Source organism: Micromonospora sp. H61 (assembly GCF_018070325.1).
GTDB lineage: Bacteria > Actinomycetota > Actinomycetes > Mycobacteriales > Micromonosporaceae > Micromonospora > Micromonospora salmantinae.
On record NZ_JAGPXY010000046.1, the window covers coordinates 1 to 49739 of the forward strand.

Here is a 49739-nt window from a genome sequence, read left to right on the forward strand (position 1 = left end):
GGGTTCGGGTGGGTCGGGGGCGTTGGCGGGGTGGGGTGGGGTGGGGTGGGTTGTTGACTTGGGTATTCGCTGGGTGAATAGTGGGCGGGGTGTCCACGCCGCATGTTCTGCTCGGGTTGCTCGCTGGGGGCAGCCGGCACGGATATGAGCTGAAGCGTGCGCACGACGAGCGGCTGCCGCGTGCTCGGCCACTGGCCTTCGGGCAGGTCTACGCCACTCTCGGCCGCCTCGAACGCGACGGGCTGGTGGCTGCCGCCGGCCAGGACCGGGCGGGCGGGCCGGATCGCACCGCGTACGCGCTGACCGACCAGGGGCGGAACACGCTGGACCAATGGCTGTCCACTGTGGAAGCACCCATGCCGTACGTGGCCAGCACGCTCTTCACCAAAGTCGTGGTGGCACTCCTGGTCGCCGATGTCGATCGGGCCCGGTCGTACCTGATCGCCCAGCGGGCCGCGCACACCGCACGGCTGCGGGAGCTGACTACGGTCAAGGCCGATCCGGCCGCCACCCTCAGCGACGTGGTCGCTGCCGATTTCGCGATCGCCCACCTCGACGCGGATCTGCGGTGGCTGCACGCCACCCTGGGCCGGGTCGCCGACTGGCACCGGGAGGTGCATCCGTGACGCAACTCCAGGCTCGCGGCGTGGTTCGGGCGTACGGCCCGACGCCCGCGCTGCGCGGCGTGACGCTCGACGTGGCCGAGGGCGAGATCGTCGCCGTCACCGGGCCGAGTGGCTGCGGCAAGTCGACCCTGCTGCACTGCCTGGCCGGGATCCTCCGGCCGGACGTCGGCGAGGTCACCTGGCGTGGGCACCGCATCGACACCTGGTCGGAGGCGGCCCGGTCCCGACTGCGGCGCACGGAGTTCGGGGTGCTGTTCCAGTTCGGTCAGCTGGTGGCCGAGTTGACCGCCGCCGAGAACGTCGCCCTGCCCCTGCTCCTCGCCGGCACGGGGCGGCGAGAGGCACGGACGGCGGCGCTCACCTGGCTGGAACGGTTCGGGGTGGCCGAGGTGGCCGACGTTCGGCCGGGTGAGATGTCCGGGGGTCAGCAGCAGCGCTGCGCCACGGCGCGGGCGCTGGTGACCGAGCCTCGGGTGCTCTTCGCCGACGAGCCGACCGGCGCACTGGACACGCTCACCGGCGAGCAGGTCCTCACCCAGCTGGTCCGGCTCGCCCGCGAGCAGCGCACCGTCGTCGTGCTTGTCACCCACGAGCCGCGGATCGCCGCGTACGCGGATCGGGAGATCGTGCTGCGTGACGGCTTGGTGGACCACACCGGCCTGGGGCTCGACGTGCCGCTGACCGGCGGCGCCCGGTGAGACCGGCGACGCTGCTCCGCCTCGCGCTCGCCGGCACCCGTACCGACACCGCCCGGGTGGTGCTCACCGCGCTCAGCGCCCTGCTGGCGACACTGGCCGGGCTCGCGGCGTTCACCGTGTTGGCCATCCCGACCCCCGCGGCGACGGACGAGAACCAGGACAGGTGGTCGGAGCAGTATCACAACGCTCTGCTGGTGGAGCCCGGGTTGCGCGGCGGAACGGCGTTCGCGCTGCTGATGCTGATGATCCCGGTGCTGGCGCTGGCCGGTCAGTGCGCCCGGCTCGGCGCGCCGGCACGGGACCGCCGGTTGGCGGCGCTCCGGTTGGCCGGCGCAACTCCCGGGCAGGTCACCCGGCTGGTGGTGCTGGAGACCGGCGTGGCCGCTCTGCTCGGCACGCTCGTCGGGCTGGGTGTCTATCTGGTCGGCCGCGATCTGCTGCACCGCCCGGACGCGCACGGTCAACTGGCCCTGCCCACCGACGTGCTGCCGTCGACCGGCGCGTTGGCCGGCTTGGTGCTCGGTCTGCCGGTCGTGGCGGCGCTGGCCACCGCCCTGATGGTGCGAACGGTCACCACCAGCCCGCTCGGGGTGAGCCGCAAGGCGGCTCGCGAGCGTGGTCCGGGTCCGTGGGCGGGGCTCCTGATCGGGTTCGGCGTCGCCTCGTTCGCGGTGATCCGCCCGGTGGTCCACCGGTTCGCCGACGACGCCGAGTTGATGGCCTGGCTGGTGCCGGTGTTGTTCGCGGTGGGCGCGCTCGCGGCGATGATCGGGGTGGTGATCGGCACCGGCTGGCTGTCGTACCACTGCGGGCGGTTGTTGCGTCGGCACGCCCGAGGTCCGGCTGCCCTCCTCGCGGCGGGCCGTCTGATGGCCGACCCGTGGGCGGGTAGCCGCACGTTCGCGGCGCTGCTCGCCGCCCTGATCTTCGGCGGGGGCGCGGCCGCCCAGCGGGCCTACTTCGGGACCAAGGACCAGCTTGAGCGGGAGCAGAGCCGGTTCGCCGGGTTGGATGGCGGCACCAACCCGTTCTATCTGTCCACTATGGATTACGTCGATGGCGCGATCGCCGTGGCCATCCTGATCGCGACGGGCGGGCTTGTCGTCGCGCTGGTCGAGGGGATCGTCGCTCGCCGACGTGCCTACGCGGCGTTGGTCGCCACCGGGGTGCCCCGCGCCACGCTGAGCCGTTCGGTGGCCTGGCAGGCGCTGGCCCCGGCCGTGCCGGCGATCCTGCTCGCGCTCACTGTCGGCACGCTGCTCGGCCGTGGGCTCGTCGGGGAGGTCTCGACGGGCGTCTCGTCGACGGAGATCTGCGAGGCCACGGCGGCGCTCTGTGACGACCCGGCCACCCGCGAGCAGTACACCCGGATCGTGTACGCCCCCACGATCGAGCGAGCCGTTCCCGTACCCCTGGAGCACCTGGCGTGGCTCGGCGCCGGCGCGTTGGCAGCGGTGCTGGTGACGATCGGTGTCGGCCTGCTCTTCCTGCGCGCCAGCACCGCCCTGGACGAGTTGCGCACGACCTGAGTCGATGTAACGCCGCTGGTGGCGGCGCCGCTGTGTGCAACGGAGACCCGGCCCATCGGGTCTCCGACGCCGGTTGCCGGCGTGGTGACGGTGGGAGTTCGCAGATGCACAGTCAACCGGGCTCTGTCCCGCCGGTGTTCGTCGACGGCACCGGGCGTCGCCGCCGGCTGACAGTCATCGCGGGCACAGCGATGGGCCTTGGCCTGCTCACCAGTCTCGTCCTGATCGCCGCGGGGCTCTTCCTGGACACTTCGGTGCCACTGCCCGGCTGGTCGGAGGACTCCCGGGGGACGCGCCCGGTGGAGGCCGGCGTGGACGGGGTCAACCCGCCTCGGTTGGCCAAGTCGCCGTCGCCGGCGGGCCGTACGTCAGCGCCGCTGCCGCGCGCCACCCCGACCAGCGACCGATCCCCGACCACGGCCGGTACGACCGCCACGGCCACCGGCACGCCATCCGCCACCGACCAACCGGGCCGTGGCGACGAGCACCGCAAGACCGCCAAGCCGAGCAGGTCGCCCGGTAAGCCGCAGTGACGATGGCGAGACACGTGGCCCGGCGAGACCCTCGGGCGCACTGGCTGCTGCTCCTGCTCGGGCTGCTCCTGCTGCTCGCGGCGCTCACCGTCAACGGCCTACTGAGCGGTCTCGCGGGCGGCTCGGGAAACGCCACCGCACAGCCCGCGCCGGACGTGCCGGCCGCCGTCGGCTCGGGTGGCCCGGTGCTACGGCTGGACCGTGCCGAACCGGTCAGTCGGGCGTTGCCGGACCACACCATCGCGCTGACCTTCGACGACGGGCCGGACCCGCGCTGGACGCCGCAGGTCCTCGACGTGCTGCGTCGGCACGGCGCCCACGCCACCTTCTTCGTGGTGGGCGCCCGGGTCAACGAGCACCCCGAACTGGTCCGGAGGATCCTTGCCGAGGGGCACGAGATCGGGTCGCACACGTTCACCCACGCCGACCTCGCCGAGGTGCCGCCGTGGCGGCGTGACCTCGAACTGTCGCTGACCCGCAAGGCGGTCGCGTCGGCCACCGGCCGGGAAGTGACCCTGCTCCGGCCGCCGTTCTCCTCGGTGCCGACGGCGCTGACCGGGTCCGAGTACGCCGCGTTGCGCGCCGCCGCCACTGCCGGGCACGTCGCGGTGCTCACCGACCTGGACACCAAGGACTGGCAGCGCCCCGGCACCGACCAGATCGTGCGCGCCGCCACTCCGAAGCGGGGACAGGGAGCGGTGGTGCTGATGCACGACGGCGGCGGTGACCGGGCGCAGACCCTCGCCGCGCTGGACCGCCTGCTGCCTGCGCTGGGCGATCAGGGCTACCGGTTCACCACCGTCTCCGCCGGCATCGACGCCTCACCGTCGATGGTTCCGGCGGGCACTGGTAGCCGGCTGAGCGGCACCGGACTGCGCTGGACCCAGACCGGTGCCCGCTGGTCCGCCGAGGTGATGAACTTCCTGCTCGCCACCGCACTCGTGCTCGGGGTGGCGCGTCTGGCCGTGCAGGTGCTCTGCGCCCAGCGGCACGTGCGCCGGGTCCGCCGGCCCCGCCGGGACCGTCCCGAGGTGCGGGTACCGGTGTCGGTGATCGTGCCCGCTTACAACGAGGCGGCGAACATCGCCGCCACGGTCCGGTCCCTGCTGGCCAGCGCGTACCCGGCGTTGGAGGTGATCGTGGTGGACGACGGGTCGGACGACGGCACTGCCGACATTGTCGAGCGGATGCGACTGCGCGGGGTGCGCGTGATCCGGCAGGCCAACGCCGGCAAGCCAGCGGCGCTGAACACGGGCATCCGGGCGGCGCGGGCGAACCTGCTGGTCCTGGTCGACGGCGACACCGTCTTCCAGCCGGACACCGTGCATCGCCTGGTGCAGGGCTTCGCCGACCCGTCGGTGGGCGCGATCAGCGGCAACACCAAGGTCGCCAACCGGCGTCGCCTGCTCGGTCGGTGGCAGCACCTGGAGTACGTGATCGGCTTCAACCTCGACCGACGGATGTACGACGTGCTGGAGTGCATGCCGACCATCCCCGGCGCGATCGGCGCGTTCCGCCGCGAGGTGCTGCTGCGGGTGGGAGGGGTGCCGTCGGACACGCTGGCCGAGGACACGGACCTCACCATGAAGGTGCTCCGGGCCGGCTGGCGGGTCGTCTACGAGGAGTCGGCCATCGCCTGGACCGAAGCCCCGTCGTCGTTGCGCCAGCTCTGGCGGCAGCGCTACCGCTGGTGCTACGGCACCATGCAGGCGATGTGGAAGCACCGGCACGCGCTGCGCGAGTCGGGTGCCGGAGGCAAACTGGGCCGACGCGGCCTGCCGTACCTCACGGTGTTCCAGATCGTGTTGCCGCTCACCGCGCCGGCGGTCGACGTGTTCGCCGTGTACGGCCTGCTCTTCCTGCCCTGGTCGACCCTCGCCCTGGCCTGGGCGGGCCTGCTGCTGCTCCAAGCGGCCACCGCCGCGTACGCGCTGCGACTGGACCGGGAGCGGTACGGCCCACTGTGGGCGCTGCCGTTCCAGCAACTGGTCTACCGGCAGCTCATGTATCTGGTGGTGGTGCAGTCGGTGGTCACCGCGTTGATCGGCAACCGGCTGCGCTGGCAGCGGATGGTGCGGACCGGCGAGGCGGCGGCGTTGGTCGGGGCCGGCCGCGGCTGACGCCACCTCGATGCGGCGTCAGCCGTCGGCCGGTCAGGTCGGGGTGTGGAAGAGGCCGGCCGACCAGGAGATCAACAGGCCGACGGCGGCGGAGCAGCAGCAGACGAGCAGAGCGGCGGCGACCACTGCGAGGATCATCCGGGCGGACGCCCGTCGGGGCGTCGGCCCCGGCTCGGTCCCGTCGGTCATCGTCGCCGCCGCCCGTCGTCAGGCCCGGCCGATGCGGTTTAGGATCCAGGCGTTGATGAACGCCTCCTCGCGCCAGGAGTCGTAGCGACCGCTCGGGCCGCCGTGCCCGGCACCCATCTCGGTTTTCAGCAGGTAGTCGCCGCTCGGGGCGACCGCCCGCAGCCGGGCGATCCACTTCGCCGGCTCCGAGTAGAGCACCCGGGTGTCGTTGAGGCTGGTCACCGCCAGGATCGCGGGATAGTCGACGGCGGCCACGTTCTCGTACGGCGTGTAGGACTTCATGTACGCGTACACCTCGGGGTCCTCGAGGGGGTTGCCCCACTCCTCCCACTCGGTGACGGTCAGCGGCAGCGACGGGTCGAGGATCGACGTGAGCGCGTCCACGAACGGCACCTGCGCCACGATCCCGGTGAACGCGTCCGGCGCGAGGTTGGCCACCGCGCCCATCAGCAGGCCACCGGCCGAGGCGCCCCGGGCGACCAGCCGGTCGCTGGCCGTCCAGCCGGCCTTGACGAGGTGCCGGGCGCACGCCACGAAGTCGGTGAAGGTGTTCTTCTTGGCCAGCAGCTTGCCCTGGTCGTACCACCGTCGGCCCAGCTCACCGCCGCCCCGGATGTGCGCCACGGCGAACACCACGCCCCGGTCCAACAGGGACAGCCGGGCCACCGAGAACCACGGGTCCATGCTGGCCTCGTACGAGCCGTAGCCGTACAGCTCGCAGGGGGCCGAGCCGTCCCGGGGGGTGCCGACGCGGCAGACCAGTGAGATCGGCACCCGGGTGCCGTCGTCGGCGAGCGCCCAGTCCCGGTGCTGCTCGTACTCGGCCGGGTCGTACGGTCGCCCGTCCGGCCCGGGCAGCACCGGCTTCTGCTTGAGCAGCACCATCTGCCGGGTGACCAGGTCGTAGTCGTACACCGAGTCGGGGGTGATCAGCGAGGAGTAGCGCAGCCGGACCTGGCCGGTGCGGTACTCCGGGTTGGCGTCCAACCCGACGCTGTAGAGCGGCTCGGGGAAGTCGATGTCGTACCCGTCGTCACTGCCCACCGGCAGCACCCGCAGCCCGGTGAGCCCGTCGGTGCGCAGCGACACCACCAGGTGGTTGGCGAAGGCGTCGACGGCCTCCAGCCGGGTGCCGGGGGTGTGCTCGATCAGCGGCACCCAGTCGCCCGGTACGTCCGCCGAGGTGAACGCCAGCGCGAAGTCCTCCGCGCCGTCGTTGTGCAGGATCAGGAAACGGTGGCCGTGGTGCTCCACGGTGTATTCGACGCCCTGTCGGCGGGGGGCGATCACGGCCGGTGCGCCGGTCGGGTTGCCGGCGGGAATCACCAGCACCTCGCTGGTCACCTTGCTGTGTACGTCGATGAGGATGAACCTCTCCGACCGGGTCAGCTCCACCCCCACCCAGAACCGCTCGTCGTCCTCCTGGTGGACCACCACGTCGTCGGCGGCGGCGGAGCCGACGGTGTGTCGCCAGACGCGGTTCGGCCGCCAGGCGTCGTCCACCGTCACGTAGAACAGCACCGAGGCGTCGGCCGACCAGGCGGTGCCGTAGAACGTGTCCGGCACCTCGTCCGGCAGCAGCTCGCCGGTGGTCAGGTCCTTCACCCGCAGGGTGAAGCGCTCGTCACCGGAGAAGTCGGTGGAGTAGGCCAGCCAGCGACCGTCCGGGCTGACGTCGAACGCGCCGAGCGAGAGGAAGTCGTGCCCCTCGGCCAGCAGGTTGCCGTCGAGCAGCACCTCCTCGCCGTCGAGCGGGGCGCCGTCCGCGCTGACCGGCGGGTCGGTCTCACCGTCGCGGACCGCCCGGCGGCACTGCACCCCGTACTGCTGTCCCTCGACCGTCCGGGTGTAGTACCAGTGCCCGCCCTTGCGGGTCGGCACGGACAGGTCGGTTTCCTGGGTGCGTCGGCGAGTCTCCTCGAACAGCTCGGCGCGCAGGTCGGCCAGGTGTGCCGTACGCGCGTCGGTGTACTCGTTCTCGGCGGTCAGGTAGGCGATCGTCTCCGGGTCGTCCTTGGCGGCGAGCCAGGCGTACTCGTCGACGACTGTGTCGCCGTGGTGGGTGCGCTCGCTGGGCACCCGCTTCGCCGCGGGCGGGGCAGTCTCGGTGGTCACGGCGGCCACGTTACCGGCCGGCAGCGGCAGCGCGCCGGACCAGCGGCATCCCGATACTCGCCACCACGGCATTCGAACACATGTACGATGGCCGGCATGGCGGCAGCAGCGAGTTCCCTCGGCCGGTCCGGAGCCCTCGAGATCACCCGGCGGTTGGCGGCGATCTGCGGTCCACCGTTCTCCCGGCTGGCCGGGCCGGCCGACGAGGTGGCGGGGCGACCGGCGCGCTGGGTGGCCGTCCCGGGCGGCCCGCACGCCGCCGCCGAGGTGCTGAGGCTGGCCGCCGTGCACGATCTGGCGGTGGTGCCCCGAGGTGCGGGCACGAAGATCGACTGGGGGGCCGCCCCCGTTCAGGTCGACATCCTGCTCGACACCGGCCGGCTGGCCGGCATCGGTCACGAGCCGGTCGACTCGCTGGTGACCGACGTCGGGGCCGGCACTCCACTGCGGGCGGTGCAGGCCACCCTGGAGCGCACCGGGCAGCGGCTCGCGATGGACGCCCCCTCACCCGGCGCGACAGTGGGCGGTGTGCTCGCCGCCGGCGAGACCGGCCCGCTGCGCCACCGCCACGGCAGCCCCTGCGACCAACTGCTCGGTGTGCGCTACCTTGCCGCCGACGGCGAGTTGATCAGCGTCGGCGGTGGCGCGCCCGGGCTCGACCTGGCCCGCCTGCTCTGCGGCTCCCAGGGCGCGCTCGGCGTGCTGGTGTCGGCGAGCCTGCGGGTGCAGCCGGTGCCGGCGAGCCGGCTCTGGGTGTCCCGCCCGGTGTGGACGCCGCTGGAGGTGCACGACCTGGTCCGGACGATCCTCGCCGCGCGGCTGGAGCCGTCGGCCATCGAGCTGGACCTGCCCGGAAGCACCCCCCGCCCACGTACGCCCTACCCGCCAGGTCACCCGGCGGCCACCGCCCGCGAGCGTCATCCGTCCATGTCCGGTCGGGCCGGCGCCCCGTCCCGGGCCGGCAGCCTGGTGGTGCTGCTGGAAGGCGGCCCCGCCGACGTCACCGAACGTGCCGAGCGGCTCGTCGGCCTGCTGCACGGGGAAGCGACGATCGCCCACTCCGCGCCGACGTGGTGGCGCCGCTACCCGTTCGCGCCCGGCGACACGGCGCTGCGCCTGGAAGTGCCCATCGGCGACCTGCACGCCGCCGTCTACGCGCTACGCGACGCGGCCGGAGCGCCGGTGCCGGTGCGCGGCTCCGCCGGGCTGGGCGTGGTGCACGCGGCACTGCCCGGGGCGCTGGCAGCCGACCGGGTGGCGTCCATCCTGGCCGCCGTCCGAGGGGTGCTGTTGGCCCGTCAGGGCCGCTGTGTGGTGGTGTCCGCTCCGGCGGCGGTCCGCCAGGCGGTCGACCTCTGGGGCGAGTTGGCCGGCCTGGCCCAGTTGCGGGCCGCGAAGCGGCACCTGGATCCGGAGCACCGACTCGCGCCCGGGCGGCTCCCCGGCGGCCTGTGAGGCTGAGCCGCCGGCCGGTGCGGCGCGCCCGGGTGAGCCGGTCGGCCGGTGCGGCCCGGCCGAGGTCAGTCCATCCACCACCGGTGCATGTCCAGCAGCGGCGGGGTGAGACGGGCCATCAGCACCAGCAGGCTGCCGACCCCGCCGGCCAGCAGCAGTGACCGGGTTGCCCGGGGCAGGGCCTCGCGCTCCCGGGCGACCACCACCCCCGCGACGATCGCCAACGGCAGCCCGAGCACCGCACCCGTCAGGTAGAGCACCGCCACCACTGGGTGGAGCACACCGAAGAAGGCCACGTCCTTCGGGTCGTACGCGCCGGTCAGCATCTCGGCCGGGCCGACGTCGGCGCTCGTCATCCGACCGATGTAGAGCAGCAGCACGGTGAGGAACCCGCCGATGGTCGCGAACTGCGCGAGGATCAGGGCCCGGACCGCCGGCCGGGAGTACGACGTGACCTGCGCGACGCTCGTCATGGCCGTCAATCTACCGAGCGGACCCGAGACCAGGGGCCTGTGCGGCGGTCAGGTCGCGTCGTTGCGGAGCACCAGGATGGCGATGTCGTCCCGGGGCGGCTCGACCGAGAAGTTGATCGCCGCGGCCCGCAGCCGGGCGGCCACCACGTCGGCCGAATATCCGGCCAGGGGCGCTGCCGCGTCCCGCAGTCGGTCGGTGCCGAACAACTCCCGGCCGCGCCGCCGCTCGGTGACGCCATCGGTGTAGAAGATCAGCGAATCGCCCGGTCCGAGCGTGATCTCCGCCGTCGGCGAGGTGATCGTGTCGAGCAGGCCGAGCGCGGTGCCGCCGGTGCCGACGAACCCGGCGCCGCCCGCCGCGGCCAGCAACACCGGCCGGTCGTGCCCGGCGAGGTGCAGCGAGACGTCCAACTGGTCACCCTCGCCCGGCCCGACCGCTGCCAGCGCCAGCGTGCAGTAGCGACCGCCACCGCGCTCGACAAGTGTCTCGTTGAGCCGTGCCAGGGCCTCCGGTAACGGTTTTCCGTCGCCGACCAGCACCCGGATCACGTCCCGGACCAGCCCGGTCACCGCGGCGGCCTGGACACCCTTGCCCGAGACGTCACCGATCACCACCAGCCAGCGCCCGTCGGGCAGCGGCACCACGTCGTAGAAGTCGCCGCCCACCTCGGCGTCGTCGCCGGTCGGCACGTACTCGGCGGCGAAACCGATCCCGTCCACCAGTGGCAGCACCGGCGGCAGCAGAGACTGCTGGAGCGTCTGCGCCACCCGACGGCGCTCGGCGTGGATCCGGGCGTTCTCGATGGCCAGCGCGGCCCGCCGGGCCACGTCCTCCAACACGGCCACCTCGTCCGGGTCGTGCCGGTGCCGCTGGTGCCGCCCCACCGCCAGGGTCCCGAGCCGCTGCCCGCGGGCGATCAGCGGGACGGCGAAACCCTCCATCGGCCCGCCCAGGGGGATCTGCGCCGCGCTGCGGGACGCCTCGCGGAGGCGGGCCTGGATCGAGTCCGGCCCGGTCTCCGCCAGCACCTTGTGCAACTGCGGAAGCATCGACTCGTCGGCGTGGCTGGCCGCCGCCAGCCGGAGCCGACCCCACTCGTCGGCGGTGTGCACCGCGCACCACTGGCCGAGTCGCGGCACCACCAACTGCGGCACCAGCGCCATGGTCAGGTCGACGTCGAGCGACTGGGCCAGCAGTTCGCTCGCCTCGGCCAGGAACGTCAGCCACACCTGCCGGCGGACGTCGGCCCGGCGCAGCCGGTCGTTCTCCAGGTGCAGCGACAGCCGCTCGGCGGTGAGCACCGCCAACGGTTGGGCGTACGCCGACGGCGCGGCGTCCAACTCCAACTCCCCGGCGTACGGGCGGTGCACTGTCAGTGGCACCCGGAGCAGCTCGCTGCCGGGGCGGGACGGCCGACCGAAGCGGGCCAGCACCTGACGGCCCTGCCCGTCGCCCCGGTCCAGGCGGATCGTGCCGCCGGCTGCCCCCACCATCTCGGCGACCCGGCTGAGCAGGCTGGTGGCGAAATCGGGCAACGGATCGTCCCCGTGCAGGTCGGGGGCGGTCTGCATGAGTTCGCTCATCGCGCTGGCGCTCGGCGCGGACCCGTCGGTGCTGGTCCGAGGGCCGGCGTTGGCCGGTGTCGATTCGCCGATGGTGCCCGAGGCGGGCGGGTCGGCGCCGGGGCGGTCCAGCCGGAACCAGACGCCCTTGCCGGTGGGCAGGTACGTGGTGCCCCAGCGGCTGGCGAAGTGGTCGACCAGCAGCAGGCCCCGGCCCCGCACGGAGACCTCGTTGATCTCGGTGGAGTCGTTGCGGTCGCCGACGGTCAGCTCGTCGCCGGAACCGGGGGCGAAGTCGGAGACGGTGACGGTCAGCCCGATATCGTCCGCGACGACCTCGATGTCCAGTTCGGTACGGGCGTGCTCGACGGCGTTGGTGGTCAGCTCGGTGGTGAGCAGCAGCGCCTCGTTGGCCAGCTCGTCCAGGTGTGACTCGGTCAACACCGAGCGGACCACGGCGCGGGCGGCGGCCGGGGTACGGCGGTCGGCGGGCAGCCGCACACGCCGGACGGCCCCGTCCCGGGCCCCGGCCGTCGCGGGCCCCGCCTCGGCTGACACCCCCGTATCCTCCACCGTCCCCCTGCCGGGTGCCAAGCCGATCACCGATCGTGGGCTGTCGCGTCGGTCAGCGGCACCGGCGGCAGGGAGCGGGTTGACGTGTCGAAACGACCGGTCCGGGAGCCGGGCGAGGTTTGCGGCGCGCCGTGCCGGCTCGACGCCGATCGGGCGGGTCGACGGGGCGATCGATGCCACCTGGCGGGTCGCGCACCCTGGCATCACGGCGCGCGCGGGCACAATATGGGGTGCCGGTGTGTCCGCACGGACCGGCGCCCCCCGAGTTGAGCGAGGAATGATGACCACGTCGAAGCAGTCGGTGGCGGATCCGTCCGCGCCCGACCACGAGGCGCTCCTCGGTGAGTTGGCCGAGGCACTGCGACGGATCGGGCGCGGCGACCTGAAGGTCCGGCTTCCCCGCCGGGCCGGCGCGGCCGGTGAGGTGGCGGACGCCTTCAACGAGGTGGTCTCGCTCCAGGAGCGGCAGTACCTGGACCTGCGGCGGATCAGCCGGATCGTCGGTCGCGACGGCCGGCTCACCGAGCGGCTCGACGACGAAGGGCTGGACGGCTCCTGGGCGGAGGGGCAGCGGGCGATCAACTCGCTGATCGACGACCTGGGTCGACCGACCACCGAGATCGCCCGGGTGATCGTGGCGGTCGCCGACGGTGACCTGTCCCAGCACATGGCGTTGGAGATCGACGGTCGGCCGCTGCGCGGTGAGTACCTGCGCATCGGGCGCACCGTGAACACGATGGTGGACCAGCTGTCGTCGTTCTCCAACGAGGTGACCCGGGTGGCCCGTGAGGTGGGCACCGAGGGCAAGTTGGGAGGCCAGGCCGACGTGCGGGGCGTCGCCGGCACCTGGAAGGACCTCACCGACTCGGTGAACACCATGGCGTCGAACCTGACCGGCCAGGTGCGGTCGATCTCGCAGGTGGCGACGGCGGTGGCAAAGGGCGACCTGTCGCAGAAGATCACGGTCGGCGCGCGTGGTGAGGTGGCCGAGCTGGCCGCCACGATGAACTACCTCACCGACACGCTGCGGCTCTTCGCCGAGCAGGTGACCCGGGTGGCCCGCGAGGTGGGCACCGAGGGCAAGTTGGGCGGCCAGGCCGAGGTGCCGAACGTGGCGGGCACCTGGAAGGACCTGACCGACAGCGTCAACTCGATGGCGTCGAACCTGACCGCCCAGGTCCGCAACATCGCGCAGGTCTCCACGGCGGTGGCGCGCGGCGACCTGTCGCAGAAGATCACGGTGGCGGCGCAGGGCGAGATCCTGGAGCTGAAGGACACCGTCAACACGATGGTGGACCAGTTGTCGTCGTTCGCCGACGAGGTGACCCGGGTCGCGCGTGAGGTGGGCATCGAGGGCAAGCTGGGCGGTCAGGCCCAGGTGCGCGGCGTCTCCGGCACCTGGCGGGACCTCACCGAGAACGTCAACCAGTTGGCCGGCAACCTGACCAGCCAGGTCCGCAACATCTCCCAGGTCTCCACCGCCGTGGCGAAGGGTGACCTGTCGCAGAAGATCACTGTGGACGCCCAGGGCGAGATCCTGGAGCTGAAGAACACAGTCAACACGATGGTGGACCAGTTGTCGTCGTTCGCCGACGAGGTGACCCGGGTGGCCCGTGAGGTGGGCACCGAGGGCAACCTGGGCGGCCAGGCGCAGGTGAAGGGTGTCTCCGGCACCTGGCGGGACCTGACCGACAACGTGAACTCGATGGCGTCGAACCTGACCAGCCAGGTCCGCAACATCGCCTCGGTGACCACTGCGGTGGCGAAGGGTGACCTGTCGCAGAAGATCACCGTGGACGCCCAGGGCGAGATCCTGGAGCTGAAGTCGACAGTCAACACGATGGTGGACCAGTTGTCGTCGTTCGCCGACGAGGTGACCCGGGTGGCCCGCGAGGTCGGTATCGAGGGCAAGCTCGGTGGCCAGGCGCAGGTGAAGGGCGTCTCCGGCACCTGGCGCGACCTCACCGAGAACGTCAACCAGCTCGCCTCGACGCTGACCACGCAGTTGCGGGCCATCGCCCAGGTGTCCACCTCGGTGACCCGGGGCGACCTCACCCAGCGGATCGCGGTCAAGGCGCAGGGCGAGGTCGCCGAGCTGAAGGACAACATCAACCAGATGATCGTCACCCTCCGGGAGACGACAAAGAAGAACGCCGAGCAGGGCTGGCTGGACTCCAACCTCGCCCGGATCGGCGGCCTGTTGCAGGGCCAGCGCGACCTCGGTGAGGTCTGCCGCATGATCATGACGGAGGTGACTCCGCTGGTCGACGCCCAGCTCGGCGCCTTCTTCCTGGCCGACGACACCGACGGCAGCATGCGGCTGCGGCTGACCTCCTCGTACGGGTACGTGGCACGGGGGCACGACGTCACCTTCGGGCCGGGTGAGGGGCTGGTCGGGCAGACAGCGCTCTCCCGTCGCACGATCCGGGTCAGCGCCTCCCCGAACAGCCGGCTCACCCTGCGCTCCGGCCTGGCCGAGACACCCCCGTCCGACCTGGTGGTGCTCCCCGTCCTGTTCGAGGGCGAGCTGCTCGGGGTGATCGAGTTCGCCAGCGTGTCGGCCTTCTCCGAGCTGCACCTGTCGTTCCTGGAGCGGCTGGTGCTCACCATCGGCATCGCTGTCAACACCATCCAGGCCAACCGGCGTACGGAGGAGCTGCTGGCCCAGTCGCAGCGGCTGGCGCACGAGATGCAGGAGCAGTCGGCGGAGTTGCAGCGCACCAACGCCGAGCTGGAGGAGAAGGCCACTCTGCTGTCCGAGCAGAAGGGCAACATCGAGACGAAGAACCGGGAGATCGAGCTGGCGCGGCTGGGCCTGGAGGAGAAGGCGCAGCAGCTGACCCGGGCGTCGGCGTACAAGTCGGAGTTCCTGGCCAACATGAGCCACGAGCTGCGGACCCCGTTGAACTCGCTGTTGCTGCTGGCCCGTCTGCTGGCCGAGAACTCGGAGCAGAACCTCAGCCCGAAGCAGATCGAGTTCGCCCGGACCATCCACGGGTCCGGCTCCGACCTGCTGCGACTGATCGACGACATCCTCGACCTGTCCAAGATCGAGGCGGGCCGGATGGACGTCGAGCCGACCGAGATCCGCTTCACCGAGCTGCGCGGCTACGTCGAGCAGGCGTTCGCGCCGCAGGCCGAGGAGAAGAACCTGGACTTCCAGGTACGGGTGAGCAAGGATCTGCCGCCGGCGTTGGTGACCGACGCGCAGCGGTTGCAGCAGATCCTGCGCAACCTGCTGTCCAACGCTGTGAAGTTCACCGACAACGGTGCCGTGACGCTGCGGATCGCCCCGGCCGCGGAGAACGCGGTCTTCGACGTGCCGGCGCTGACGAACGCCCAGCAGGTGATCGCGTTCACCGTGATCGACACCGGGATCGGCATCTCCGACGACAAGCTGTCGATCATCTTCGAGGCGTTCCAGCAGGCCGACGGCACTACCAGTCGCCGGTACGGCGGCACCGGCCTGGGCCTGTCGATCAGCCGCGATCTGGCCCGACTGATCGGCGGCACCATCACCGTGTCGTCCGCGCCGGGTCAGGGCTCGACCTTCACCCTGTTCGTGCCGCAGGTGCTGGCCCCGGACGCGGTGGTAGCGCCGCAGATGCCGTCGCCGCAGCGCGCCGGCCTGCCGTCGTCGCTGCTGATGCCACCGCTGGAACTGCTGCCGGAACGGCCGGAGGCGCCGGCCACCCGTCAACTGGACGGCGCCACGGTGCTGATCGTGGACGACGACGTCCGTAACGTCTTCGCCTTGACCAGCGCGTTGGAGCTGCACGGGATGACCGTGCTGTACTCGGACAACGGGGCGGACGGTGTCCGTCTGCTGGCCGAGCATCCGGAGGTGGACATCGTGCTGATGGACGCCATGATGCCCGACCAGGACGGTTACGAGACCACCCGCCAGATTCGCCGCAACCACCGGTTCGCCGACCTTCCGGTGGTCTTCCTGACCGCGAAGGCGATGCCGGGTGACCGTGAGTCGGCGCTCGCTGCCGGGGGCAGCGACTACATCACCAAGCCGGTGGACCTGGACGACCTGATCGAACTGATGTCGTCCTGGATCAACGGCAGCCGGACCGAGGAGACTTCGTGACCCAGATGGCCAAAGCGCTGCTCGTGGACGACCGGCGGCAGAACCTGACGGCCCTGGAGGCGATCCTTCAGGGCCTGCCGGTCCAGTCCGTGGCGGTGGAGAGCGGCGAGGCGGCGCTCAAGCAGCTGCTGGTGGACGACTTCGCGGTGATCCTGTTGGATGCGCAGATGCCGGACATGGACGGCTTCGAGACGGCGAGCCACATCAAGCGCCGCGAGCGGACCCGGCACGTGCCGATCATCTTCCTCACCGCCGCCGACCGGGACGCCCAGCTCGCCCTTCGGGGCTACCAGGTGGGCGCTGTGGACTACCTCACCAAGCCGTTCGACCCGTGGGTGCTCCGGGCCAAGGTGTCGGTCTTCGTCGAGCTGTGGGTGAAGACCCGGCAACTCGCCACCCAGTCGGATCTGGTCCGGGAGCGCGACACGCAGTGGCGGCGGCTCACCGACGCTGTCGACGAGGCGACCGCGCAGCTCCGCTCGGACGACCCGGAGGTCCGTGACCGGGCGGTACGGCTGCTCGAACAGGCCCGTTGGGGCAACACCGCCTGACGCGGTGGGGCGGCTCAGCCGGTGGGCTGGTCGTTGCGGATCATCAGGGCGCTGCGCAGGCCGGTGATGTCCAGCACGCGGATCAGGAAGTCGCCAACGTGCGTCAGCATCAGCAGGCTCTGCGCGTGGCTGGCCTTGCGGCTGAGCACGACCAGGGTGCCCAGGCCCTGCGAGTCGCAGAAGGTGACGCCGCCGAGGTCGAGCACGATCTTCGGCGGCGGGTCGGCCAGCACCTCGTTGACGACGGTGGAGAGCTGGGCCGCCGTGAGCATGTCGATCTCACCGGCCAGGCGCAAGACTGCTTCGTCGCCCGTCCGGTGTAGCGTGATGGACAGTTCGGCACGATCCACCCGGTCAGCCTAGCGCGATCCGATCGACCTGGCCTGTCGAGGCCGCGAGCCGTCGCCGTCCAGGCCACGAGGCCCCCCGGGTCGGCGCTGCTGACCGGCGCGGGTCACAGGTGAGCCGGGTAACCCCACCACGGGGTGGCTGCTGGTTGACCGTCCGGCGCTGTCACAATGGCGGCATCGTGACCGACATCTTTCCCGCCGGGTCCGGCCGCTACCCAGCCGACGCGCCGGCCTCCGAGGCCCTGTTCGACCGCGCCCGCGCCATTGTGCCGGGCGGGGTGAACTCTCCTGTGCGCGCCTTCCAGGCGGTCGGCGGCACCCCGCGTTTCATGGTCCGTGGTGAGGGCCCGTGGCTGTACGACGCCGACGGTCGCCGCTACGTCGACCTGGTCTGCTCCTGGGGTCCGCTGATCCTCGGGCACGCCCACCCGGAGGTGGTGGAGGCCGTCCAGGCCGCTGCCGCCTTGGGCACCAGCTTCGGCACGCCCACGCCCGGTGAGGTGGAGTTGGCAGCCGAGATCGTCGCCCGGACCCCGGTCGAGCAGGTCCGCCTGGTCAACTCCGGCACCGAGGCGACCATGTCGGCGATCCGGCTGGCCCGCGGCTTCACCGGCCGCTCGAAGATCGTCAAGTTCGCCGGTTGCTACCACGGCCACGTCGACGCGCTGCTCGCCGCCGCCGGCTCCGGCGTGGCCACCCTGGGCCTGCCCGACTCGCCCGGCGTGACCGGCGCGGCGGCCAGCGAGACGATAGTTCTTCCGTACAACGACATCCGGGCCGTCGAGGAGGCGTTCGCCGCCGAGGGCCCGCACATCGCCGCGGTGATCACCGAGGCCGCCGCCGGCAACATGGGCGTGGTGGCCCCCCGCGACGGCTTCAACCAGCAGCTCGCCCGGATCGCGCACGCACACGGCGCCCTGCTCGTGGTGGACGAGGTGATGACCGGGTTCCGGGTCTCCCGCGCCGGGTGGCACGGCCTCGACGCCTCCGACGCCGACCTGTGGACGTACGGCAAGGTCATGGGTGGTGGCCTGCCCGCCGCGGCGTTCGGCGGGCGCGCGGACATCATGGCGCGGCTCGCGCCGGCCGGCCCGGTCTACCAGGCCGGCACCCTCTCCGGTAACCCGCTCGCCTGCGCCGCCGGCCTGGCGACCCTGCGGCTCGCCGACGACGCGCTGTACCAGCGCCTCGACGAGACGGCCGCCGTCGTGGGCAAGTTGGCGTCCGACGCGTTGGCCGCCGCCGGGGTCCCGCACCGACTGTCGTACGCGGGCAGCATGTTCTCGGTCTTCTTCACCGACGCCGACGTGGTCGACTACGACAGCGCGCGCACCCAGCAGGTGCCGGCGTTCAAGGCGTTCTTCCACGCGATGCTCGCCGCCGGCGTCTACCTGCCGCCGAGCGCGTTCGAGTCGTGGTTCGTGTCGGCGGCGCTCGACGACGCCGCTCTGGAACACATCGCCGACGCGCTGCCGACGGCGGCGAACGCGGCGGCAGCGGCCGGTCACGGGGGGTAGAAGACCTTGAGCAAGACGGTGGTCCACGTGCTTCGGCACGGCGAGGTGTACAACCCCGACCAGATCCTCTACGGCCGGCTGCCCGGTTTCCGCCTCTCCGAGCTGGGCGTGCAGATGGCCAAGGCCGCCGCGCAGGGCCTGGCCGAGCGGGAGATCGTGCACGTGGTGGCCAGTCCGCTGGAGCGCGCCCAGCAGACCGCCGAGCCGATCGCCGCCCAGTTCGGGCTGCCGGTCGGGGTGGACGAGCGGCTGATCGAGAGCGCCAACTGGTTCGAGGGCAAGAAGGTCTCCCCGGGTGACGGGTCGTTCCGCGACCCGCGCAACTGGTGGGTGCTGCGCGACCCGGTGACCCCCTCCTGGGGTGAGGCGTACCGGGTGATCGCCGAGCGGATGTTCGCCGCCGTGCACGCCGCCCGGGTCGCCGCCGAGGGACGCGAGGCGGTGCTGGTGTCGCACCAGCTCCCGATCTGGACGTTGCGCCGTTACGTCGAGCGCAAGCGGCTCTGGCACGACCCGCGCAAGCGGCAGTGCGGGCTGGCGAGCCTCACCTCGTTCCACTTCGACGGCGCGAAGGTGGCGGGCATCGGCTACAGCGAGCCGGCCGCGCACCTGATCGCTCTCTCCGCGACCGCCCGGACGGCCAAGGGGGCCTGATGAACGCCCGGAGGTGGACCGCCGGTCTGCTCGCCACCGTCGCCGCGGTGGCGCTGGTCGGCTGCACGTCGTCGAAGGCGCAGGAGAAGACCTGCACGACCACCACCGACGGGATCTTCGAGTGCGCGCCGGACCAGCGCTCCGCACCCCCGAAGGTCGCCGGTGAGCTGCTGCTCGGCGGCAGCTACGACGTCAGCGAGGCGCGCGGTCAGGTCGTGGTGGTCAACTTCTGGGGTTCCTGGTGCGCGCCGTGCCGCGCCGAGGCGGACGACCTGGAAGCCGTCTACCAGGCCACCAAGGGTTCCGGGGTGACCTTCCTCGGCATCAACGTCCAGGATTCGCGGGACAAGGCCAAGGCGTTCGAGAAGGGCCGGGTCACCTATCCGAGCCTGTTCGACCCGGCCAGCAAGACGGCACTTTCGCTGGACATCCCGCCGAACAGCGTGCCGGCGACGGTGGTGCTCGACCGGGACGGCCGGATCGCGGCGGTGATCCGGGCCGCCGTCAAGCAGGAGGGCCTGCAACCGATCGTCGAACGGATCGCCGCCGAGAAGTCGGCGTCGAACTGATGGGTGAGACCTTCGAGCAACTGGCCCTCAGCGGGCCGCTGCTGCTCGCCATCGGCGCGGCGGCGCTCGCCGGCCTGGTCAGCTTCCTCTCCCCGTGCGTGCTTCCGCTCGTCCCCGGCTACCTGTCGTACGTGACCGGTCTGGCCGGCGCCGACCTGGAGGGCCGGCGGCCGGAGGCCGATCCCGCGCCCGCCGGCGGGGGTGTCGCGGTCAAGGAGCGGGTCGCGCGAGCCGGCGCGGTCAAGGGCCGGGTGCTCGCCGGGACGCTGCTCTTCATCGGCGGCTTCACAGTCGTCTTCGTGGCCACCGCGATCCTCTTCGCCAGCATCGGCCGGGTGTTCTTCGACTACGAGCGCGAGTTGCAGGTCGGCGTCGGCGTGCTGATCATCGTGGCGGGGTTGAGCTACCTCGGGATGATCCCGGCCCTGCAACGGGAGTTCCGGATCTCCCGGTTGCCGTCGGCCGGGCTGCTCGGCGCACCGGTCTTCGGGGCGGTCTTCGCGCTCAGTTGGGTGCCCTGCACCGGCCCCACCCTCGGCGCGGTGATGGGCATGGCCACCGCCAGCGGCCAGAGCGACCGAGCCGTGGTGCTCGCCGTGGCGTACTGCCTCGGGTTGGGGATACCGTTCATCGTCTTCGGGCTGGGCTTCGAACGCCTGCTCGGGGTCTTTCGCGCCGTCCGGCGCAACAGCCGCTGGGTCACCCGGGTCGGCGGCGCCCTGCTCATCCTGATCGGTCTGGCCCTGGTCACCGGCGGATGGCAGAGCTTCGTGATCTGGCTGCAGACCACCGTCGGGGTGGGCGAGGTGAGCATCTGATGACGGTCGTCGACGACCGACCGGAGACCGCGGCGCCCGCGCCACGTCGCCGACCGAACCGGCTGCTGGCCCTGCTGCGCAACTCGTGGCGGCAGCTCACCAGCATGCGTACGGCGCTGATCCTGCTCTTCCTGCTCGCGATCGCCGCCATTCCCGGCTCGGTGCTGCCGCAGCGCGGGATCAGCCCGGAGAAGGTCAACGAGTACTTCGTCGACCACCCGGACTGGGCCCCCCGACTGGACCGGATCGGCGCGTTCGAGGTCTTCGGGTCGGTCTGGTTCTCCGCGATCTACCTGCTGCTGTTCACCTCCCTGATCGGCTGCATCACGCCCCGGCTGCGCGACCACATCCGCACGCTGCGGTCCCGTCCGCCGGGCGCGCCGAAGCGGATGGCCCGGCTGCCGCAGCACACAGTGCTGCCAGCTCCGCCCGGTGGGGCGGCGGCGATCGCCGAGGCGCTGCGCAAGCGCCGCTGGCGCGTCGAGGTGCGCGGCGACGAGGTCTCCGCCGAGAAGGGCTACCTCAAGGAGACCGGCAACCTGCTTTTCCACACCTCGCTGATCGCGGTGCTGATCGGGGTGGCGCTCGGCTCCTGGTACGGCTGGAGCGGCAACCGGCTGCTGGTGGCCGGCGCGGACAACGCGTTCTGCAACACCCGCCAGCAGTACGCCGAGGCGAAGCTCGGCCCCCAGGTGGACAGCGCCGACCTGCCCGGCTTCTGCCTGCGGCTGGACGACTTCGAGGCCCGGTTCCTGGCGTCCGGCCAGCCGGAGTTCTTCAATGCCACTGTCACCGTCGACGGTCCGGACGAGCCGACCCGCAGGGCCGACTTCTCGGTGAACTCGCCGCTGCGCCTGAACGACGCGAGCGTCTACCTGCTCGGCCACGGGTACGCCCCGGTGATCCGCTACACCGACCGGTTCGGCAACAGCCAGATCAGCGACGAGCCGTTCCTGACCACCGGCGACATGGGCCTGACCAGCGAAGGGCTGGCGGCCTTCCCGGACGCGAACGTCGACCCGGCGACCGGCCAGCGCGCACCGGATCTGCAGATGGCGTTCACCGGCATCTACCTGCCCACCGCGCCCGAGCAGGCGCCGTTCGTCCGCTCGCAGTACCCGACCGAGCGCAACCCGGCGCTGAACCTGGTCGCCTACCGGGGCAACCTCGGCCTGGACGCCGGCATCCCCGGCTCGGTCTACCAACTCGACCAGCGGCAGGTGCGGGCCGGCAAGGTCAAGGAGGTCGGCACCAAACTGCTCCGCAAGGGCGAGACCTGGAAGCTGGACGACGGCACGACAGTCGAGTTTCTGGGCACCGAGCGGTACGTCACCCTCTCCATCCGGCACGATCCCGGCTCGACGATGCTGCTGTTCAGCTGCGGCGTCCTGCTGGTCGGGCTGATGGGTTCGCTGTTCGGGAAGCGCCGTCGGGTGTTCTTCCGGGTGGTGCCGGCCGACCCCGGGGAAGGATCTCCGACGAGCGGTAGTAGCTTGATGGAGGTCGGTGGGTTGCCGCGTACCGACTATCCAGGGTTCGCCGACGAGTTCACCCAGCTGGTCGCCGCCGTCAGCGGTGCGGAACGGGCTGGTGCTGGCGCTGACTCCGCTGACCGGGCCGGCGTGCGAGAAGGAGCCGAGTGATGTCCGCACTCTCCGACAATCTGGTGACGTTCGCGATCCTGGCGTACCTGGTCGCGATGATCGGCCACGCCGTCGAGTACGCGCTGGGCAACGTGCGTACCCGGGTCGCCACGGCGGCTCCGGTGCGCGAGTTGGTCGGTGCCGGCGGCGGCGGTGTCGTCTCGAAGTCGCCCGCGCCGGTCCCCTCGTCACCCACTGCCGACCGCTCCGCCGGGCGGGCTCGGCTCGCGGGCCTGATCGGGGTGGGCGCCACAGCGGTCGCCGCCGCGCTGCACCTGGCGGCGCTGGTGACCCGTGGGCTCGCGGCGGACCGGATGCCCTGGGGCAACATGTACGAGTTCGTGCTCACCGTGACGTTCATCGGGGTGGCCGCCTGGTTGGTGGTGCTCTGGAAGCGACAGTCGCTGCGCAAGCTCGGGCTCTTCCTCACCCTGGTGATGGTGTTGCTGGTCGCCACCGCCGAGTTGGTGCTGTACGTGCCGATCGTGCCGCTGGTCCCGGCGCTGAACTCGTACTGGTTCATCATCCACGTCTCGACGATCGTCTTCGCGTCCGGCATCTTCCTGCTCGGCGTGGTGCCGGCGGTCGGTTTCCTGATGCGCAACGGGTACGAGCAGGGCAAGCGGAGCTTCCCGTACACCCTGGCCAGGCGGATGCCCGGCGCGGCCGGGCTGGAGCGGCTGACCTTCGCGCTGCACGCCTTCGCGTTCCCGATCTTCACCTTCGCGGTGATCGCCGGTGCCATCTGGGCCGAGGCGGCCTGGGGTCGGCCGTGGGGCTGGGACCCGAAGGAGACCTGGGCGTTCATCTCCTGGGTGGTGTACGCCGGCTACCTGCACGCGCGCGCGACGCCGAGCGTGAAGCGCAACGTGGCCACCTGGATCGCGGTGCTCGGCTTCCTCACCATGCTGATGAACCTGTTCGGCGTGAACATCTTCTTCACCGGCCTGCACTCGTACGGCGGGCTGGACTGACCTGTTCGATGACGCGCGGGCCGGCCACGGAATCGTCCGCGACCGGCCGGCAGCCGACGATCAGCCGCCGAACCAGCCGGGCACGTCGAGTCGGAACCAGTTGGCCGAGGCCATCGTGCCGAGGTCGTCTTCCATCGCGGTGACCCGTTCCGGGCCGAGCGTCTCGGCCCACTGTGCACGCAGCCGGTCGAAGATCTCGGCCGAGCGGCGTAGCCCGTCGGCACCGCGCGGTGTCACCCGCACCAACCGGCGTCGGGCGTCGGAGGGGTCGTCGACCCGCTCCAGGTAGCCGACGGCCACCAACCGGTCGACGGTCTTGCCGGCGGCCTGCTTGGAGATGCCCAGCCGCTGGCCCAGCTCGGTGGCGGTGGTGCCGTCCGCGCCGACGGCCTGGAGCACGAACCCGTGCAGCGGTCGTAGCTCCGGATGCCCCTTTCGGGCCAGCTCGGCGTGCAGGTCGTCGATCAGCGTCCGGAAGCCGGCCAGCAGCAGCAGCGGCAGCGCGAAGCCGGGACGCGCGGGATCAGCGGTTGCCATGTTCGACAACCACGTTTACTATTTCGTCAACCACGTTGACTATCGTAACGTCCGCCGAACCAGGATCAGGAAAGCAGGTCACCATGTCCGTCTTCACCGCCCACACCGCTGAGACCGCACCCACCGCCGCCCGTCGGTCCATCGAGGGAGTACGCGGCAGGTTCGGCTGGCTGCCCACCCCGGTGGCGCTGATGGCCGACTCGCCGCAGTTGCTCACCGGCTTCCTCACCGCCAGCACGGGCTTCGAGCAGACCGACCTCGCCCCGCTGGACCGGGAGGTGGTCATCCTGACGGTCTCCACGAGTCACGAATGCCATTTCTGCGTCGCCCTGCACACCGGCAAGCTCACCGGACTCGGCGCGACCCCCGAGTTGATCACCGCGCTGCGTGCCGGCTCGGTGCTGCCCGACCCGCGCCTGGAGGCGCTGCGCCGATTCACGCTGGCCGTGCTCGACCACCGGGGCGCGGTGCCCGACGACGAGATGGACGACTTCCTGGCCGCCGGCTACCAGCCCCGGCACGCGCTGGACGTGGTCCTCGGCGTCGGCGCGTACACCATGTCCACCTTCGCCAACCGGCTCACCCGGGCACCGCTCGACCCGCCACTGGCCGCCCACGCCTGGACGCCCGCCGCCTGACCGAAGACGCTGGCGGGCCGCGGTTCAGGCCGCCTGAAGGAAGTCGCGCAGCAGGGCGAGCATCTCGTCCGGGCGCTCCTCGTACAGCCAGTGCCCGCAGTCCTCGATCACCTCGCCGCGGACCGCGTCGGCGTACCGGCGGGCCTGCTCGGCGACCTGCCCGCCGAGGCTGGCCGCCGCCCCGACGGCCAGCACCGGCATGGTCAGCTTCGTGCCCCGGTACGCCGCGTTGTCGGCGATGTCCTGCTCGAACGCCCGGAAGTAGGCGAAGCTGGCCCGCAGGTGCGCCGGGTCGCGCAGGTGGCTGGCGAACTCCTCGATGTCGGGCGCGGCGATGCTGCCCTTGCGCACCATCAGCGCGTCGGTGAACTTGTCCACCCAGAGCGACTCCCGCCCGTCGACCAACGCCTCCGGAAGCCCGTTGCCGAGGGAGAAGTAGCCGAAGTTCCACACCCCGGGCCCGGCCGAGGTGAGCGCGGGGAACGTGTAGATGCTCTCGTCGGGGATCGGCGCCTCGCTGAGCACCAGCCGAGTCACCCGCTGCGGATGTGCGGCGGCGTACGCGTACGCCACCATGGTCCCCAGGTCGTGCCCGACCAGCCGAAGGTCGCCGGCCAGGCCGAGCTGGTCGAGCAGTCCGTGCAGGTCGGCGGCGACAGTCTTCTTGTCGTACCCGCCGTCCGGGGCGTCGCTGCCCCCGAAGCCGCGCAGGTCGGGCGCGACCACGTCGAAGGAGCGCCCCAACTCGGGCAGCAGGTGCCGCCACATGTACCAACACTGCGGGTACCCGTGCAGCAGCACCAGTGGCGGGCCGGCGCCGCCACGGACGTAGTTCATGGTGATCTGGCCGACCCGAGCCCGTTGCTCGGTGAACCCCGCCGGAACCCGTTCCCCGCCCATCGCCGCCCCCGTCCGCCGCCCCGCCCCGCTGCCGCCTGCCCGGCTACCCGCTCAAGCGCCCGCCATGCCCCGAGGCGCTGACGGCGGGTGATCGCGAGCGTCACAGCACCCGGCTTGGGTCGTGCGGGAGCCGGTGGGAGACTGGGCGGCATGGCGGCTCGTGGCTTCCCGTACACCGATCTCAAGGACTTCATCGCGGCGCTGGAGCGCGCGGGGGAGTTACGCCGGATCGACGTCCCGGTCGATCCGACCCTGGAGATCAGCGAGGTGGTCACCCGCACGGTGCGGGCCGGCGGCCCGGCGCTGCTCTTCGAGCGTCCGACCCGGGGCGAGATGCCGGTGGCGATCAACCTGTTCGGCACCGAGAAGCGGATGGCGATGGCCCTCGGCGTCGACTCGCTGGACGAGGTCGGTGCCCGGATCGGCGCGATGATCAAGCCGGAGCTGCCGGTCGGCTGGTCGGGCATCCGGGAGGGCCTCGGCAAGGTCATGCAGCTCAAGTCGGTGCCGCCGCGCAAGGTGAAGACCGCTCCCTGCCAGGAGGTCGTCTACCGGGGTGAGGACGTCGACCTCAACCGGCTGCCGGGGTTGCAGGTCTGGCCCGACGACGGCGGGATCTTCCACAACTACGGGCTGACCCACACCAAGCACCCGGAGACCGGCAAGCGCAACCTCGGCCTGTACCGACTCCAGCAGCACGGCCGCAACACCCTGGGCATGCACTGGCAGATCCACAAGGACTCGACGGCGCACCACGCGGTCGCCGAGCGGCTCGGGCAGCGCCTGCCGGTCGCGATCGCGATCGGCTGCGACCCGGTCGTCTCGTACGCGGCCAGCGCGCCGCTGCCCAGTGACATCGACGAGTACCTGTTCGCCGGGTTCCTGCGCGGCGAGCGGGTGGAGATGGTCGACTGCCTCACCGTGCCGTTGCAGGTGCCGGCGCACGCGCAGATCGTGCTGGAGGGCTACCTGGAGCCGGGTGAGCGGCTGCCCGAGGGGCCGTTCGGCGACCACACCGGCTTCTACACGCCGGTCGAGCCGTTCCCCGTGCTGCACATCGAGGCGATGACCATGCAGCGCAAGCCGGTCTACCACTCGATCGTCACCTCGAAGCCGCCGCAGGAGGACCACGGCCTCGGCAAGGCCACCGAGCGGATCTTCCAGCCGCTGCTCAAGCTGATGATCCCGGACATCGTCGACTACGACCTGCCGGCCGCCGGCGTCTTCCACAACTGCGCGATCGTCTCGATCCGCAAGCGCTACCCGAAGCACGCGCAGAAGGTGATGAACGCGATCTGGGGCGCGCACCTGATGTCGCTGACCAAGCTGATCGTGATCGTCGACGAGGACTGCGACGTGCACGACTACAACGAGGTCGCCTTCCGGGCCTTCGGCAACGTCGACTACGCCCGCGACCTGCTGCTCACCCAGGGTCCGGTGGACCACCTCGACCACTCGTCGTACCAGCAGTTCTGGGGCGGTAAGGCCGGCGTCGACGCGACCCGCAAGCTGCCCACCGAGGGCTACACCCGCGGTTGGCCGGAGGAAATGAGCATGAGCCCGGAAGTCACGGCCCTGGTCGACAAGCGGTGGAAGGAGTACGGAATCTGATGGCCGTCATCGACGCACCGACGGCGAGGCCGGGCCGGACCAGGTCCTTCCTGAAGCTCGTCGCCGTCGAGCACTCCGTCTTCGCGCTGCCGTTCGCGTTCCTCTCCGCGCTGGCCGCGATGCAGGGTGCCGGCGGGCGGGTACGGTGGCTCGACCTGCTGCTGATCACCGTGGCGATGGTCGGGGCGCGGACGTTCGCGATGGCCGCCAACCGGATCCTCGACCGCAAGATCGACGCGCGGAATCCGCGTACCGCCGGTCGGGAACTGGTCACCGGAGCGGTGAGCGTGCGGACGGCCTGGACCGGCGCGGCCGTCGCACTTGTGGTCTTCCTCGTCGCCGCCGCCCTGCTCAACCCGCTCTGCCTGGTGCTCGCGCCGCTCGCCGTGGTGCCGCTGGTCGTCTACCCCTACGCCAAGCGGTTCACCAACTGGCCGCACGCCATCCTCGGCATCGCCCAGGCGGTCGGCCCGGTCGGCGCCTGGCTGGCGGTCACCGGCACCCTGGACGGCTCCGGGCCGGCCTGGCTGCTCGGCGCGGCAGTGGGGCTGTGGATCGGCGGCTTCGACCTGATCTACGCCTGCCAGGACTCCGAGGTCGACCGGGAGATCGGCGTGCACAGCGTGCCCGCCCGGTACGGTCGGCGCTTCGCGCTGCACGCCTCCTCTGTCGCGCACGTGGTGACCTTCGCCCTGTTCGTCTGGTTCGGTGCGCTGATCGGTCTCGGCTGGCTCTGGTGGATCGGGCTGGCGCTGACCGCTGTGGCGTTCGCCTACCAGCACCTGGTGGTCACCCCGACCGACCTCAGCAAGGTCAACCGGGCGTTCTTCACCGCCAACGGGTTCGTCGGCATCGCGCTGTTCCTCTTCGCCCTGCTCGACCTGGTGGTCCGGCTCGGCCTACGGCTCTGAGGGCGGGTGGTCCGGCTCGGCCTACGGCCCTGGGGCCGGCGGGCTGGTGCTGACCGGGTAGCGGGCGCTCTCGAAGGTCCAGTCGATGGTCCCGCGCACGGCGTTCGCGATCCCGTCGAGATGGTCGGCGACCGCCTCGTCCAAGGCTGGGCCGAACGACGGCACCGCGGCTCGCAACGCGACGAAGCGCCGCATCGCCTCCCGCCAGTGCTCGGCAGCCCGTTCGGCCGCCTCCGTCTCCGGCACGCCCAGTTCGGCCCCGATGGCGAGGACCAGGTTGTGCCCGCCGGCGGTCACCCGGTCGCGTTCCAGCGAGGCCAGGTCGTTGTACCAGGAGAGCAGGTCGTTGCCGGTGCGGGCGATCTGACGCACCAGCGGGTGGTGGTAGACCGGGTCGGGCAGTGGCCGGCCGCTGACGAACTCCACGAGCGGGTACGACACCTCCGCCGCCGAGGTCGACCGACGTAGCTCGACGTACTCGGCCACGCTCGGACGGCGGCCGGCCTCCTTGGTGACGGCCTCCTGCCAGGTGCCGTCGAGGTGTCGGGCCACCGCGTCGGCGAAACGCTGCCGCCACCGCGCCGGCATCCGGCGGCGCGGCTCCCGCCAGGCCAGCACCAGCAGTCGCCGCAGCGGGCCGGTCAGCCCGGCCTGCCGCAGTCGGGTGCCGTCGTGCAGCAGCGCCAGGGTGCCGTTGCGCAGCGCCCGGATCTGCTCCGGCGTCAACCGACTTGGCCCGTCGCAGGCGTCGTCGACCAGGAAGAACCAGGTGAACAGCGCGGCCAGCACCCGCAGGTCGGCCTCGGTCGCCGCCGGGTAGAGCCGCGCGGCGTACCTGGCGAAGGCGCCCCGGGACAGCCGGCGCAGCGCGGCATCGTCCAGTGGAAGGCCAAGCTCGGGCAGCAGACCGAGCAGCCAGTCCTGCACACGATCGGTGTGTGGTGGTGGAAGCCGGGGCGGAATCGGACATTCGGCACGCAGCGCCCGGAGGATCTCGCCGGTCGTCACCGATGCCTCCTCTTCGAGATGGTTCCGGTGCGAATCGCCAGCGGCAGCATGTCAGGTCGATGGGATGCGCAGGTACCCCGTCCGACATGTCGGACCAGACCCACCCCGGGGGTGCCCACCAGCGGACCAGCCGGACCAGGCAGGCTGGGGGCATGCGGATACCATGGGTGGTCGGGGTCTCCGGTGCCTCCGGCACGCCGTACGCGGCGGCCGTCATCGGCGGGCTGCTCGACGCGGGCGAGCCGGTGGACCTGATCGTGTCCCGGGCGGCACGACTCACAGTGCTCGACGAGACCGGCCGACCCTTCCGTGACGGGCACTGGGCCGAGGACCTCGCCGCCTGGCTGGATCGGGACCTGACCACGGCGGATGTGCGGCACTGGCCGGCCGGCGACCTGGCCGCCGGGCCGAGCAGCGGCTCCTACCGGGTACGCGGGATGGCGGTGGTCCCGGCCAGCACGGCCGCCTGCGCGGGCATCGCGATCGGGCTCTCCAAGGACCTGTTGCAGCGCGCCGCAGAGGTCAACCTCAAGGAACGCCGTCCCGTGGTGCTGGTCCCCCGGGAGACACCGGTGACCCGCAGCCATCTGGAGCACCTCATCGCCCTGCACGACGCTGGCGCGGTGGTGCTGCCGGCCAGCCCCGGCTTCTACGGTGCCGGGGCTGCGGCCAGCGCGCAGCAGCTGGTCGACTTCGTGGCCGGCAAGGTGCTGGACGCGCTCGGCGTCCCGCACACCCTGTTCCGGCGGTGGTCCGGCCAGCTCGGCGCAGCCCGAGGCTGAGCCGGCGCAGCCGGAAGCGAAGCCGTCCCGCTCGCGCTGGCATCGTTGCCGCTGCTCAGCACGAGCGGTGCCGCCGCCCGGCGGTTGGTCGAAGCGGGACGCGGACCGGACTGGTGTCCGGTCCGCGTGGCGTTGTCCGCACCAGTTCAGTACATGCCGGCGTTGGCCGGACCCGGCCCCGTGGATGCCGCCGGCCCCACATTGCGTGGCTTACCGACCTCATCCACCTCGTCCAGCATGCCCTCCCCCTCAAGCAGGGCTCGCACCTCGGATTCCCGAAACCGGCGATGCCCGCCTGGAGTCCGGATGCTTCCTATCCGGCCGGCCGCCGCCCATCTCGTCACAGTTTTCGGGTCTACCCGAAACAGCGCGGCGACCTCACCCGGTGTCAGCAGGCGATCTCCAGTGTCCACAGCCCCCTCCTCGCGTCGACGAAGCCCCCGGCTGAACACACTGCCCCCGGCTGGTGCGTAGCCCAGAGCCGTCATGAGGGACGTATGGCAATTACAGCACCAGGGACATGGCCTGTCCGCCCAAACGCGAAAAATGCACTGAGTGGGGAGTTAGTAATGTTACTGGTGCTACCTCTGCCCTGACCGGCGGTTTATGAACAGTGACTCACCGCTCAGTCCAACGGGTGCCGAAGGCCGCACGTTACGTGTCAGCGGTTAAGGTCACTCTCTGTGGATGCCATCGACCTGAGCCTCGTCGACCTGCTGCGCGGCAACGCCCGACTCTCGTACGCCGAGCTGGCCCGACAGGTGGGCCTCTCGGCCCCGGCCGTGCACGAGCGGGTCGGCAAGCTGGAGAGCAGCGGCGTGGTCCGGGGCTACCGCGCGGACGTGGCCCCGGAGTCGATCGGGCTGGGTGTCACCGCGTTGATCGGCATCGTGGAGGACTCCGGCGCCGACAGCGACGACATGCTCGAGTCGCTGCGGGTGCTGCCCGAGATCGAGTCCTGCTACTTCATGGCCGGCGTGGAGTCGTTCCTGCTCAAGGCGCGGGTCGGCACGATCGCCGAGCTGGAGCAGTTGATCGTGCGGTTGAACCGGACGCCGGGGGTGGCCTCCACCCGTACCGCCATCGCGCTCTCCACCAAGTGGGAGAACCGCCCCCAGCCGGTCGGCCCGCCCGCGGCCTGACCGCCGCTTACCCCTGGTGTCGCCCGGGCGGCCGGCGGTAGCGTGCGCCGATGACCCCGCCGGCGCGTCCCGTGGCCGTGGTGACCGGCGCTGCCGGCGGCCTGGGCCGCGCCATCGCCACCGCGCTGCACACCGACGGTTGGTCGGTGCTGCTCACCGACCTCGACCCGGTGGCGGTGCGGAGCGCCGCTGCGCCGCTCGGCGGCTGGTCGGCCGCCCTGGACGTCCGGGACGAGGACGCCTGCGCCGCCGTCGCCGCGAACGCGGCAGGTCGGGGCGACCTCGCCCTCTGGGTCAACAACGCCGGAATCCTGGTCACCGGGGCGTCGTGGGAGCACGACGCCGCGACCCGCCGTCGGGTGCTCGACGTGAACACCCACGGTGCCATGAACGGCACCCTGGCCGCGCTGACAGTGATGCGCGGGCAGGGCCACGGCCACGTGCTCAACGTCGTCTCGTTGGCCGGGCTGGTCGCCGCGCCCGGCGAGACGGTGTACGCGGCCAGCAAGCACGCCCTGCTGGCGTTCAGCCTCGGCACCCTGTCCGACCTGCGGATGGCCGGGTACCGGCGGGTGCACGTCTCCTGCCTCTGCCCGGACGGCATCTGGACACCGATGCTGCACGACCGGCTGGACGACCCGGGGGCGGTGGCCTCGTTCACCGGATCGATGCTGACCGCGCAGCAGGTGGCGGCCCGGGCGGTCCGGCTGGCCCGCCGGCCACGTCCGGTGGTCAGCCTGCCCCGCTGGCGGGGAGCCCAGGTACGCCTGTTGGACGCACTGCCAAGGCTGGCTGTCGCACTCACCCCGCTCGTCCGGGCCGCCGGCCGCGCCGGTCAGCGCCGCCAACGCCGCAGGTCAACGCCACCGGACCCGCGCTGACCACCGCTGGCCCGCTTGCTAGGTTTCCGAGCGTGACTCATCTCGACCGGTGCGACGAATCCAGCCGAACCTGGGTGACCGAGGCGATCGCCGCTGTCGAGGCAGACGCGAACCGGTCCGCCGACACCCACCTGCTGCCGTTCCCGCTGCCCCGGGAATGGGGGATCGACCTCTACCTCAAGGACGAGTCGTCACACCCCACCGGCTCGCTGAAGCACCGGCTGGCCCGCTCGCTGTTCCTCTACGGGCTCTGCAACGGCTGGATCGGGCCGCGCACCACGATCGTCGAGGCGTCGTCGGGTTCCACTGCGGTCTCCGAGGCGTACTTCGCCCGGATGCTGGGCCTGCCGTTCATCGCGGTGATGCCCGCCTCCACCTCGCCCGAGAAGATTACGCAGATCGAGTTCCAGGGCGGTCGGTGCCACCTGGTGGACGACCCGGCGAGCGTGGTGGTCGAGGCCCGGTGGCTCGCCGAGGACTCCGGTGGGCACTTCATGGACCAGTTCACCTACGCCGAGCGGGCGACCGACTGGCGGGGCAACAACAACATCGCTGAGTCGATCTACGCGCAGTTGGAGCTGGAGCGGCACCCGATTCCCGCCTGGGTAGTGGTGGGCGCCGGCACCGGGGGCACCAGCGCGACCATCGGCCGCTACGCCCGGTACCGCAGGCTCGCCACCAAGCTCTGCGTCGTCGACCCGGAGAACTCGGCGTTCTACCCGGCCTGGCTGGCCGCCGACTGGTCGGTACGCACCGGGAAGGGGTCCCGCATCGAGGGGATCGGCCGGCCCACGGTGGAGGCGTCGTTCCTGCCCTCGGTGGTGGACCGGATGGTCCAGGTGCCGGACGCGGCGTCACTGGCCGCCATGCGCGCCGGATCGGCGCTGCTCGGCCGCCGGGTGGGCGGGTCCACCGGAACCAACCTGTGGGGCGCGTTCGGCCTGATCGCCGGGATGCTCGCCGAGCGTCGGACCGGCTCGGTGGTCACCCTGATCTGCGACCCGGGCGACCGGTACGCGGACACGTACTACGCCGACGACTGGGTGGCCGCCCAGGGCCTCGACCTGACCCCGCACCTGGCCACCATCGACCGCTTCCTGGCCAGCGGGGCCTGGCCCGCCTGAGGCGGCCAGCGGGACCTGCCTGGGGCCGTCAGCGGGGCCTGGTCCTCTGAGGCCGATCGGCCGGGCCTGGCCCGCCGGCCCGGTGATCAGCGCGGGTCGATCCGTTCGGCCAGCCCGGGGTAGCGCACCACGTAGCCGCTGTCGTCCAGGTCGATGTCGGCAGTGAAGGTGCCGCTGGCGAAGCGCACCCGACCCGGCCCGAGCCCGGTGTAGATCTGCTCGGCCGGCACCACCTCCAGGCCGGGCAGCAGCACCCAGGCGACGGTGATCCGGTGCGCCACGTCGGCCGGCTCGGCCGCCATCCGAAGCCGGTGGACCGGCAGGGTGTTGAACAGCGGCGAACCGCTCAGGTCGACGTCGAGCGCGTCGGCCAGCCGGTCCGGGTCGTCCGTACCCGGCAGACCGGCCCGGCGGTGACCGGCCGCGACCAGGGCCGCGTCCAGGTCGCCCTGCTCGGCGGTGGTCACCCGCCAGCGGCCGGCGGCCCGCTCCAGGGTCACCCGGCGCAGCCAGCCGAGACCCTCTGCCTCGACCTCGACCCGGGTGGTGGCCCAGTCCGGCGTGGTGGTCAGCTGGTAGCGGGCGGTCCACGGGATCGGGTCCACGGCGAGCAGAGTGCCCCGGGCCGCCAACCCGTGGCCGTCGTCGAGCAGGACCTGCTCGCTGCCGGCGGTGTCAGTCCGGGACCAGAAGATTGACTTCGGCATGGTCGGCATGAGCCGGACGTTACGCGACCTGCTCGGTATCGGCAGGGCATGCGCGAACGCCGCCGCGAAGCCTGGGCTTCACGACGGCGTTCGGTGGATCAATCAGTGGGTACGCGCTGCCGGTCGCCCGCCGAAACCGCGCCGATCGTCACGTGGGCGGTCCTCGCGGGGCCGGTCGTCGCGGGGCCGGTCGTCCCGGACCCGGCTCTCCGGGCGGAACCCACCCCGAGCGTCCCGGTCGCCGAAGCGCCGCTCACCCTGCGGGCGGTCGCCGAAGCGGCGCTCGCCGGTGGGCCGGTCGCCCCGACCGTCGCGGTCACCGAACTGCGGCCGGTCGCCGAACCGCCGCTCGCCCTGCGGCCGGTCGCCGTGTCCCCGGGTGTCCCGATCGGCGTAACGCCGCTCGCCCTGCGGCCGGTCGCCGTAGCTCCGGTCGCCCTGCGGCCGGTCGCCCTGCGGCCGGTCGCCGAAGCGCCGCTCACCCTGCGGGCGGTCGCTGTAGCTCCGGTCGCCCTGCGGGCGGTCGCCGAAGCGGCGCTCGCCGGTGGGCCGGTCGCCGTAGCGCCGCTCACCCTGCGGGCGGTCGCTGTAGCTCCGGTCGCCCTGCGGCCGGTCACCGTAGCCCCGCTCGCCCTGCGGCCGGTCGCTGTAGCTCCGGTCGCCCTGCGGGCGGTCGCCGAAGCGGCGCTCGCCGGTGGGCCGGTCGCCGAAGCGCCGGTCGCCCTGCGGCCGGTCGCCGTAGCGGCGCTCGCCTCCCGTGCGGTCACCGAACCGACGCGGGCCGCCGGAGCGGTCGTCGAACCGGCGCGACCCGCCGGAGCGGTCGCCGTAGCCCCGGGGCTCCGCCTCGACGCGGACCGGGACGCCACTGGGCTCGCGGGCGCCGACCAGCTCGGCCAACGCCGCGTCCCCGACCCGGACCCGGGTCTCGGCCGGCGCGACGCCGGCCTTCTCCATCATCGCCAGGGTGGTGCGGCGCTGCTTGGGCAGCACCAGCGTGGCGACAGCGCCCGACTCGCCGGCCCGGGCGGTACGCCCCGCGCGGTGCAGGTAGTCCTTGGGGTCCTTCGGCGGGTCGACGTGCAGCACCAGGGTGACCCCGTCGACGTGGATGCCTCGCGCCGCCACGTCCGTGGCGACCAGCACGTTCATCCGGCCCTCACGGAACTCGGCGAGCGTCTTGGTGCGCATCCGCTGGGTCTTGCCGCCGTGCAACCCACCGGCGCGTACGCCGACGGCCGCGAGCTGCTCGACCAGCCGGTCCACCCCGAGCTGGGTACGGGCGAAGACCATTGTCCGACCGTCCCGGGCGGCGATCGAGGCCGCCACCGGGAACTTCTCGTGCGGCGGGATCAACAGCATGTGGTGGTCCATGGTGGACACCGAGGCGGTGGACGGCGCCGTGGAGTGGGTGACCGGGTCGGTCATGAACCGCCTGACCAACGCGTCGACGTCACCGTCCAGGGTGGCCGAGAACAGCAGCCGCTGACCGTTCGCTGGCGTCTTCGCCAGCAGATCGGTCACCTCGGGCAGGAAGCCCATGTCGGCCATCTGGTCGGCCTCGTCGAGCACCGTGACCTCGACGTCGTCGAGCTGGCAGATGCCCCGCTCGATGAGGTCGCCGAGCCGGCCCGGGGTGGCCACGATGATCTCCACGCCGCGGCGTAGCGCGTCGATCTGACGGTCGTACGGAACGCCGCCGACGGCGGTCTTGAGGAAGATGCCGACGGACTTGCCCAGCGGCACCAGGGCGTCGTTGACCTGCATGGCCAGCTCGCGGGTGGGCACCAGGACCAGGGCGCGCGGACGCATCGGCCGGGCCCGGTTGCGGTTGGACAGCCGGGCGATCATCGGCAGCCCGAAGGCGAGCGTCTTGCCCGAACCGGTCTGCCCGCGGCCCAGCACGTCGCGGCCGGCGAGCGCGTCCGGAACGGTGGCCCGCTGGATCTCGAACGGGCTGGTGATGCCCTGCTGCGCCAGCGCGCGGACCAGCGGCTCGGGCAGGCCGAGAGCGGCGAAGCTCATCGGCTCGGCGGTCTCGGTCGGCTCGGCCTGCGCGGTCGCCACCGGCGCGGTGCCGGCCTCGCTCGGGGGGACGTCGAGCTGCTCCCGGGCGGCGTCGGCCGCCGGGACTGAGTTGAAAACGGACGTAACGGTGCTGGGGTCAGCAGAGGTGGTCAACAAAAACCTTTCGAGCGGGGCGCATCTTCGCGATGGCCTGCCGCGGCTTTACCGCCGGATCGCCCGCAAGATCGCCCAGGGGCGCACACCACGCGCGCCGGGTCAGTGATCTCAGCCAGTGTACGGCGGTCTGGCGAAGCCGCCAGCCGGTTGACCGACCGTAGTGGGCGGACTCACCATCGCTGGCGCTCGCTGGCTCACCCCTTGAGCACGCTGCCCACCAGACCGTCCAGGGCGTCGCCGGCCAGCAGGACGACCATGACACTGATCGCCACCAGCAGCCCCAGAGCGGCGGCCAGGACGATCATCACCCGGGCGTTACTGGACCGCTCGGCCGGCGTGTCGGACCAACCCTGGGCCAGGATGTGCCCGGTCAGCGAGCCGGAGGTCTCCACCGCGTTGGCGGGTATCGCGACAGTGGTGAAGCCGGCGCCCTCGCCGTTGCCGTAGACGGTGCCGGCCAAATCGGTGCGACTGTCGTGCCGTCCACCACGGGCGCCGGCAGCGTCCCGTCCGGCGGAACCACCCGGTGGGCCGCTCGCCGGCGCTGTCATGCGGGAGTTTCCGGTGTTCCCGGTCGACGAAGAGGCCCCGGCGGCGGACGGTGGCCAGCTCGGCAGCGCTGGCGCGGGCACCACCGGTGGCGCGGAGGGAGCTGACCCGGCCCATCCGGCACCGGACGTCGGGCGGGTCGCCCCACCGGGGGACGGCCACCCGGCCGGCGGTGCGGAGACCGAAGCGCTGGCTCGTACGCCGGGCGTGTCGGTCATCGCGGGCGGCGGCGGAAACGGCGGTGCCGGCATCGGGCCGGGCGGCGCCGGTGGTGCCGGCACCGGCGGACCGGGTGGCGGCAGCGGCGGGCTCGGGACGGGCGGCGTCGGCGGGCCGGGGATGGGCGGCACCGGCGAGGGCGGCGGGGTCGGCGGGCCCGGAACGGGCGGAACCGGACCGGGCGGCGGCGTGGGTCGAGGACCCGGCGTCGGCACCGGGTCGGGCGGGTACGGACCCGGGGCCGGCGCGGGCTCCGGTTCCGGTGGCGACGGCTGGGTCGGCCCGGGGCCGGGTGGCGTGGGGTCCGGTTCCGGCTCCGGAGTCGACGGCGTCGGAGGCTGGGCCGGCTCGGCGCCCACCGGCGTGGCTCGATAGACGGCGGGCGCGCTCTCGCGACGGTCCGGGGTGCCCAGGGCGCTGGCAGTGCCCCGGCTGCTGCTCGGAACCGTGGCGCTGGCCCGGGCCGACGCGGAGGAGTCGCTTCGCTGGCCCGGCAACGACACGTCGGCCGGGCTGGCCGAGCCGGTCGCACGGTAGGTGGTCGCGGTGACCGGAGCGCTGGCCGGCAGGTCACTGCGGGAAGCCCCGGCGGTCCCGACGCTGGCACGTGCGCGGACCGGTGCGGCGGCCGGGCTCTGTCGCTCGTCGCCCGCCGATGCGTCGTCATCGGCGTCGGTCGAGGCGTCCGCGCCGACCACTGCCGTGCCGCTGCCGACCGTGCCGCTGACAGCCGGGGCGGCGTCGCTGTCAGCGGAGCCGGCGGCCGTCGAGCCGGTGTCGCTGCCTGTCGAGCTGGTGGCAGCCGGGCTGGCGTCGCTGGCGGCCACCGGGTCGGCGGTGTCCGGCCCTGGTGGACCGGCCTGGTCGACCACGGGGTCGACAGTCTCCGCCGGATCTCTCTGCTCGGCCATTTCCGCCCTCCGCGCCATGCTCGCACCCGGACCCGTGACGTCGGGTCGGATGTGCCTGGTTGTCACGGTGCCACAGATCTTCCCGAGCGGACAGCCGGAGCCGGTCGTGGCGGATCAGCCCGTGGCGCTGGGGCTGCCCGTCGCGCTGCCACTGGCCGTCGCGCTCGTGCTGGCCTTCGGCGTGGTCGTCGGAGACGCGCTGGCCGTCGCGCTCGTGCTGGCCTTCGGCGTCGTCGTCGGAGTGGTGGTCGGGGTGTTCGACGGCTTCGGCGTGGTGCTGCCGGTCGGGGTGGGCGTCGGGGTGGTCGTCAGCGTGGGCGTCGGCGTCGGCTTGGTGGGCTTCGTGGGCTTCGTGGGCGTCGGCTTGGTGGTCTTCGTGGGCGACGGCGTCGGCTTCGGGGTCGAGACGGGCGGGGTCGGGTTGGTCACGACCGGTGCCGGCACCGCGCCGATCACCCGGGTGGCGGCGTACAACCGGGACCAGCGGACGACCGAGATCTTGACGACGTCGCCAGTGGTGGGCGCCTGCACCATCTTGCCGTTGCCGATGTACATGCCGACGTGGTGGATCGTCGTCCAGCTGCTGCCCGAGGCGAAGAAGAGCAGATCGCCGGGGAGTAGCGCGCTCTGCGGGACGGTACGGCCCCGGGTGGCGGCGTACTGGTCGCGGGAGACCCGGGGCAGGTCGAAGTAGTCGGCGCCGGGGGACCGGTACGCCGCCCACATCAGGCCGGAGCAGTCGAACTGGTTCGGCCCCTCCTCGGACCACTTGTACGGGTCGCCGAGCTGGGCGAGCGCGTACCGGACCGCGGCCAGTGCCCGGGGGTGCGCGGCCATGCCGCTGATGCTCTGGTTGGAGACGTAGCCGGCGCCGATCTGCTGCTCGGCGGCTTCCTGCTGACGTTCGATCTCGATCAGCGCGGCGGCGTTGTCCCGGCGCAGCTTGAGCAGGCTCGCCTCGGCGGTGCGGAGCGCCGTCTCACCGGCGGTGAACTCCGCCTCGGCGGCGACGAGCAGATCCTTGGCCTGGCTGTGCTTCTGGTACGCGGCCTGCTCGCCGGCGCGGGCCCGGGACAGCTCCCCGGCCACGCCTGTGGTGCCGCCGTCGACCTTCTCGCCACGGGTGATCGCCTGGAGGCGGCTGAGCCCGCGGATGTCCTGGGCGAAGTCGCCCGGCGGCAGCGCGGCGGCGGCCTTGACGGCCTCGGCGGCGGCGGTGTCGGCCGTCTGCTGGGCCCGGAGCAGGGCATCCTGTGCGGTTGCCAGGGCCTTGCCGGCCGCGTCGAGCTGCGCCTGGGCGTCGACGCGTTTCTGCCGACTCACCAGCAACGCCTCGCCGAGCGCGCCGACCTGGACCTCACCGGCGGAGATCGCGGTGGCCAGCGGACCGTTGCCGATGTTGACCACCGGAGGGGCGGGCACGCCGGCGACCGGCGCGCCGCCGGGCAGCTGAATCGAGCCGGTGACCGCCGGGCGCGAACCGGTGTCCGGCACTGTGGTCGGCACGCCGGGCTCCGCGTACGCGGGGGTGGCCAGCACGGCCGCGGCGATCGCGCCGAGCAGGGCGGCCCAGAGCTTCGGACGTAGGACCGGCGAGATCACCGGGCTCCGTCGTCGCTGCCGTCGCCCGCGCCCGCTGTAGACCATGCCGCTCCCCGTCCAACCGCTCGTCGCCGCGCTCGGTGGGCGCGACCGCCGGGACGGTACCAGTGTGTGTGTTCCGCCCCACCTTGTTACTACCGCACCGCGCCACTCATGTCGATGCGTTGTCGGGTTACGGGAGGCTGAGAGTCTGGTGAAGTGGGTCGCTGCCGGTGACCGTGCCGCCGGGCCCGTCGGCGCCGCGACGTACGCTCGATCCGGACCGCAGGTGGAAGGGACGTGCCATGGACGCCGGACTCAAGCGTGAGCTCGAAGCGAAGGTGTACGCCGGTGAGCGGCTGACCCGGGAGGACGGGGTCGCCCTCTACGAGAGCGACGACCTGACCTGGCTGGGGCGGCTGGCGCACCACAAGCGCACCGAGCTGAACGGCGACCGGGTGATGTTCAACGTCAACCGGCACCTCAACCTGACGAACGTCTGTTCGGCGTCGTGCGCGTACTGCTCGTTCCAGCGCAAGCCGGGCGAGAAGGACGCGTACACGATGCGCATCGACGAGGCGGTCCGCAAGGCCAAGGAGATGGAGGACGAGCAGCTCACCGAGTTGCACATCGTCAACGGCCTGCACCCCACGCTGCCCTGGCGTTACTACCCGAAGGTGCTGCGCGAGCTGAAGGCGGCGCTGCCGAACGTCAAGCTCAAGTGCTTCACGGCGACCGAGGTGCAGTGGTTCGAGAAGATCAGCGGCCTGAGCGCCGACGAGATCCTCGACGAGCTGATGGACGCCGGCCTGGAGTCGCTGACCGGTGGCGGCGCGGAGATCTTCGACTGGGAGGTCCGGCAGCACATCGTCGACCACGCCTGCCACTGGGAAGACTGGTCACGCATCCACGCCCTGGCGCACAGCAAGGGCATGAAGACCCCGGCGACGATGCTGTACGGCCACATCGAGGAGCCCCGGCACCGCGTCGACCACGTGCTGCGGCTGCGCGAGCTGCAGGACGAGACCGGCGGCTTCGCGGTCTTCATCCCGCTGCGCTACCAGCACGACTTCGTCGACTCGGCGGACGGCAAGATCCGTAACCGGATCCAGGCGCGCACCACGATGGCCTCGCCGGCCGAGTCGCTGAAGACGTTCGCCGTCTCCCGGCTGCTCTTCGACAACGTGCCGCACCTGAAGAACTTCTGGGTGATGCACGGGCTGTCGGTGGCGCAGCTCTCGCTGAACTTCGGCGTGGACGACCTGGACGGCTCCGTCGTCGAATACAAGATCACCCACGACGCCGACTCGTACGGCACCCCGAACACCATGCACCGGGACGACCTGCTGCACCTGATCTGGGACGCCGGCTTCCAGCCCGTCGAGCGGGACACCCGCTACAACGTGGTCCGGGAGTACGACAAGGCCCCGTCGCTGGCGCAGCGGCGCGCCGAGCCGCAGCAGGTCTGGGCCTGAGCCACCACGTACCCTCGCAGTCGATGACCGAGCAACGAGGACCTGAGCAGCAGAGCGGCTTTCCCCGCCGGGACGCCGAGGGCCGCATCCGTACCCTGGGCGATCTGCTCGGGGTGTGCCTGGCCGGCCTGGTCATCGGCGTGCTCGCGCTGGTGCTGTTCGACTGGGCGTTCGCCTCGATCGGCGCCGGCGACTTCGGGCACACGAACGGTTGGCTGGCGGTGATCCTGCCGGCCTGGCTGTTCTGGGACGACTTCCGGGCCTGGGAGTTCGGCGCGGCCCGGGTGGTGGCCGCCGTGGTCGCCGCCGCCGTCGGGGTGTTCGCCGGGCTGCTGATCGCCGGTCTGGGCGCGGGGTTGCCGCCGCTGCTCTCCGGCGCGTTGGCGGCCGGGGCGTTCACAGTGGCGTACGCGGCCCTCTGGTTCCCGGGCGTCCGCTGGCTGGCCCGCCGGACCGGCTGACCACGACCGCCCGTCGGGCGGTTCGACCCTTCCGCCGGCAGCGGCGGGCGACGGAGAGAACGGAGTGGTGCAGGTGAGCGCCGCGCTGAAGTACACGCTGGGCCGGATCGGGCTGTTCGTCGCCGTGCTCGCGGGCCTCTGGCTGATCGACATGAACGTGTTCCTGAAGCTGATGCTGGCGCTGGTGTTCTCCGCCGCGCTCTCCTTCTTCCTGCTGCGCGGGTGGCGGGACGAGATGGCCGGGGAGATCGCCGAAGCGGCCGAGCGCCGCCGCACTGAGAAGGAACGCCTCCGCTCCGCCCTAGCCGGCGAAGACGACCAGCCCCCCACCGACCAGCCCTCCCGTTGACCAAGAGGTTTGCGTCACGGAATCGGCTTCCGGTGACGCAAACCTCTTGATCACCCGCGTTCGGCGGGGCCGGGCGGGGTGGGGCCGGGCCGGGTGGTCTACCAGTTGGTGGAGCCGGGGACCTTGGGCCAGGGCTTCGCGGTGGGCTTGATCAGGTACGCGATGCCGCCGGAGCCGCCGGAGACGCCGCCGCTGGCGTTGGTGCGCTTGGTGCGCAGCCAGATCTGCTCGAACTGCGCACGCTTGTAGACGTTGCGCACCACGTCGTTGCTGGACGAGGCCGGGTCGTTGACGATCACGTCGCCGTCGGCGGTGAAGCCGACCACCACGAAGAGGTGCCCGGAGGTGCCGTAGTTCGCCCCGTCCAGCTCACTGGCGAGGAAGGACTGGCTGGTCACGACGGGGATGCCGGCGGCGATGAAACGCTCCAGCTCGTCCAGCGAGTGCAGCCGGGTCACCCGGCCCTCCAGCCCGGGGAAGCTGGCCGCGTACGCGGTGTTGAACGGCCAGTTGCCCGCGCCGTCGTAGGCGTAGTCGTAGGTCATCCGGGCGGCGTGGTTGACCGTCGGGTCGGGGTAGGTCGGGTCCACCCAGGAGGTGTCGGCCGCCGACGGTTTGCGTCCCCAGTACTCGACCACCATCTCCGTCGAGGTGGGTGAGCACCACGCCTCGCCGCCGCCGTCGTACTCGGGGTAGTGCCCGGAGTGCACGTTCTGCGAGTAGCGCGGCACCGGCAGTTCCCGACCCCAGGCGATGTGCCCGGCGCTCGGCGGCACCGTGAACCGGTCCGGCACCGTGGAGCTCATCGCGCCCAACATCCGGACCACCGGGGCGGCGCTCTGCCCTGGTGTGCGGTAGAGGGTCAGCTTGAGCTGGTACGAACGCAGCAGCACCCCGGCGGCGGCGTCGTCGATGCTGAAGGTGTCGGTCCAGATCGTCGACCAGGGGTCGCCCTGCCGGTTGACGCTGGTCCGCAAGATGTCGGTGTCGCCGGACGCCCAGCGACCCAGGACGTACCACGGGGTCTGGTCGCCGCTGGTGTAGCTGCCCTGCATCTCTACCTGGATCCAGGTGCCGGCGGGGGTCTCCGCGTTCCAGGAGGCGATCAGCTCGGTGGCGTCGAACCCGACCCGGGTCACCGGCGAGGTCCAGGTGCCGTACTCCCAGGTGCGGGTGGCGCCGGTGTGCGGGTCCGCGTACTCGATGGTGCCGGCCGGACGGGCCAGGGTGACGCCCGCTCGGGCGCCGGGCACGACGCGGGTGCCGTCCCGGCTGCCCCGGTGCCAGTCGGCGGGCCCGGACCAGTCCTGGTAGGTGATCTGCTCGTCGTGGGCGGGGGCGGGCGGGTGGACCGCCAGCGCGGGCGCGGCGCTGGTGAGCAGGGTGAGCGTGGTGACGCCGGCGAGGGCGGCCGCGCGCAGGCGGGATCTGGCCATTGGTGCTCCGCGGTGTCGAGGGGGCATCGTCGCTGGTGAGTTTTCCGCTTGGAGGGAAGTTTCGCCAGATGTTGACTGATCGAAAATCATTGCCGCCACGATGATCCACCTGGGATGGCCAACGCAGCGATCAATATTGATATGACCATGTGACAGGTGGTGAAGTGTCCTTCACCGAGCGGGATCTTCCGCCCATCGAGGAGGTAGTCCATGGCCCTCCGCACGCCCACCCCCCTCCGCCGTGTCCTGGTGCTCGCTGTCATCACCGGGCTGGGCATCGTCACCGTCGCCGCCGGCCCGGTCGCCGCCCGACCGGCACCGGACCGCACCGCTGAGCAGGCCGCCGCCGGCTACCGGGTGCTCGGGCCCCGGACCCTCGCCGACCGCAACGCGGTGGCCCGCACCGGAGCCGCCATCGACTACTCCGAACACGGCGTGCTGCACATCTCGGCCACCGCGGGCGAGGCCGCCGCGATCGGCAAGCTCGGCTTCCGGCTGGAACCGCTCGCCCCGCCACCCAACGCCGAGCGCGGTGCCGGCGACTTCGGCGCGCTGGCCTTTCCGCCGGCCGACTCGAACTACCACGACTACGCGGAACTGACCGCCGTCGTGAACCAGGTCGTCGCCGACCACCCGGCGATCGCCCGCAAGATCAGCATCGGTTCGTCGTACGAGGGCCGCGACCTGATGGCCGTGAAGATCTCCGACAACGTCGGCACCGACGAGAACGAGCCGGAGATCCTGTTCAACTCCCAGCAGCACGCCCGTGAGCACCTGACCGTCGAGATGGCGATCTACCTGCTCAACCTCTTCACCGACGGCTACGGCAGCGACGCCCGGATCACCAACATCGTCAACGGCCGGGAGCTCTGGATCGTCCCGACGGTCAACCCGGACGGCAGCGAGTACGACATCGCCACCGGGTCGTACCGGTCCTGGCGCAAGAACCGGCAGCCCAACAGCGGCTCGTCAAACGTCGGCACCGACCTGAACCGCAACTGGTCCTACAACTGGGGATGCTGCGGCGGCTCGTCCGGCAGCACCTCGTCGGAGACCTACCGGGGGCCGTCGGCGTTCTCCGCGCCCGAGACGCAGGCGCTGCGCACCTTCGTCAACGGCCGGGTGGTCGGCGGTGTCCAGCAGATCAAGGCCAACATCGACTTCCACACGTACTCGCAGTTGGTGCTCTGGCCCTACGGCTACACCACAGCGAACACCGCGACCGGGATGAACGCGGACCAGTACAACACCTTCGCCACCATCGGTCAGCAGATGGCGGCCACCAACGGCTACACGCCGGAACAGTCCAGCGACCTCTACATCACCGACGGGGACAGCATCGACTGGATGTGGGCCACCCACAACATCTGGGCGTACACGTTCGAGATGTACCCGGGTTCGTCCGGTGGTGGCGGCTTCTACCCGCCCGACGAGGTGATCCCGGCGCAGACCTCGCGCAACCGGGAGGCGGTGCTGATCCTCAGCGAGTACGCCGACTGCCCGTACCGGGCCATCGGCAAGCAGTCGCAGTACTGCGGCGGCGGTGGCGGCACCACTGTCTGGTCGGACACCTTCGAGACCGCCACCGGCTGGACCATCAACCCGGCCGGCACCGACACCGCCACCCTCGGCGCGTTCGAGCGGGGCGCCGCCCAGGCGACCACGTCCTCCGGGGCCAAGCAGCTCACCCCGTACGCCGGGTCCAACGACCTGGTCACCGGCCGGCTCGCCGGCGCGGCGGCCGGCGACTACGACGTGGACGGCGGCGTGACCAGCGCCCGGTCCCCGGCGGTGAGCCTGCCGTCGTCCGGCACGCTGACCCTGTCGCTCGCCTGGTACCTGGCGCACGGCTCGAACGCCTCGTCAGCGGACTACCTGCGGGTGAGCGTGGTGCACAACGGCGGCACCACGGCGCTGCTCACCCAGGCCGGCGCGGCCAGCAACCGCAACGGGAGTTGGGCGGTAGCCAACCTCAACCTCACCCCGTACGCCGGCCAGTCGGTCCGCGTGCTCGTCGAGGCGGCGGACGCGTCCGGAGCCAGCCTGGTGGAGGCGGCTGTGGACAACGTCACCATCACGTCCTCCTGATCGGGTGGGGCCCCGTCCCGCCCCGGCGGGCCCCACCACCCGCTCCGAAACCCCAGGATCTCGGACATAAGCCTCCCCGCCTCGCCTGGTGCGGGTGTCCGAGGTATCGACGACTGCCGACCGGCCCTTGATCGATCCGGCACGTCCTGGCGGTGCGCTACCGTCATAGCGACCAGTCCGCAGCGAAGCCGGTGCGAAACCCGGCGCTGTCCCGCAACTGTGATGCCCCACCGGTAGGTGGGGACGAGCCAGGTCGCCTACGGATCGGTCGCGAAACGCGCTCTCGAGGAAGGGCGCCTCGTGGGCGGGCGTACGAAAGTCCCTGTCGGCGAAGCACCACACTCCTCGACCGACAGGAGGCCCCCATGTTCAGACGTACCCCTCGGCTCTTCGCGGCGACCCTCGCGGTCACCGCACTCGCCCTCGGCGCCTGCGCCGAGAAGGCCGACGACCAGCCGAAAGCCGGCACCGCTGCCGCCGCCTACCCGGTCACCGTCGGCGCGCTCACCCTCGACAAGCGCCCCGAGAAGATCGTCGTGCTGTCGCCCACCGCCACCGAGATGCTCTTCGCGATCGGTGCCGGCCCGCAGGTGACCGCCGTCGACGACCAGTCGAACTACCCGGCCGACGTGCCCAAGACCGACCTCTCCGCCTTCCAGCCGAACGCCGAGGCGATCGCCGGTAAGAACCCCGACCTGGTGGTGCTCTCCGACGACCGCAACAAGATCGTCGAACAGCTCGGCAAGCTGAAGATTCCGGTGTACCAGACCCCGGCGGCGGTCACGCTCGACGACTCGTACCGGCAGATCACCGAGCTGGGCACGCTGACCGGGCACGCCGACCAGGCCACCGACGTCGCCACCCGGATGAAGGACGACATCGCCAAGCTGGTCAAGGACCTGCCGCAGCGCGCCGAGAAGCTCACCTACTTCCACGAACTGGGCCCGGAGCTGTACAGCGCCACCAGCAAGACCTTCATCGGCTCGCTCTACAGCCAGGCCGGTCTGACCAACATCGCCGACCCGGCCGACGCGGACGGTAAGAACTTCGGCTACCCGCAGCTGTCCCAGGAGTTCATCGTCAAGGCCGACCCGGACTTCGTCTTCCTGGCCGATGCCAAGTGCTGCCAGCAGAGCGCCGACACGGTCAAGGCGCGCAGTGGCTGGGCCGGCCTCACCGCGGTGAAGAACAACCAGGTCGTCGCCCTCGACGATGACATCGCCTCCCGCTGGGGCCCACGGGTCGTGGACCTGCTCCGGGTCATCATCGGCGCGGTCGCCAAGGTGCCCGCGTGACCGTCGTCCGTCGGTGACCGGGCCGCGACAGGTGTCCGATCCGGCACCAACCGGTCGGCCGGCCGAGCCGCCGCCGTCGTCCCCGCGGGCCGAGCCACGTTCCGCGGCCCGGCCCGCCGGGCTGCCGTCCTCCGGGGCCCGGCGGGCTGGGCTGCCGTCCGGGGCCAGGCCCGCCGGGCTGCGCATGCGGTGGCTGGTCGCCGGGTTGGTCGCGGTGCTCGTCGCGCTCGTCGTCGGGGTGTCCCTCGGCCCGGTGAGCCTGCCCCCGGGCAGCGTCGCCGCCGAGCTGCTCAACCTGTTTCCCGGGGTGCACCTCGACAGCGGGCTGACCGAGCGTGAGATCGCGATCGTCACCGAGCTGCGCCTGCCCCGGGTGGTGCTGGGCCTGCTCGTCGGCGGTCTGCTCGCCCTCGCCGGTGGTTGCTACCAGGGCGTGTTCCGCAACCCGCTGGCCGACCCGTACCTGCTCGGTGTGGCCGCCGGCGCCGGCCTCGCGGTCACCGCGGCGATCGCTCTCGGCGGCGCCGGCCGGCAGGGCACGCTCTCCGGGTTGCCGATGACCATTCCGCTGGCCGCGTTCGCCGGTTCGCTGCTCGCCGTCACCATGACCTACGTGCTCGGCGCGGCCGGTGGGCGACGCGGGTCACCGGCCATGCTGATCCTGGCCGGGGTGGCGGTTTCCGCGTTCCTCTCCGCCGGGCAGACGTACCTCCTGCAACGACACGCCGACAGCATCCAGCCGGTCTACTCCTGGTTGCTCGGTCGGCTGGCCACCGCCGGATGGCACGACGTGCTGCTGGTGCTGCCGTACGCCGCGCTGACCACAGTCGTGGTGCTGCTGCACCGCCGCGAGCTGGACGTCCTCGCGGTCGGCGACGACGAGGCGAGAAGTCTGGGCCTGCACCCGCAGCGCACCCGATACCTGTTGATCGCCGCCGCCTCGCTGGGCACCGCCGCGGCGGTCTCCGCGACCGGTCTGATCGGCTTCGTCGGCATCATCGTGCCGCACACCGTCCGGCTGCTCGCCGGGTCCAGCTACCGGGTGATCCTGCCGATGTCACTGCTGTTCGGCGGCGCGTTCCTGGCGCTGACCGACGTGGTGGCCCGCACCGTCGCCGCTCCGTCCGAGCTGCCGATCGGAGTGGTGACCGCCCTGCTGGGCGGCCCGTTCTTCGTCCTCGTGCTGCGGACCGCCCGGCGAGTGCTCACGTGAGCCGCGAACCCGCCGCCGGCACGCCGGCCGTCGAGGTGCGTGGGCTGCACGTCGCCCTCGGTGGCACGCCGATCCTGACCGGCGTCGACCTCACCGTCGCCGTCGGCGAGTGGGTCACAGTGATCGGCCCGAACGGCGCCGGCAAATCCACCCTGTTGCGGGCCGTCGGCGGCCTGCTGCCCGCGCCGAAGGCGATCACTCTCTTCGGTACGCCGAGTGCCGCGCTGCGCCGTCGGGACCGCGCCCGGATAGTGGCCACTGTGGCACAGTCCCCGGTGGTGCCGCCCGGCATGTCGGTGCTGGACTACGTGCTGCTCGGCCGCACCCCGTACATTCCGACCCTGGGCCGGGAGTCGACAGCCGACGTCGACGCCGTGCACGAGGTGCTGGGGCGGTTGGACCTCGCCGGCTTCCACCGTCGCGAGCTGGCCACCCTCTCCGGCGGCGAACGGCAGCGGGTGTTCCTCGCCCGCGCGCTCGCCCAGGGCGCGACGCTGCTGCTGCTCGACGAGCCGACCAGCGCGCTCGACATCGGCCACCAGCAGGACGTGCTCGAAGTCGTCGACCAGCTACGCCGCGAGCACGGCCTGACCGTGCTGGCCACGATGCACGACCTCTCGCTGGCCGGTGAGTACGCCGACCGGATGGTGATGCTCGCCGCCGGTCAGGTGGTGGCCGCCGGGACTCCGCCCGAGGTGCTGACCGAGGAACTGCTCGCCACCCACTACCGGGCCAGCGTCCGGGTGGTCCCCGGCGCCCACGGCCCCCTGGTGGTCCCCGTGCGTCCCACCCGCCCCTGAGCATGCAGACGCTGGGTCAGGGGCCCAGGTCGATGACGGAGAAGAGGGCACCCTGGGGGTCGCGGAGGGCGGCGAAGCGGCCCGCCGGGATGTCGCGGGGCGGGACCAGGATCGTTCCGCCCAGCTCGGCGGCGCGGGCCGCGGCGGCGTCCGCGTCGGCCACCGCGAAGTACACCGTCCAGTACGCGGGCAGGTCGGCCGGGAAGTCGTCGGCCAGCGGCGGCATCATCCCGGCGACGATCTGGGTCCCGAGCCGCCACCCGGTGTACGTCATCGCGCCCACCGCCTGGTCGTCGGGCTGCCAGCCGAACACCAGCTCGTAGAAGACCTTCGCGCCCTCGGGGTCGGGGGTGACCAGCTCGTTCCAGCTCATCGCGCCCGGCACGTTGAACACCTCGGCACCGGCCATGGCCAGTGGCTGCCAGACGCTGAACGTGGCGCCGGCCGGATCGGCGAAGACTGCCATCCAGCCCCGGTCGAAGACCTCGAACGGGGGTACGACGACCTGCCCGCCGGCCCGCTCGACCCGGCCGGCGACCAGTTCTGCGTCGTCGGTGGCGAGGTACGTCGACCAGATCGGAATCTGGTCCGGTATCGCGGGCGGGCCGGCGCCGGCCACCGGCTTACCGTCGAGCAGGAAGACCGTGTAACCGCCCGCCTCGGGCTCCGGGGTGACCTGGCCGGTCCACCCGAACAGCTCCGGGTAGAAGCGCCGCGCGTCGGTCAGGTCCGGGGTGGCCAGGTCGGCCCAGCAGGGCGTACCCGGCGGGACGGTGCTCACGTCAAGACCCCTCTCGGCCCGGGCGGCCACGGCGGCCCCCTGCCGGAATCCTGGCACCGTCCCGCCGCGGCCCGGGGCGGAAACGGACGAATCGTCAGCTGAACCGGCGACCCTCGTCCCGCCGGTACGCCCAGCCGGCGAGCGCGGCGAGCAGCACCACCCAGACACCGAGCATGATCAGTGCCAGCGGCTCCACGTCGTAGTCGGCCACCGACGCCCACATCAGTTCGGCAGCGCCCCGGGTGGGCAGGTACGGCGCGATCGTCTCGATGAAACCGGGCGCGTCGCCCGGCGCGGAGAGCAGGCCGCCGCCGAACGCGAGCGGCAGGAAGAGCACCTGCGCCACCACGATCGCCGCCTTGCTCGGCAGCGAGTAGCCGATGGCGAGCCCCATCAGCGTGAACGGCACCGAGATGACCGCCACGGTGCCGAGAGCCAGCAGGAACGCTGCCGGGGTGACCTGGGCCGCGGTCAGCGTCGCGCCGATCACCACGACCGGGATCAGCGAGAGGTAGGTCAGCGCCAGACCGGCCAGCACCCGGCCGGCGAACCGCGGCGCGGGCCCGGCCGGCAGGGTCCGGGTGTACGGGTTCCAGGGCTGGTCGCGGTCCTCGGCGACACCGACGCCGTACTGGAAGATGTTGGCGCTCATCACCGAGAAGGTGATCATCGACGCGGTGGCGTAGGTGGCACCGACCGCGTCGTCACCGGCGAACGGCACCACGAAGAAGATCATGGCGGCGGCCGGAAAGAACGCGCTGCCGAACACTGCCACCGGGATCCGGATGATCTCCAGGAGTTGGTAGCGGGCGTGGACCAGGGCGAGCTGCACTGTCGCCTCCTCAGACTGTGGTGGGTCGGCCGCCGGCAGCGGCGGTGGTGGGTCGGTCGGTGCCGGCGGGCACGTCTCCGCTGGTCGCTTCTCCGCTGGTGATGGCGAGGAACGCCTCCTCCAGCGAGGTCGGCCGTACCTCCAGGTCGGTGAACGGGGTCTGGGTGGTGACCAGCGCGCGGACCAGCTCGTCGGCGTCGGTGGTGAGCAGGTGCAGCCGACCGTCGACCCGTTCGGTGCGCACCACCCCGGGCAGGTCGGGCAGGCTGTCGGCGATC

44 protein-coding genes and 1 pseudogene are annotated in these 49739 nt (G+C 71.9%); 28 read left to right on the plus strand and 17 right to left on the minus strand.

The window, feature by feature from the left end; translation table 11 throughout:
• The first annotated feature begins 89 nt into the window (after nt 1-89).
• The 5 genes from KBX08_RS21575 to KBX08_RS21595 all read left to right on the plus strand — a co-directional run bounded on the left by KBX08_RS21575 (nt 90) and on the right by KBX08_RS21595 (nt 5506).
• Nucleotides 90-626 carry a PadR family transcriptional regulator gene (locus KBX08_RS21575; protein WP_210785240.1) on the plus strand — a complete coding sequence of 179 codons (537 nt, stop codon included), beginning with the start codon at nt 90-92 and terminating at the stop codon, nt 624-626.
• Nucleotides 623-1324, plus strand: coding sequence for an ABC transporter ATP-binding protein (locus KBX08_RS21580; RefSeq protein ID WP_210785241.1), 702 nt, complete (start codon nt 623-625; stop codon nt 1322-1324). The genes KBX08_RS21575 and KBX08_RS21580 overlap by 4 nt, the downstream gene beginning before the upstream one ends.
• Entirely contained in the window at nt 1321-2853 is a 1533-nt protein-coding gene (locus tag KBX08_RS21585; protein WP_210785242.1) for an FtsX-like permease family protein, read from the plus strand. The genes KBX08_RS21580 and KBX08_RS21585 overlap by 4 nt, the downstream gene beginning before the upstream one ends.
• Nucleotides 2854-2957: 104 nt before the next feature.
• Nucleotides 2958-3386 carry a hypothetical protein gene (locus KBX08_RS21590; protein ID WP_210785243.1) on the plus strand — a complete coding sequence of 143 codons (429 nt, stop codon included), beginning with the start codon at nt 2958-2960 and terminating at the stop codon, nt 3384-3386.
• Between the two features lie 2 nt (nt 3387-3388).
• Nucleotides 3389-5506 (plus strand): bifunctional polysaccharide deacetylase/glycosyltransferase family 2 protein, encoded by a 2118-nt coding sequence (locus tag KBX08_RS21595; protein ID WP_210785244.1) that lies wholly within the window; start codon nt 3389-3391, stop codon nt 5504-5506.
• Between the two features lie 33 nt (nt 5507-5539).
• Here KBX08_RS21595 and KBX08_RS21600 read toward each other — a convergent pair whose 3' ends face one another.
• A complete protein-coding gene (locus KBX08_RS21600) occupies nt 5540-5695 on the minus strand; it encodes a hypothetical protein (protein WP_210785245.1) in 156 nt (51 codons plus the stop codon).
• 18 nt (nt 5696-5713) lie between these two features.
• Nucleotides 5714-7810 (minus strand): S9 family peptidase, encoded by a 2097-nt coding sequence (locus tag KBX08_RS21605; RefSeq protein WP_210785246.1) that lies wholly within the window; start codon nt 7808-7810, stop codon nt 5714-5716.
• 96 nt (nt 7811-7906) lie between these two features.
• Between KBX08_RS21605 and KBX08_RS21610 the strand changes: the two genes are divergently transcribed.
• A complete protein-coding gene (locus tag KBX08_RS21610; protein ID WP_210785247.1) occupies nt 7907-9265 on the plus strand; it encodes an FAD-binding oxidoreductase in 1359 nt (452 codons plus the stop codon).
• 65 nt (nt 9266-9330) lie between these two features.
• Here KBX08_RS21610 and KBX08_RS21615 read toward each other — a convergent pair whose 3' ends face one another.
• On the minus strand, nt 9331-9738 hold the full coding sequence (locus KBX08_RS21615) for a hypothetical protein (RefSeq protein WP_210785248.1): 408 nt from the start codon (nt 9736-9738) through the stop codon (nt 9331-9333).
• A gap of 48 nt (nt 9739-9786) precedes the next feature.
• The gene (locus tag KBX08_RS21620) at nt 9787-11859 is read right to left on the minus strand and encodes a SpoIIE family protein phosphatase (protein ID WP_210785249.1); all 2073 of its coding nucleotides are present in this window, start codon (nt 11857-11859) and stop codon (nt 9787-9789) included.
• A gap of 295 nt (nt 11860-12154) precedes the next feature.
• Between KBX08_RS21620 and KBX08_RS21625 the strand changes: the two genes are divergently transcribed.
• Together KBX08_RS21625 and KBX08_RS21630 are read left to right on the plus strand one after the other, a co-directional pair.
• Entirely contained in the window at nt 12155-15970 is a 3816-nt protein-coding gene (locus tag KBX08_RS21625) for a HAMP domain-containing protein (protein WP_210785250.1), read from the plus strand.
• Nucleotides 15967-16521 (plus strand): two-component system response regulator, encoded by a 555-nt coding sequence (locus KBX08_RS21630; protein WP_091395745.1) that lies wholly within the window; start codon nt 15967-15969, stop codon nt 16519-16521. Before KBX08_RS21625 ends, KBX08_RS21630 begins: the two co-directional genes overlap by 4 nt.
• Before the next feature lie 14 nt (nt 16522-16535).
• Here the strand turns inward: KBX08_RS21630 and KBX08_RS21635 are convergent, their stop codons facing one another.
• A complete protein-coding gene (locus KBX08_RS21635; RefSeq protein ID WP_088951070.1) occupies nt 16536-16871 on the minus strand; it encodes an STAS domain-containing protein in 336 nt (111 codons plus the stop codon).
• A gap of 179 nt (nt 16872-17050) precedes the next feature.
• Here KBX08_RS21635 and hemL point away from each other — a divergent pair, with 179 nt between their 5' ends.
• The 6 genes from hemL to ccsB are packed head-to-tail and all read left to right on the plus strand — an operon-like array spanning nt 17051 to nt 23046.
• Complete coding sequence (hemL, locus tag KBX08_RS21640) at nt 17051-18388, plus strand: glutamate-1-semialdehyde 2,1-aminomutase (RefSeq protein WP_210785251.1); 1338 nt, start codon at nt 17051-17053, stop codon at nt 18386-18388.
• Nucleotides 18389-18394: 6 nt separating this feature from the next.
• Nucleotides 18395-19042: a histidine phosphatase family protein gene (locus KBX08_RS21645; protein WP_091395739.1), complete on the plus strand. Its 648-nt coding sequence runs from the start codon at nt 18395-18397 to the stop codon at nt 19040-19042.
• Nucleotides 19042-19611: a TlpA disulfide reductase family protein gene (locus KBX08_RS21650; RefSeq protein WP_210785252.1), complete on the plus strand. Its 570-nt coding sequence runs from the start codon at nt 19042-19044 to the stop codon at nt 19609-19611. Before KBX08_RS21645 ends, KBX08_RS21650 begins: the two co-directional genes overlap by 1 nt.
• Nucleotides 19611-20429, plus strand: a complete 819-nt coding sequence (locus KBX08_RS21655; RefSeq protein WP_210785253.1) for a cytochrome c biogenesis CcdA family protein — start codon at nt 19611-19613, stop codon at nt 20427-20429. The genes KBX08_RS21650 and KBX08_RS21655 overlap by 1 nt, the downstream gene beginning before the upstream one ends.
• Complete coding sequence (locus KBX08_RS21660) at nt 20429-22072, plus strand: cytochrome c biogenesis protein ResB (RefSeq protein WP_210785254.1); 1644 nt, start codon at nt 20429-20431, stop codon at nt 22070-22072. Before KBX08_RS21655 ends, KBX08_RS21660 begins: the two co-directional genes overlap by 1 nt.
• Entirely contained in the window at nt 22072-23046 is a 975-nt protein-coding gene (gene ccsB, locus KBX08_RS21665; protein WP_210785255.1) for a c-type cytochrome biogenesis protein CcsB, read from the plus strand. Before KBX08_RS21660 ends, ccsB begins: the two co-directional genes overlap by 1 nt.
• A gap of 60 nt (nt 23047-23106) precedes the next feature.
• Here the strand turns inward: ccsB and KBX08_RS21670 are convergent, their stop codons facing one another.
• Nucleotides 23107-23583 carry a MarR family winged helix-turn-helix transcriptional regulator gene (locus tag KBX08_RS21670; RefSeq protein WP_210785256.1) on the minus strand — a complete coding sequence of 159 codons (477 nt, stop codon included), beginning with the start codon at nt 23581-23583 and terminating at the stop codon, nt 23107-23109.
• Between the two features lie 83 nt (nt 23584-23666).
• On the opposite strand from KBX08_RS21670, the gene KBX08_RS21675 reads away from it, so the two are divergent.
• Entirely contained in the window at nt 23667-24221 is a 555-nt protein-coding gene (locus KBX08_RS21675; protein WP_210785257.1) for a carboxymuconolactone decarboxylase family protein, read from the plus strand.
• Between the two features lie 24 nt (nt 24222-24245).
• Here KBX08_RS21675 and KBX08_RS21680 read toward each other — a convergent pair whose 3' ends face one another.
• Complete coding sequence (locus KBX08_RS21680; protein WP_210785258.1) at nt 24246-25121, minus strand: alpha/beta fold hydrolase; 876 nt, start codon at nt 25119-25121, stop codon at nt 24246-24248.
• A 150-nt stretch (nt 25122-25271) separates the two neighbouring features.
• Here KBX08_RS21680 and KBX08_RS21685 point away from each other — a divergent pair, with 150 nt between their 5' ends.
• A complete protein-coding gene (locus KBX08_RS21685) occupies nt 25272-26732 on the plus strand; it encodes a menaquinone biosynthesis decarboxylase (protein WP_210785259.1) in 1461 nt (486 codons plus the stop codon).
• Nucleotides 26732-27643: a menaquinone biosynthesis prenyltransferase MqnP gene (mqnP, locus tag KBX08_RS21690; protein WP_210785260.1), complete on the plus strand. Its 912-nt coding sequence runs from the start codon at nt 26732-26734 to the stop codon at nt 27641-27643. The genes KBX08_RS21685 and mqnP overlap by 1 nt, the downstream gene beginning before the upstream one ends.
• Before the next feature lie 21 nt (nt 27644-27664).
• Here the strand turns inward: mqnP and KBX08_RS21695 are convergent, their stop codons facing one another.
• Complete coding sequence (locus KBX08_RS21695; protein ID WP_210785261.1) at nt 27665-28651, minus strand: terpene synthase; 987 nt, start codon at nt 28649-28651, stop codon at nt 27665-27667.
• A 152-nt stretch (nt 28652-28803) separates the two neighbouring features.
• On the opposite strand from KBX08_RS21695, the gene KBX08_RS21700 reads away from it, so the two are divergent.
• Nucleotides 28804-29433: a UbiX family flavin prenyltransferase gene (locus tag KBX08_RS21700; RefSeq protein ID WP_210785262.1), complete on the plus strand. Its 630-nt coding sequence runs from the start codon at nt 28804-28806 to the stop codon at nt 29431-29433.
• 146 nt (nt 29434-29579) lie between these two features.
• Here KBX08_RS21700 and KBX08_RS21705 read toward each other — a convergent pair whose 3' ends face one another.
• A complete protein-coding gene (locus KBX08_RS21705) occupies nt 29580-29846 on the minus strand; it encodes a BldC family transcriptional regulator (protein WP_007454516.1) in 267 nt (88 codons plus the stop codon).
• Between the two features lie 270 nt (nt 29847-30116).
• On the opposite strand from KBX08_RS21705, the gene KBX08_RS21710 reads away from it, so the two are divergent.
• The 3 genes from KBX08_RS21710 to KBX08_RS21720 are packed head-to-tail and all read left to right on the plus strand — an operon-like array spanning nt 30117 to nt 32580.
• Nucleotides 30117-30575: an Lrp/AsnC family transcriptional regulator gene (locus tag KBX08_RS21710; protein ID WP_091395696.1), complete on the plus strand. Its 459-nt coding sequence runs from the start codon at nt 30117-30119 to the stop codon at nt 30573-30575.
• Between the two features lie 50 nt (nt 30576-30625).
• Entirely contained in the window at nt 30626-31456 is an 831-nt protein-coding gene (locus KBX08_RS21715) for an SDR family oxidoreductase (protein ID WP_210785263.1), read from the plus strand.
• 32 nt (nt 31457-31488) lie between these two features.
• Complete coding sequence (locus tag KBX08_RS21720; protein ID WP_210785264.1) at nt 31489-32580, plus strand: PLP-dependent cysteine synthase family protein; 1092 nt, start codon at nt 31489-31491, stop codon at nt 32578-32580.
• Between the two features lie 86 nt (nt 32581-32666).
• Here the strand turns inward: KBX08_RS21720 and KBX08_RS21725 are convergent, their stop codons facing one another.
• The 4 genes from KBX08_RS21725 to KBX08_RS21740 all read right to left on the minus strand — a co-directional run bounded on the left by KBX08_RS21725 (nt 32667) and on the right by KBX08_RS21740 (nt 38797).
• Nucleotides 32667-33287: a putative glycolipid-binding domain-containing protein gene (locus KBX08_RS21725; RefSeq protein WP_124854297.1), complete on the minus strand. Its 621-nt coding sequence runs from the start codon at nt 33285-33287 to the stop codon at nt 32667-32669.
• A gap of 102 nt (nt 33288-33389) precedes the next feature.
• Complete coding sequence (locus tag KBX08_RS21730) at nt 33390-35312, minus strand: DEAD/DEAH box helicase (RefSeq protein ID WP_210785273.1); 1923 nt, start codon at nt 35310-35312, stop codon at nt 33390-33392.
• A 353-nt stretch (nt 35313-35665) separates the two neighbouring features.
• Nucleotides 35666-37150: a hypothetical protein gene (locus KBX08_RS33935; RefSeq protein ID WP_238689277.1), complete on the minus strand. Its 1485-nt coding sequence runs from the start codon at nt 37148-37150 to the stop codon at nt 35666-35668.
• A gap of 114 nt (nt 37151-37264) precedes the next feature.
• Nucleotides 37265-38797: a C40 family peptidase gene (locus KBX08_RS21740; RefSeq protein ID WP_210785265.1), complete on the minus strand. Its 1533-nt coding sequence runs from the start codon at nt 38795-38797 to the stop codon at nt 37265-37267.
• A gap of 239 nt (nt 38798-39036) precedes the next feature.
• On the opposite strand from KBX08_RS21740, the gene mqnE reads away from it, so the two are divergent.
• From mqnE to KBX08_RS21755, 3 genes are all read left to right on the plus strand, one after another.
• A complete protein-coding gene (mqnE, locus tag KBX08_RS21745) occupies nt 39037-40206 on the plus strand; it encodes an aminofutalosine synthase MqnE (protein WP_210785266.1) in 1170 nt (389 codons plus the stop codon).
• 23 nt (nt 40207-40229) lie between these two features.
• Nucleotides 40230-40667: a hypothetical protein gene (locus KBX08_RS21750; RefSeq protein WP_091395682.1), complete on the plus strand. Its 438-nt coding sequence runs from the start codon at nt 40230-40232 to the stop codon at nt 40665-40667.
• Nucleotides 40668-40740: 73 nt separating this feature from the next.
• Nucleotides 40741-41016: a DUF4229 domain-containing protein gene (locus tag KBX08_RS21755; RefSeq protein ID WP_210785267.1), complete on the plus strand. Its 276-nt coding sequence runs from the start codon at nt 40741-40743 to the stop codon at nt 41014-41016.
• 98 nt (nt 41017-41114) lie between these two features.
• Here the strand turns inward: KBX08_RS21755 and KBX08_RS21760 are convergent, their stop codons facing one another.
• Nucleotides 41115-42452, minus strand: a complete 1338-nt coding sequence (locus tag KBX08_RS21760) for a C39 family peptidase (RefSeq protein WP_210785268.1) — start codon at nt 42450-42452, stop codon at nt 41115-41117.
• A gap of 210 nt (nt 42453-42662) precedes the next feature.
• Between KBX08_RS21760 and KBX08_RS21765 the strand changes: the two genes are divergently transcribed.
• From KBX08_RS21765 to KBX08_RS21780, 4 genes are all read left to right on the plus strand, one after another.
• On the plus strand, nt 42663-44540 hold the full coding sequence (locus KBX08_RS21765; RefSeq protein WP_210785269.1) for a M14 family metallopeptidase: 1878 nt from the start codon (nt 42663-42665) through the stop codon (nt 44538-44540).
• Between the two features lie 365 nt (nt 44541-44905).
• Nucleotides 44906-45835: an ABC transporter substrate-binding protein gene (locus KBX08_RS21770; protein WP_210785270.1), complete on the plus strand. Its 930-nt coding sequence runs from the start codon at nt 44906-44908 to the stop codon at nt 45833-45835.
• 184 nt (nt 45836-46019) lie between these two features.
• A complete protein-coding gene (locus KBX08_RS21775) occupies nt 46020-47048 on the plus strand; it encodes an iron ABC transporter permease (protein ID WP_238687154.1) in 1029 nt (342 codons plus the stop codon).
• The gene (locus KBX08_RS21780; RefSeq protein WP_210785271.1) at nt 47045-47848 is read left to right on the plus strand and encodes an ABC transporter ATP-binding protein; all 804 of its coding nucleotides are present in this window, start codon (nt 47045-47047) and stop codon (nt 47846-47848) included. Before KBX08_RS21775 ends, KBX08_RS21780 begins: the two co-directional genes overlap by 4 nt.
• Before the next feature lie 16 nt (nt 47849-47864).
• Here KBX08_RS21780 and KBX08_RS21785 read toward each other — a convergent pair whose 3' ends face one another.
• The 3 genes and pseudogenes from KBX08_RS21785 to KBX08_RS21795 all read right to left on the minus strand — a co-directional run.
• Complete coding sequence (locus KBX08_RS21785) at nt 47865-48629, minus strand: VOC family protein (protein WP_091395664.1); 765 nt, start codon at nt 48627-48629, stop codon at nt 47865-47867.
• Nucleotides 48630-48723: 94 nt separating this feature from the next.
• Nucleotides 48724-49461 carry an ABC transporter permease gene (locus tag KBX08_RS21790; protein ID WP_210785272.1) on the minus strand — a complete coding sequence of 246 codons (738 nt, stop codon included), beginning with the start codon at nt 49459-49461 and terminating at the stop codon, nt 48724-48726.
• Between the two features lie 10 nt (nt 49462-49471).
• Nucleotides 49472-49739 (minus strand): annotated as a pseudogene (locus KBX08_RS21795) (ABC transporter ATP-binding protein); the annotation flags it as partial.

Excerpts from the sequence above, each read along its gene's own strand:
- KBX08_RS21680 (WP_210785258.1), bottom strand. The coding sequence starts at position 25,121 with ATGGGCGGGGAACGGGTTCCGGCGGGGTTCACCGAGCAACGGGCTCGG.
- KBX08_RS21675 (WP_210785257.1), top strand. The coding sequence starts at position 23,667 with ATGTCCGTCTTCACCGCCCACACCGCTGAGACCGCACCCACCGCCGCC.
- KBX08_RS21685 (WP_210785259.1), top strand. The coding sequence starts at position 25,272 with ATGGCGGCTCGTGGCTTCCCGTACACCGATCTCAAGGACTTCATCGCG.
- KBX08_RS21750 (WP_091395682.1), top strand. The coding sequence starts at position 40,230 with ATGACCGAGCAACGAGGACCTGAGCAGCAGAGCGGCTTTCCCCGCCGG.
- KBX08_RS21670 (WP_210785256.1), bottom strand. The coding sequence starts at position 23,583 with ATGGCAACCGCTGATCCCGCGCGTCCCGGCTTCGCGCTGCCGCTGCTG.
- KBX08_RS21660 (WP_210785254.1), top strand. The coding sequence starts at position 20,429 with ATGACGGTCGTCGACGACCGACCGGAGACCGCGGCGCCCGCGCCACGT.
- KBX08_RS21615 (WP_210785248.1), bottom strand. The coding sequence starts at position 9,738 with ATGACGAGCGTCGCGCAGGTCACGTCGTACTCCCGGCCGGCGGTCCGG.
- mqnE (WP_210785266.1), top strand. The coding sequence starts at position 39,037 with ATGGACGCCGGACTCAAGCGTGAGCTCGAAGCGAAGGTGTACGCCGGT.
- KBX08_RS21655 (WP_210785253.1), top strand. The coding sequence starts at position 19,611 with ATGGGTGAGACCTTCGAGCAACTGGCCCTCAGCGGGCCGCTGCTGCTC.
- KBX08_RS21725 (WP_124854297.1), bottom strand. The coding sequence starts at position 33,287 with ATGCCGAAGTCAATCTTCTGGTCCCGGACTGACACCGCCGGCAGCGAG.
- KBX08_RS21730 (WP_210785273.1), bottom strand. The coding sequence starts at position 35,312 with ATGAGCTTCGCCGCTCTCGGCCTGCCCGAGCCGCTGGTCCGCGCGCTG.
- KBX08_RS21600 (WP_210785245.1), bottom strand. The coding sequence starts at position 5,695 with ATGACCGACGGGACCGAGCCGGGGCCGACGCCCCGACGGGCGTCCGCC.
- KBX08_RS21610 (WP_210785247.1), top strand. The coding sequence starts at position 7,907 with ATGGCGGCAGCAGCGAGTTCCCTCGGCCGGTCCGGAGCCCTCGAGATC.
- KBX08_RS21740 (WP_210785265.1), bottom strand. The coding sequence starts at position 38,797 with ATGGTCTACAGCGGGCGCGGGCGACGGCAGCGACGACGGAGCCCGGTG.
- KBX08_RS33935 (WP_238689277.1), bottom strand. The coding sequence starts at position 37,150 with ATGGCCGAGCAGAGAGATCCGGCGGAGACTGTCGACCCCGTGGTCGAC.
- KBX08_RS21625 (WP_210785250.1), top strand. The coding sequence starts at position 12,155 with ATGACCACGTCGAAGCAGTCGGTGGCGGATCCGTCCGCGCCCGACCAC.
- KBX08_RS21595 (WP_210785244.1), top strand. The coding sequence starts at position 3,389 with ATGGCGAGACACGTGGCCCGGCGAGACCCTCGGGCGCACTGGCTGCTG.
- mqnP (WP_210785260.1), top strand. The coding sequence starts at position 26,732 with ATGGCCGTCATCGACGCACCGACGGCGAGGCCGGGCCGGACCAGGTCC.
- KBX08_RS21590 (WP_210785243.1), top strand. The coding sequence starts at position 2,958 with ATGCACAGTCAACCGGGCTCTGTCCCGCCGGTGTTCGTCGACGGCACC.
- KBX08_RS21715 (WP_210785263.1), top strand. The coding sequence starts at position 30,626 with ATGACCCCGCCGGCGCGTCCCGTGGCCGTGGTGACCGGCGCTGCCGGC.
- KBX08_RS21760 (WP_210785268.1), bottom strand. The coding sequence starts at position 42,452 with ATGGCCAGATCCCGCCTGCGCGCGGCCGCCCTCGCCGGCGTCACCACG.
- KBX08_RS21765 (WP_210785269.1), top strand. The coding sequence starts at position 42,663 with ATGGCCCTCCGCACGCCCACCCCCCTCCGCCGTGTCCTGGTGCTCGCT.
- KBX08_RS21775 (WP_238687154.1), top strand. The coding sequence starts at position 46,020 with ATGCGGTGGCTGGTCGCCGGGTTGGTCGCGGTGCTCGTCGCGCTCGTC.
- KBX08_RS21700 (WP_210785262.1), top strand. The coding sequence starts at position 28,804 with ATGCGGATACCATGGGTGGTCGGGGTCTCCGGTGCCTCCGGCACGCCG.
- KBX08_RS21650 (WP_210785252.1), top strand. The coding sequence starts at position 19,042 with ATGAACGCCCGGAGGTGGACCGCCGGTCTGCTCGCCACCGTCGCCGCG.
- KBX08_RS21770 (WP_210785270.1), top strand. The coding sequence starts at position 44,906 with ATGTTCAGACGTACCCCTCGGCTCTTCGCGGCGACCCTCGCGGTCACC.
- ccsB (WP_210785255.1), top strand. The coding sequence starts at position 22,072 with ATGTCCGCACTCTCCGACAATCTGGTGACGTTCGCGATCCTGGCGTAC.